Source organism: Vibrio sp. 970, from assembly GCF_033339075.1.
Map to the genome: position 1 here is coordinate 519,043 of NZ_JAWOTW010000001.1, position 57,671 is coordinate 576,713.

Annotated in this window: 53 protein-coding genes and 1 tRNA gene (2 of these 54 only partly in view); 40 read left to right on the forward strand and 14 right to left on the reverse strand. The window is 43.9% G+C overall.

Annotated elements, in window-relative coordinates:
* Both R7Q11_RS02260 and R7Q11_RS02265 read right to left on the reverse strand, forming a co-directional pair.
* Positions 1 to 621, reverse strand: partial view of an isovaleryl-CoA dehydrogenase gene (locus tag R7Q11_RS02260; RefSeq protein ID WP_005373245.1) — the 5' portion only. 549 nt of this gene lie to the left of the window's left edge; only the first 621 of its 1,170 coding nucleotides appear in the window; the start codon lies at positions 619 to 621; its stop codon lies off the left edge, out of view.
* A 45-nt stretch (positions 622 to 666) separates the two neighbouring features.
* The gene (locus R7Q11_RS02265) at positions 667 to 1,053 is read right to left on the reverse strand and encodes a MerR family transcriptional regulator (protein ID WP_005373242.1); all 387 of its coding nucleotides are present in this window, start codon (positions 1,051 to 1,053) and stop codon (positions 667 to 669) included.
* A 209-nt stretch (positions 1,054 to 1,262) separates the two neighbouring features.
* Between R7Q11_RS02265 and R7Q11_RS02270 the strand changes: the two genes are divergently transcribed.
* The 14 genes from R7Q11_RS02270 to choV all read left to right on the forward strand — a co-directional run bounded on the left by R7Q11_RS02270 (position 1,263) and on the right by choV (position 19,044).
* Positions 1,263 to 2,441, forward strand: a complete 1,179-nt coding sequence (locus R7Q11_RS02270; RefSeq protein ID WP_171345619.1) for a thiolase family protein — start codon at positions 1,263 to 1,265, stop codon at positions 2,439 to 2,441.
* A 70-nt stretch (positions 2,442 to 2,511) separates the two neighbouring features.
* A complete protein-coding gene (locus tag R7Q11_RS02275) occupies positions 2,512 to 4,005 on the forward strand; it encodes a CoA-acylating methylmalonate-semialdehyde dehydrogenase (RefSeq protein WP_171345620.1) in 1,494 nt (497 codons plus the stop codon).
* Positions 4,006 to 4,098: 93 nt separating this feature from the next.
* Complete coding sequence (locus tag R7Q11_RS02280; RefSeq protein WP_005373226.1) at positions 4,099 to 5,253, forward strand: acyl-CoA dehydrogenase family protein; 1,155 nt, start codon at positions 4,099 to 4,101, stop codon at positions 5,251 to 5,253.
* 49 nt (positions 5,254 to 5,302) lie between these two features.
* Complete coding sequence (locus tag R7Q11_RS02285; RefSeq protein ID WP_205461064.1) at positions 5,303 to 6,079, forward strand: enoyl-CoA hydratase; 777 nt, start codon at positions 5,303 to 5,305, stop codon at positions 6,077 to 6,079.
* A gap of 10 nt (positions 6,080 to 6,089) precedes the next feature.
* Positions 6,090 to 7,220 carry an enoyl-CoA hydratase/isomerase family protein gene (locus R7Q11_RS02290; RefSeq protein ID WP_054577807.1) on the forward strand — a complete coding sequence of 377 codons (1,131 nt, stop codon included), beginning with the start codon at positions 6,090 to 6,092 and terminating at the stop codon, positions 7,218 to 7,220.
* Between the two features lie 19 nt (positions 7,221 to 7,239).
* Positions 7,240 to 8,136, forward strand: coding sequence for a 3-hydroxyisobutyrate dehydrogenase (gene mmsB, locus R7Q11_RS02295; RefSeq protein WP_025767888.1), 897 nt, complete (start codon positions 7,240 to 7,242; stop codon positions 8,134 to 8,136).
* 9 nt (positions 8,137 to 8,145) lie between these two features.
* On the forward strand, positions 8,146 to 8,904 hold the full coding sequence (locus R7Q11_RS02300) for an SDR family oxidoreductase (RefSeq protein ID WP_005373217.1): 759 nt from the start codon (positions 8,146 to 8,148) through the stop codon (positions 8,902 to 8,904).
* Positions 8,905 to 9,366: 462 nt separating this feature from the next.
* Positions 9,367 to 11,388 (forward strand): tetratricopeptide repeat-containing diguanylate cyclase, encoded by a 2,022-nt coding sequence (locus R7Q11_RS02305; protein ID WP_372430189.1) that lies wholly within the window; start codon positions 9,367 to 9,369, stop codon positions 11,386 to 11,388.
* Positions 11,389 to 11,993: 605 nt separating this feature from the next.
* Entirely contained in the window at positions 11,994 to 12,593 is a 600-nt protein-coding gene (gene betI, locus R7Q11_RS02310; protein ID WP_031778820.1) for a transcriptional regulator BetI, read from the forward strand.
* Between the two features lie 18 nt (positions 12,594 to 12,611).
* The gene (gene betB / locus R7Q11_RS02315; protein ID WP_025767886.1) at positions 12,612 to 14,072 is read left to right on the forward strand and encodes a betaine-aldehyde dehydrogenase; all 1,461 of its coding nucleotides are present in this window, start codon (positions 12,612 to 12,614) and stop codon (positions 14,070 to 14,072) included.
* 180 nt (positions 14,073 to 14,252) lie between these two features.
* Positions 14,253 to 15,968: a choline dehydrogenase gene (gene betA, locus R7Q11_RS02320; protein WP_005382647.1), complete on the forward strand. Its 1,716-nt coding sequence runs from the start codon at positions 14,253 to 14,255 to the stop codon at positions 15,966 to 15,968.
* Positions 15,969 to 16,004: 36 nt separating this feature from the next.
* Positions 16,005 to 16,943, forward strand: coding sequence for a choline ABC transporter substrate-binding protein (locus R7Q11_RS02325; protein ID WP_005382646.1), 939 nt, complete (start codon positions 16,005 to 16,007; stop codon positions 16,941 to 16,943).
* A gap of 77 nt (positions 16,944 to 17,020) precedes the next feature.
* A complete protein-coding gene (gene choW, locus R7Q11_RS02330) occupies positions 17,021 to 17,863 on the forward strand; it encodes a choline ABC transporter permease subunit (protein WP_005392552.1) in 843 nt (280 codons plus the stop codon).
* A gap of 2 nt (positions 17,864 to 17,865) precedes the next feature.
* The gene (choV, locus tag R7Q11_RS02335) at positions 17,866 to 19,044 is read left to right on the forward strand and encodes a choline ABC transporter ATP-binding protein (RefSeq protein WP_005373202.1); all 1,179 of its coding nucleotides are present in this window, start codon (positions 17,866 to 17,868) and stop codon (positions 19,042 to 19,044) included.
* A gap of 96 nt (positions 19,045 to 19,140) precedes the next feature.
* On the opposite strand, the gene R7Q11_RS02340 is transcribed toward choV, so the two are convergent.
* Entirely contained in the window at positions 19,141 to 19,797 is a 657-nt protein-coding gene (locus R7Q11_RS02340) for a nitroreductase family protein (protein ID WP_005373200.1), read from the reverse strand.
* Positions 19,798 to 20,040: 243 nt separating this feature from the next.
* Between R7Q11_RS02340 and R7Q11_RS02345 the strand changes: the two genes are divergently transcribed.
* Positions 20,041 to 20,475 (forward strand): globin, encoded by a 435-nt coding sequence (locus R7Q11_RS02345; protein ID WP_005373198.1) that lies wholly within the window; start codon positions 20,041 to 20,043, stop codon positions 20,473 to 20,475.
* Between the two features lie 41 nt (positions 20,476 to 20,516).
* On the opposite strand, the gene R7Q11_RS02350 is transcribed toward R7Q11_RS02345, so the two are convergent.
* Positions 20,517 to 21,299, reverse strand: a complete 783-nt coding sequence (locus R7Q11_RS02350; RefSeq protein WP_005373196.1) for a slipin family protein — start codon at positions 21,297 to 21,299, stop codon at positions 20,517 to 20,519.
* Between the two features lie 10 nt (positions 21,300 to 21,309).
* Positions 21,310 to 22,686 carry an NfeD family protein gene (locus tag R7Q11_RS02355; RefSeq protein WP_005373182.1) on the reverse strand — a complete coding sequence of 459 codons (1,377 nt, stop codon included), beginning with the start codon at positions 22,684 to 22,686 and terminating at the stop codon, positions 21,310 to 21,312.
* Positions 22,687 to 23,184: 498 nt separating this feature from the next.
* Between R7Q11_RS02355 and R7Q11_RS02360 the strand changes: the two genes are divergently transcribed.
* From R7Q11_RS02360 to R7Q11_RS02370, 3 genes are all read left to right on the forward strand, one after another.
* On the forward strand, positions 23,185 to 24,153 hold the full coding sequence (locus R7Q11_RS02360) for a cytochrome-c peroxidase (RefSeq protein WP_017820324.1): 969 nt from the start codon (positions 23,185 to 23,187) through the stop codon (positions 24,151 to 24,153).
* Positions 24,146 to 26,503, forward strand: coding sequence for an ATP-binding protein (locus R7Q11_RS02365; protein ID WP_025767883.1), 2,358 nt, complete (start codon positions 24,146 to 24,148; stop codon positions 26,501 to 26,503). Before R7Q11_RS02360 ends, R7Q11_RS02365 begins: the two co-directional genes overlap by 8 nt.
* 99 nt (positions 26,504 to 26,602) lie before the next feature.
* Complete coding sequence (locus R7Q11_RS02370) at positions 26,603 to 27,070, forward strand: OsmC family protein (RefSeq protein ID WP_025767882.1); 468 nt, start codon at positions 26,603 to 26,605, stop codon at positions 27,068 to 27,070.
* Between the two features lie 76 nt (positions 27,071 to 27,146).
* Here R7Q11_RS02370 and gdhA read toward each other — a convergent pair whose 3' ends face one another.
* Positions 27,147 to 28,499, reverse strand: coding sequence for an NADP-specific glutamate dehydrogenase (gene gdhA / locus R7Q11_RS02375; protein ID WP_025767881.1), 1,353 nt, complete (start codon positions 28,497 to 28,499; stop codon positions 27,147 to 27,149).
* 303 nt (positions 28,500 to 28,802) lie between these two features.
* Here gdhA and R7Q11_RS02380 point away from each other — a divergent pair, with 303 nt between their 5' ends.
* Both R7Q11_RS02380 and R7Q11_RS02385 read left to right on the forward strand, forming a co-directional pair.
* The gene (locus R7Q11_RS02380; protein WP_053307607.1) at positions 28,803 to 29,813 is read left to right on the forward strand and encodes a DUF2804 domain-containing protein; all 1,011 of its coding nucleotides are present in this window, start codon (positions 28,803 to 28,805) and stop codon (positions 29,811 to 29,813) included.
* Between the two features lie 7 nt (positions 29,814 to 29,820).
* On the forward strand, positions 29,821 to 30,678 hold the full coding sequence (locus R7Q11_RS02385) for a sterol desaturase family protein (RefSeq protein WP_005373167.1): 858 nt from the start codon (positions 29,821 to 29,823) through the stop codon (positions 30,676 to 30,678).
* A gap of 16 nt (positions 30,679 to 30,694) precedes the next feature.
* On the opposite strand, the gene R7Q11_RS02390 is transcribed toward R7Q11_RS02385, so the two are convergent.
* Positions 30,695 to 30,769, reverse strand: a tRNA-Gly gene (locus tag R7Q11_RS02390).
* 371 nt (positions 30,770 to 31,140) lie between these two features.
* On the opposite strand from R7Q11_RS02390, the gene R7Q11_RS02395 reads away from it, so the two are divergent.
* From R7Q11_RS02395 to R7Q11_RS02405, 3 genes are all read left to right on the forward strand, one after another.
* Positions 31,141 to 31,659, forward strand: a complete 519-nt coding sequence (locus R7Q11_RS02395; protein WP_005382627.1) for a DUF4136 domain-containing protein — start codon at positions 31,141 to 31,143, stop codon at positions 31,657 to 31,659.
* A gap of 93 nt (positions 31,660 to 31,752) precedes the next feature.
* A complete protein-coding gene (locus R7Q11_RS02400) occupies positions 31,753 to 32,184 on the forward strand; it encodes a hypothetical protein (RefSeq protein WP_225466152.1) in 432 nt (143 codons plus the stop codon).
* A gap of 50 nt (positions 32,185 to 32,234) precedes the next feature.
* A complete protein-coding gene (locus R7Q11_RS02405; protein ID WP_047101379.1) occupies positions 32,235 to 32,915 on the forward strand; it encodes a DedA family protein in 681 nt (226 codons plus the stop codon).
* 124 nt (positions 32,916 to 33,039) lie between these two features.
* Here R7Q11_RS02405 and R7Q11_RS02410 read toward each other — a convergent pair whose 3' ends face one another.
* From R7Q11_RS02410 to R7Q11_RS02420, 3 genes are all read right to left on the reverse strand, one after another.
* A complete protein-coding gene (locus R7Q11_RS02410) occupies positions 33,040 to 33,363 on the reverse strand; it encodes a hypothetical protein (RefSeq protein WP_005382624.1) in 324 nt (107 codons plus the stop codon).
* 86 nt (positions 33,364 to 33,449) lie between these two features.
* Positions 33,450 to 33,908 carry a hypothetical protein gene (locus tag R7Q11_RS02415; RefSeq protein ID WP_017633653.1) on the reverse strand — a complete coding sequence of 153 codons (459 nt, stop codon included), beginning with the start codon at positions 33,906 to 33,908 and terminating at the stop codon, positions 33,450 to 33,452.
* Positions 33,909 to 34,236: 328 nt separating this feature from the next.
* Positions 34,237 to 34,878: a murein L,D-transpeptidase catalytic domain family protein gene (locus R7Q11_RS02420; RefSeq protein ID WP_017633652.1), complete on the reverse strand. Its 642-nt coding sequence runs from the start codon at positions 34,876 to 34,878 to the stop codon at positions 34,237 to 34,239.
* A gap of 847 nt (positions 34,879 to 35,725) precedes the next feature.
* Between R7Q11_RS02420 and R7Q11_RS02425 the strand changes: the two genes are divergently transcribed.
* Complete coding sequence (locus tag R7Q11_RS02425; protein ID WP_225466147.1) at positions 35,726 to 36,301, forward strand: imm11 family protein; 576 nt, start codon at positions 35,726 to 35,728, stop codon at positions 36,299 to 36,301.
* Between the two features lie 139 nt (positions 36,302 to 36,440).
* Here the strand turns inward: R7Q11_RS02425 and R7Q11_RS02430 are convergent, their stop codons facing one another.
* Positions 36,441 to 38,801: an EAL domain-containing protein gene (locus R7Q11_RS02430; RefSeq protein ID WP_225466148.1), complete on the reverse strand. Its 2,361-nt coding sequence runs from the start codon at positions 38,799 to 38,801 to the stop codon at positions 36,441 to 36,443.
* Between the two features lie 473 nt (positions 38,802 to 39,274).
* On the opposite strand from R7Q11_RS02430, the gene rbsD reads away from it, so the two are divergent.
* The 13 genes from rbsD to vctC all read left to right on the forward strand — a co-directional run bounded on the left by rbsD (position 39,275) and on the right by vctC (position 51,887).
* Entirely contained in the window at positions 39,275 to 39,694 is a 420-nt protein-coding gene (gene rbsD / locus R7Q11_RS02435; protein ID WP_005382620.1) for a D-ribose pyranase, read from the forward strand.
* Positions 39,695 to 39,717: 23 nt separating this feature from the next.
* Entirely contained in the window at positions 39,718 to 41,223 is a 1,506-nt protein-coding gene (rbsA, locus tag R7Q11_RS02440) for a ribose ABC transporter ATP-binding protein RbsA (RefSeq protein WP_085569089.1), read from the forward strand.
* Entirely contained in the window at positions 41,220 to 42,203 is a 984-nt protein-coding gene (gene rbsC, locus R7Q11_RS02445) for a ribose ABC transporter permease (RefSeq protein WP_005382618.1), read from the forward strand. The genes rbsA and rbsC overlap by 4 nt, the downstream gene beginning before the upstream one ends.
* 87 nt (positions 42,204 to 42,290) lie before the next feature.
* Positions 42,291 to 43,169, forward strand: coding sequence for a ribose ABC transporter substrate-binding protein RbsB (rbsB, locus tag R7Q11_RS02450; protein ID WP_005373143.1), 879 nt, complete (start codon positions 42,291 to 42,293; stop codon positions 43,167 to 43,169).
* A gap of 223 nt (positions 43,170 to 43,392) precedes the next feature.
* Positions 43,393 to 44,310 carry a ribokinase gene (gene rbsK / locus R7Q11_RS02455; RefSeq protein WP_213885487.1) on the forward strand — a complete coding sequence of 306 codons (918 nt, stop codon included), beginning with the start codon at positions 43,393 to 43,395 and terminating at the stop codon, positions 44,308 to 44,310.
* Positions 44,311 to 44,345: 35 nt separating this feature from the next.
* On the forward strand, positions 44,346 to 45,368 hold the full coding sequence (locus tag R7Q11_RS02460; protein WP_025767871.1) for a substrate-binding domain-containing protein: 1,023 nt from the start codon (positions 44,346 to 44,348) through the stop codon (positions 45,366 to 45,368).
* 499 nt (positions 45,369 to 45,867) lie between these two features.
* On the forward strand, positions 45,868 to 46,599 hold the full coding sequence (pnuC, locus tag R7Q11_RS02465; RefSeq protein WP_064376632.1) for a nicotinamide riboside transporter PnuC: 732 nt from the start codon (positions 45,868 to 45,870) through the stop codon (positions 46,597 to 46,599).
* Between the two features lie 10 nt (positions 46,600 to 46,609).
* On the forward strand, positions 46,610 to 47,341 hold the full coding sequence (locus tag R7Q11_RS02470; RefSeq protein WP_017635382.1) for a nucleoside phosphorylase: 732 nt from the start codon (positions 46,610 to 46,612) through the stop codon (positions 47,339 to 47,341).
* 134 nt (positions 47,342 to 47,475) lie between these two features.
* The gene (locus R7Q11_RS02475) at positions 47,476 to 48,156 is read left to right on the forward strand and encodes a Crp/Fnr family transcriptional regulator (RefSeq protein WP_005382613.1); all 681 of its coding nucleotides are present in this window, start codon (positions 47,476 to 47,478) and stop codon (positions 48,154 to 48,156) included.
* Positions 48,157 to 48,319: 163 nt separating this feature from the next.
* Positions 48,320 to 49,228, forward strand: a complete 909-nt coding sequence (locus R7Q11_RS02480; protein WP_005376635.1) for a siderophore ABC transporter substrate-binding protein — start codon at positions 48,320 to 48,322, stop codon at positions 49,226 to 49,228.
* A 22-nt stretch (positions 49,229 to 49,250) separates the two neighbouring features.
* Complete coding sequence (vctD, locus tag R7Q11_RS02485; protein WP_017820306.1) at positions 49,251 to 50,186, forward strand: iron chelate uptake ABC transporter permease subunit VctD; 936 nt, start codon at positions 49,251 to 49,253, stop codon at positions 50,184 to 50,186.
* On the forward strand, positions 50,179 to 51,129 hold the full coding sequence (gene vctG, locus R7Q11_RS02490; protein ID WP_005376631.1) for an iron chelate uptake ABC transporter permease subunit VctG: 951 nt from the start codon (positions 50,179 to 50,181) through the stop codon (positions 51,127 to 51,129). Before vctD ends, vctG begins: the two co-directional genes overlap by 8 nt.
* A gap of 2 nt (positions 51,130 to 51,131) precedes the next feature.
* Entirely contained in the window at positions 51,132 to 51,887 is a 756-nt protein-coding gene (vctC, locus tag R7Q11_RS02495; protein WP_017635379.1) for an iron chelate ABC transporter ATP-binding protein VctC, read from the forward strand.
* Positions 51,888 to 51,929: 42 nt separating this feature from the next.
* Here vctC and cueR read toward each other — a convergent pair whose 3' ends face one another.
* Both cueR and R7Q11_RS02505 read right to left on the reverse strand, forming a co-directional pair.
* Complete coding sequence (gene cueR, locus R7Q11_RS02500) at positions 51,930 to 52,316, reverse strand: Cu(I)-responsive transcriptional regulator (RefSeq protein ID WP_005376627.1); 387 nt, start codon at positions 52,314 to 52,316, stop codon at positions 51,930 to 51,932.
* Between the two features lie 87 nt (positions 52,317 to 52,403).
* Positions 52,404 to 53,372 carry a helix-turn-helix domain-containing protein gene (locus R7Q11_RS02505; RefSeq protein ID WP_213885489.1) on the reverse strand — a complete coding sequence of 323 codons (969 nt, stop codon included), beginning with the start codon at positions 53,370 to 53,372 and terminating at the stop codon, positions 52,404 to 52,406.
* A gap of 116 nt (positions 53,373 to 53,488) precedes the next feature.
* Here R7Q11_RS02505 and R7Q11_RS02510 point away from each other — a divergent pair, with 116 nt between their 5' ends.
* Both R7Q11_RS02510 and R7Q11_RS02515 read left to right on the forward strand, forming a co-directional pair.
* A complete protein-coding gene (locus tag R7Q11_RS02510; RefSeq protein ID WP_158155942.1) occupies positions 53,489 to 55,495 on the forward strand; it encodes a TonB-dependent siderophore receptor in 2,007 nt (668 codons plus the stop codon).
* Positions 55,496 to 55,536: 41 nt separating this feature from the next.
* The gene (locus tag R7Q11_RS02515) at positions 55,537 to 55,818 is read left to right on the forward strand and encodes a DUF2218 domain-containing protein (RefSeq protein WP_005376622.1); all 282 of its coding nucleotides are present in this window, start codon (positions 55,537 to 55,539) and stop codon (positions 55,816 to 55,818) included.
* Between the two features lie 88 nt (positions 55,819 to 55,906).
* On the opposite strand, the gene R7Q11_RS02520 is transcribed toward R7Q11_RS02515, so the two are convergent.
* Positions 55,907 to 56,158 carry a YgjV family protein gene (locus tag R7Q11_RS02520; RefSeq protein WP_005376619.1) on the reverse strand — a complete coding sequence of 84 codons (252 nt, stop codon included), beginning with the start codon at positions 56,156 to 56,158 and terminating at the stop codon, positions 55,907 to 55,909.
* Between the two features lie 861 nt (positions 56,159 to 57,019).
* Between R7Q11_RS02520 and R7Q11_RS02525 the strand changes: the two genes are divergently transcribed.
* On the forward strand, positions 57,020 to 57,671 hold the start of the coding sequence (locus tag R7Q11_RS02525; RefSeq protein WP_225466149.1) for a retention module-containing protein. It continues 17,969 nt past the right edge of the window; only the first 652 of its 18,621 coding nucleotides appear in the window; its start codon is at positions 57,020 to 57,022; its stop codon lies off the right edge, out of view.

The following is a 57,671-nucleotide window of genomic DNA, read 5'->3' on the forward strand; positions in this document are numbered from 1 at the left end:
GTCGAGTTTTTGTGCTTGAGTAAATCCAGGGAATCCGCGTTCCACAATAAATGCCGTGATGCCTTTGGAGTGCTGGCTTGGGTCGGTTTTTGCGTAGACAACATAGGTGTGTGCATCAGGGCCGTTGGTGATCCACATTTTGTTGCCATTTAATAGGAAAATATCGCCTTTACGTTCGGCTTTAAGCTGCATAGAGACCACATCAGAGCCGGCGCCGGGTTCACTCATAGCAAGGGCGCCGATATGTTCACCGGAGATGAGCTTAGGTAGGTATTTCTCTTTTTGCGCTTGTGTGCCGTTACGGTGGATTTGGTTGACGCAAAGGTTGGAGTGAGCGCCGTAACTTAACGCAACCGAAGCGGATGCTCGGCTTATTTCTTCCATAGCGATAACGTGGGCGAGATAGCCCATGCCTGCACCACCAAACTCTTCGCTGGTGGTCACACCTAAAAGACCCATGTCACCTAATTTGGACCAAAGATGGTTTGGAAAGTCGTTAGTTTGGTCGATAGATTGCGCTAGCGGCGCAATTTCTCTTGCAGCAAAACTATTGATTTGCTCGCGAAGCAAATCGGTATTTTCGTCATAAACAAAGTTCAGGGAAGAGTAGGTAGATTTCATTGCGTGTCCTTGCCTTTACGTCACCTACATCCCAGAGTTGAGGTGTTAGGTGACTTTTTCGCCTTTCATGGATCTCAGTGTGTTTTGGCATCGCAACTGCGCAGCATTTAACTCCATCATTACCGCTTGAATGTCGTTTGCTTGCTGTTGCAATGCTGCCTTCTTCTCTTCGATCAACCGAATCATATAGTTCAACTGCTCAGTACTTTGATCGGTATCGTAGAGTTCAAATAACTCTTTGATATCTGCAAGAGAAAAGCCCAATCGCTTACCTCGCAAAATCAGTTTTAGTCGAATTCGATCGCGACCATTGTAGATTCGAGTGTTGCCTTTACGTTCTGGAGTTAGGAGACCTAAATCTTCGTAGAAGCGAATGCTTCGAGTAGTAATGTCGAACTCTTTCGCGAGCTCGCTGATCTTAAATGTGTTCATTCCTTAACCTTACGACTTTCGTATAACATTCACATGAATATACAATTCGTTAACGTTAAAGTAAACAAACAACATCCACTCTTGAGCCTTGATATCACTCGCATTTACTCAAAATCAAAGAGTCACTCGAACAAACAATAACCTCAAACTTGACGTTAACGTAAATGTTAGTATAGTTATGACGTAAACGTCAACAAAAGGTTAATGGAATGAAAAATGAAACATGGATTGTAGCCGCTAAGCGAACGCCTATCGGCTCTTTTCAAGGTGCATTAGCTTCAACAGATGTCACGGAACTTGGTGCGAAAGCCATTCAAGGGGCGCTAGCCGAAAGCCAACTCGATGTGCATAAAATAGACGAAGTGTTGATGGGATGCGTTTTACCCGCCGGTGTGGGGCAAGCGCCTGCAAGACAAGCAAGTCTTAAAGCTGAAATGCCACAATCGATTGGTTGTACGACACTGAACAAAGTTTGTGGATCGGGTATGAAAACCGTCATGCTGGCATATGACCTTATTCAATCTGGTAATGCGCATGCTGTCATCGCTGGTGGCATGGAAAACATGTCGTCTTCTCCTTATCTATTAAAGAAAGCGCGTGATGGTTTCCGTTTAGGTCACGAGCAAGTGCTTGATCACATGTTTTATGACGGGTTGCAGGATGCCTACCAAGGCGAGCTGATGGGTGTCTTTGCAGAACAGACGGCGCAAAAGTATCAGTTCAGCCGTGAAAGTATGGATGCCTGGGCGCAACAGTCGGTGACTCGTGCGCAGCAAGCAATCGAACAAGGTTTGTTCAAAGAAGAGATCGTGCCTGTTAACGTAAAAAGTCGACGCGGCGAAACCCTGGTTGTAGATGATGAGCAACCGAGCAAACTCGACGTCACTAAAATTCCTACCTTACGCCCTGCGTTTGCCAAAGATGGCGGCGTAACCGCAGCAAACTCTAGTTCCATTTCGGATGGTGCGTCGGCAATGATCTTAGTCGATAGTGAGTTTGGTCGTCAGGAAAACCTTCAGCCTCTAGCCAAAATTGTCGCGTACAGCACGCATGCAAGACAGCCTGATGAGTTCACCATCGCACCAGTCTTCGCGATTGAATCGCTGCTGGAAAAAACGGGCTGGGACAAATCAGACGTGGACCTTTGGGAAATCAATGAAGCGTTTGCAGTTGTAACGCAGTACGCAGTGAAAGCGCTTGAGTTGGATGCAAGCAAAGTGAATCCACGTGGCGGCGCATGTGCGTTAGGCCATCCAATTGGTGCAAGTGGTAACCGAATCCTCGTCACTTTGATTCACGCTCTTAAACAGGCAGGCGGCAAACGCGGTGTCGCATCACTTTGTATTGGTGGTGGCGAGGCAACCGCTATCGCGATTGAAATCTGCTAAATCACTCTCAACAAAGTTTCACTTACATAACAGTAGTCAGTAACAAGCTGAAAAATACAAGGATGTCATCATGACAGAACAAGTAAAGCAGTATATCGGTGGTGAATTTGCCATCTCCGATTCAAAACAATGGCTAGATGTAACCAACCCGGCAACCAACGAAGTGATTGCACAAGTACCTTGTGCCACGGAATCGGAAATGAATGCGGCGATTGCCAGCGCAACAGAAACGTTCAAACGCTGGAAAGAAGTTGCAGCGCCGGAGCGTGCGAGATTGATGTTGCGCTACCAACATCTGTTAAAAGAGCAACACGATGAGTTGGCGATACTGCTTTCAAGTGAGACAGGCAAAACCCTCGCGGATGCAAAGGGTGACATTTGGCGCGGAATTGAAGTGGTAGAGCAAGCTGCAAACATTTGTAGCTCAATGATGGGCGAAACGGTGGAAAACGTCGCGACCAATATTGATGGTTACTCTTACATTCAACCGCTCGGTGTTTGTGCTGGCATCACACCCTTTAACTTCCCTGCGATGATCCCATTGTGGATGTTCCCGATGGCGATCGCTTGTGGCAACACCTTTATTCTAAAACCTTCGGAACAAGTTCCGCTGACTGCAATGAAATTGGCGGAGCTGTTTGAACAAGCTGGCGCACCAAAAGGCGTATTGCAAGTTGTTCACGGGACCAAAGAGCAAGTCGACCGCATTCTGACTGATCCAGTCGTTCGTGCGATCTCTTTTGTTGGCTCTGTGCCCGTTGGTGAGCACATCTACAAAACAGGTACAGACAACCTGAAACGCGTGCAGTCATTTGCAGGTGCTAAGAACCACATGGTCATCATGCCGGATGCAAACAAACAGCAAGTCATCAATAACCTAGTTGGTGCGTCAGTTGGTGCTGCAGGCCAACGCTGTATGGCGATTTCGGTTGCCGTATTTGTCGGCGAAACCAAAGAATGGATTCCAGAGCTTAAAGAGGCGTTAGCTCAGGTTCAGCCTGGCGCGTGGGATGATGAAACCGCCGGTTATGGTCCACTGATTAGCCCTCAAGCGAAGCAGCGAGTGGTGAATCTGATTAATGAAGGCAAAGCGTCAGGCGCGAATTGTGTTCTGGACGGGACAGAGTGCCAAGTACCTGGCTTCCCGAACGGTAACTGGGTGGGGCCAACACTGTTTACCAACGTGACCACAGACATGTCGATTTATCAGGAAGAAATTTTCGGGCCTGTGCTGTTAACTATGGAAGTGGATGACCTAGATGAAGCGATTGAACTGATCAATGCAAACCGCTTTGGTAATGGTACGTCTATTTTCACGGCGAACGGCGCTGCCGCGAGAAAGTATCAACACAATATCGAAGTAGGTAACGTAGGCATCAACGTTCCGATTCCGGTGCCATTGCCATTTTTCTCATTTACTGGGTGGAAAGGCAGCTTCTACGGCGACCTGCATGCTTACGGTAAACAAGCGGTTCGCTTCTACACCGAGACGAAAACGGTCACCGCGCGTTGGTTTGAAGATGACATTCCAAGCGGTCCAAACATGACCATTCAACTTAGCTAATTACTGGATTAGCGACACCTCTAGCCAAGCGCCACCGTTTAAGTGGGCTTGGCTCGGATACAAATGCAACGAATTAGACCTTAGGACTTCAAGATGGATTTTGAATTAAACGAAGATCAACTCGCGTTTGCCGAAGTAGCAAAGCAGTTTGCAGACCAAATGTTAGCGCCTCATGCGGCCGAGTGGGATGAAAACCATCACTTCCCTAAAGATGTACTGCGTCAGGCGGGTGAGCTGGGCTTTCTGAGCATCTATACGCCGCCAGAGCATGGTGGCTTAGGGTTATCTCGTTTGGATGCGGCGATCATTTTCGAGCAGTTGGCTATGGGTTGTACCGCGACTACTGCGTTTATGACCATTCACAACATGGCGACGTGGATGATCACCAGCTTTGCCAAAGCAGAAGTGGCGCAGCAATTTAGCGCGGATCTAATTTCGGGTGAAAAGCTCGCTTCCTACTGTTTAACCGAACCTAATGCCGGCTCTGACGCCGCTTCTCTAACGACTAGCGCAGTGCGTGATGGCGATGAGTTTGTCCTCAATGGCGCAAAAGTGTTTATCTCGGGTGCCGGTGATACAGATGTATTGGTCGTGATGGCGCGTTCGTGTGGTGAAGGAGCGGGTGGCGTTTCTGCATTCGTTGTTCCTGCTGATTGCGAAGGCATTAGCTACGGTAAAAAAGAAGCCAAAATGGGTTGGAACTGCCAGCCAACTCGCATGATTACCTTCGAAAATGTCCGCATTCCGGCTGACTATCTGTTGGGTGAAGAGGGAGAAGGCTTTAAGTTCGCCATGCTTGGCCTTGATGGTGGTCGAATCAATATCGCTACTTGTTCCGTCGGTACTGCGCAACAAGCACTGAACGAAGCCAAGCAATATATGAACGAACGCAAACAGTTCGGCCGTTCACTGGCGCAATTTCAAGCGTTGCAGTTCAAGCTTGCTGATATGGCGACTGAGCTGGTCGCTGCGCGTCAAATGGTGCGACTCGCTGCCGCTAAACTCGATGCCCAGCACGCAGAAAAAAGTGCGTACTGTGCCATGGCAAAACGCTTTGCTACTGATGTGGGCTTTAAAGTCTGCGATCAGGCGCTGCAAATTCACGGTGGCTATGGCTACATCAAAGAATATCCAGTCGAGCGCCATTTCCGAGACGTTCGTGTTCACCAAATTCTTGAAGGTACCAACGAAATCATGCGTCTGATCGTCGCAAGACGATTACTAACGGAAGGCGTTGAGCTGCTTTAGTCAGCGAGACACAGCCTTACCTAAAGAAATTAAAAAGGACTGAAAGATTATGACGGCACAAATCAAATTAGAGCGCGAAGCGCATATTGCCAAGCTCACGATTAGTAATCCGCCAGCGAACACTTGGACGCTTGAGTCTTTGAATCAGCTAAAAGAGTTGGCAATTGAACTTAGTAATGATCGCTCTATTTATGCGTTGGTTTTAACAGGCGAAGGCGAGAAATTCTTTTCTGCTGGAGCAGATCTTAATAACTTTGCATCGGGTGATAAATCACAAGCAGCAAACATGGCGTTCGCATTTGGTGAAGCGTTTGAAGCGCTTTCTGCATTCGATGGGGTTTCTATCGCAGCGATTAATGGTTACACGATGGGCGGCGGTCTGGAAGTGGCGATGGCGTGTGACATTCGTATCGCAGAAGAACAAGTACAAATGGCACTTCCTGAAGCATCGGTAGGTTTGTTGCCGTGTGCGGGTGGGACGCAAAACCTGACCGCGTTGGTAGGTGAAGGTTGGGCGAAGCGTATGATCCTGTGTGGCGAGCGTGTGACGGCCGAGCGAGCGGAAAAAATTGGGTTAGTCGAAGAGGTGGTGGCGAAAGGTCAAGCACTCGAAGCGGCTATGGAGCTAGCACAGCGTGTTGCAGGTCAATCACCGAAATCTGTGTCTGCGTGCAAAACGCTAATTCAAGGTCGACGCAGCCAAACTCATGCAGCTGGATTGGTTTTGGAGCGTGAACTGTTTTTACAGCTGTTCAATACACAAGATCAGACTGAGGGTGTGAATGCGTTTTTGCAAAAGCGCAAGCCACAATGGACAAACAGCTAGCGGAGGCCAAATGACAGGTACAGTAAATGTTTCAAAACTTGAGTGCGCTGATGGCTCTGTTATTGGTGTGCTGGAGCTGGATAATCCAGCTGCTCTCAACGCGTTGAGTTACGTGATGATTGAGAAGTTGTACAAACAGCTTAGTGAATGGCAAACGGACGACAGCGTCGTCGCGGTATTCTTGCATGCTCAAGGTGAAAAAGCGTTTTGTGCTGGTGGCGATATTCAAGCGATCTACCGTGCACTTGAAAACAAAGAGCAAGACTTTGATTCTGCGTTTTCAGCGATGGAAACCTTCTTTGACCTCGAATATCGCTGTGACCATCTTATTCATACTTATCCAAAACCGATCATCGCGTGGGGACATGGTTATTTGATGGGCGGGGGAGTTGGCCTGTTTATGGGTGCCAGCCATCGCGTAGCAGAAACCACCACACGCTTTGCAATGCCAGAGATTAAAATTGGCCTTTACCCAGATGTAGGCGCGACGTACTTCCTGAACCAGTTGCCAAAACATTTGGCACTGTTCTTAAGTTTGACTGCTTGCCAAATTAACGCAACAGATATGAAAGCGTTGGGGTTAAGCCAATGGATTGCACAGCCAGAAAACAAGCAAGTGCTGCTGGATCTGCTTGCATCGGTAAGTTGGAAAGGTGAAGCGAACATCAACGAAAAAATCGCCACTACGCTGCGTTCGGTACACGTGGACGAGCCAACCGAAGGGATGTTGATGCCCTATGCGGAATTGATTGAGCAGTTATGTTCGGGTGACTTAGCGTCAATTGTTGATGCAATCAGCCGTGCTAACGTTGATAACAAGTGGTTCGTCAATGCGCAGAAGTCACTGAACTATGGCAGTCCGTTGTCGCTCAGTATCACTTATCAGCAGTTAACGCAGTATCAAAACCTCTCTTTGAAAGCGTGTTTTGATATGGAATTTAACCTAACACTACGTTGTGGCTTAGAAGGTGATTTTAGAGAAGGGGTTCGTGCGCTGATTATTGATAAAACCAATCAACCGACTTGGCAACATCGCACGGTTTCTGACGTAACGCCACAAGTTTTGGAGCGCTTCTTCTCGCCAATTGACTCAGCAGAATACCCACTGACCGCATCGTCGGTAGCTATAGCGGCACTTTAGTACAAGGAAGAAATACGATATGGACAAAATTGCATTTATTGGCCTTGGTAACATGGGTGCGCCTATGGCTAAGAATCTACTCAAAGCGGGCTTGAATGTCGAAGTATTTGATTTGAACCCAAGCGCAGTTGAGGAGTTGACCGCATTGGGCGCTTCAAGTGCCGATTCCGTTCAGCAGGCAGTACAAGGTGTGGAGGTGGTTGTCACTATGCTGCCAGCGAGCCAACACGTTCAAAGCGTTTATCTTGGTCAAGATGGCATCTTAGATAGCGTCGAATCAGGCACCTTGCTGATTGATTCATCCACCATCGATCCTACGACTGCTCGTTTGGTTGGCGAAAAAGCATCGCAACTTGGTATCAGTTTTGTTGATGCGCCAGTATCTGGTGGCGTTGCGGGCGCAGCAGCAGGTACGTTAACTTTCATTGTTGGCGGCTCACAAGAGAACTTTGTTCAAGCCAAAGCGGTGCTTAGCCACATGGGTAAAAACATCTTCCATGCTGGTGATGCTGGAGCTGGTCAGGTGGCGAAGATCTGCAATAACATGATGTTGGGCATTTTGATGAGCGGCACCTGTGAAGCACTCAATTTAGGGATGGAAAACGGACTCGATCCCAAAGTGCTTTCCGACATCATGTTGCAAAGTTCAGGGCGTAACTGGGCGCTAGAGCTTTATAACCCTTGCCCAGGTGTGATGGAAAATACGCCTGCAAGCAATGGTTATCAAGGCGGCTTTATGAGCCAGTTAATGGCTAAAGATCTGGGTCTTGCGATGGAAGCGGCGGTTGCCAGTCAAACATCAACGCCAATGGGCAGCTTGGCTCGTAATCTGTTTAATTTTCACAACGGTCAGGGCAACGGGCAAAAAGATTTTTCGAGCTTGTTTGAGTTCTACCAAAAGCAAAATCAGGCCTAAGGAGCGCTTATGGAGTTAGCAAATAAGGTCATTGCGATCACGGGGGCAGGGCAGGGGCTGGGTAAACAAATGGCACTGTCACTGGCGGAAAATGGCGTTCATCTTGCGCTTATCGACCTCAATTCAGATCAACTGGCTGAAACGAAAGCGGAATGTGAATCTCTCGGCGTTACCGCTCGTTTTTATGTGACGAACGTGACTGACGAACAGCAGGTGTGCACTGCTTTTGAGCAAATTGAGGCAGATTTCAAGCAGCTCAATGGCGTTATCAATAACGCAGGTATTATGCGTGATGGTATGTTCATTAAAGTCAAAGATGGTCAGGTTAACACGATGTCGCTGGAACAATTTCAGTCTGTTCTAGATGTGAATGTAACAGGCACTTTCCTGTGTGGCCGTGAAGCGAGCAAGGTAATGCTGAACACCGATAGCAAAGGGGTTCTGATCAACATATCCAGCGTTGCGCGTGCCGGGAATATTGGTCAAACCAACTATTCAGCATCTAAAGCGGCGGTAGCCACCATGGCAACGGTGTGGGCGAAAGAGTTAGGGCGTTTCGGAATTCGCTCAGTGGCGATTGCTCCGGGTGTCATCAAAACTGCCATGACAGACCAAATAAAACCTGAAGCGATGGAACGTTTAATCGGAATGATTCCGGTTGGACGTTTAGGTTTGGCGGATGAAATTTCATCGACCATAAAATACGTGTTAACCAACGAATTCGTGACCGGAAGAGTGTTCGAAGTCGATGGCGGAATGCGAATGTAACCCCTTCTGCAACATAAAAAAGGGGAGCGAGTTTGATTGTCCGCTTCCTTCCATTTTCTCCTTTCTTTTATTGCTTCTATCTGAAAAATGTATTGGATGCATGGTCGACTGCTATCTCATCGAACGGTATAAAAATTGATTCTATTTCTAATGTGAATGGTTAGTTCTATATTGCTTGTCATGTAAATGTATCAACTCACAACTAAGACGATCTTTTGTCTCACTAACGAGATCGTCATTCTTGGTGTGTAAAAAACATTCTTATTGGTCATATTGTAACCGAAAACTATTTCGGCATCTAAAGATGGTGATTTATTATTCAGCGCAAAATACATGGGAATATGAGGCTGACTGAATAACCTTCAGTTGTCTTAATAATAAATAATCAGAATTCTCAATTACACTGAAGTAACTACCCATTAGGGAAGAGCAATAATGTCACTATTTCATTCGCTTAGGACGATGCCGCTATTATTGGGGTGTCTGTGTTTTTCTGTTCAGGCCTCCACAGAAAAGGTGGAACAGGAAGGTAAGTTTTTACAGTCGTTAGAAGGCATCGAAAATCAAATTTACGCATTACCTCAGAGTTCTTTAGCTTTGATTGAAGCGTTAGAAGAAGAGTCTTTACTACAAAACCAACCAACAGCGCTGTTGGTGCGTTACTGGCTTGCCAAGGCCACGGTTTTAGAGCTGCTAGGGCGCGTAGAAGAGAGTCAGAGTGTCGTTCAAAAAGGATTGGAGCTTGTGCGTCCACAGAGCCATGAGTATCTCCTGTTTAAGTTGATTCAGATGCGAACTATGGTTGGAAAGAGCGATATCGATACCGCGCTTTCTGCGTTGGATAGCTTGTTGGAAACATCGCGTGAGAATGGTGATAAGCAACTTGAATCAGAAATCCTGTTGCTAAAAGGACGCTATTACGATGAGCAAGGTGAGTTTAAAAAATCCTATGCTGCACTTATGTCGTCCATGGATGCGGCTGAATCTTCAGGTGTTCACGGGCTGGTCGAACGTGCAGCACTAGAGCTAGGTGACGTACTTGTCAAAATTCAGGGTTACGACCGATCTGAGGCGCTTTTGGAACAAGCATATCGCTATTTTAGGGATAGGCGTATGTCGTTCAATGAGTTGTTGAGCGTTTTGACGATAGCGAAACTTCATAAAGCACAGTTCCAATACGAAGAGGCGATAGCGTCATATCAGCGAGCGTTAAAGCTGGCTCAAATTATCGGTGATGGACGCTTTAGATTTCGAGTTAACCTTGAACTTGCAGCTTTATATCGCGAGACGAAACAAGAAAAGAAGATGGTTAACCACTTGAAGCTGGCGGAGAATTTACAGTACAGAGAAACGTCTAGCGCGTATTTGGCAACATTTAAGTTGTTACAAGCCGAATATATGTTAGAGCAGCAGCAATTTGAAATACTTTTAGCGATGATCGCGCCAATGCTGCCGGAGATTATAGAGAGTCGATACGTCAAGCAACAGCAAATGGAGCTACTAAAAGTCGCCGCTATGGCCTATGCGGGAAGCAATGACTTTAAACTAGCATTCGAAACTTACGGTAACTATCACGATAAATTTATCCAATTTAGCAATCAAAGAGAAGTTGAAAATCTTGAGCGCCAGCAGACGTTATTTGAGTTGGAACGACTTGAATATGAGAACGAAGATCTCAACTGGAACAATGTTTTGCAGCGTATGGAGCTAGAAAATAACCGTCGTACTTTTTACTTATTGGGTGAAGCGCTACTTGCGCTCATCGGTGTTCTATTTTTGATGGCGGTAGTATTTCTCGTCGTCAATCGCTCGCGTTTGAGAATGCGTCGCCTCGCAAAGACAGACACATTGACAGGGTTGTTCAATCGCCGTTTTTTAGAGGACTGGTTCACTAAGCCAGTAGAAGTGAGGCGTGAGCGAAAAGAGAAACCGGTACCTCAATCTAAGCAAGAAAAAATACAACACTTTGTTTTTGAGCAAGTCGAGCAAGTTAAGTACGGTTATCTAGCTTTAAATAAATGGGTAGATAGCAAACTCGATAAACAGAAAATGGTGCCAAATAAACCACAATCGGGGCCAGTAACTTTAGCGTTAATCGATGTGGATTATTTCAAGCAGGTAAATGATACCTATGGGCATGTGTTTGGAGATACCGTACTAACGGGCGTTGCCAAAGTGTTGGAGGAAACTGTACGTGAGAACGACATTGTTGCTCGCTTTGGTGGTGAAGAGTTTGTTGTTGTTATGCCCAATACAGACCATGAAAACGCCCTTATTACTGCCGAACGTTTACGTAGCGCTTTATCCCTACATGGCTTTGTTACGGAACAGAAAGAAGAAGTGAGAGTGACCTGTAGTTTTGGAGTCGTTACCACTGAAGATAATGAGATGAGCTTTAAATCACTTTGCGATCAGGCCGATAAATTGCTTTATCAAGCGAAAGCGAACGGACGCAACTGCGTGAAAGGTCGCTCGCTAGCGTAACAGAAATCAAAAGTTCAGGCTCATCGCACGATGAATCTGAACTTATCCCTCCCATTTACTTTGATAGCCAAGTGACTTTGAGATCCTTGCTTCGAATATAAAACGCTGAATCTAAAATCTTAAAGTCACTTGGCGATATTACTTAAAAATGGCTTAAGGATATCGAATCGCATATTCATGGCGTTCAATATAACCTCTCTTTTTGCCTCCTTCACCTTCAAAGTGCGAATGCCACTTGTGTCTACAAAACTATAACAAACTAGTGTGTCTATTCTTTGTACAAACAAACCATGTACAGGTGAAATGATTAGTGGTCGATATAAATTTTTTGTGGCACAGATTTTTGTTGTTCAAAAATCAACTCGTTCATCATCGTTTTAAAAATGGATTGATATTTAAGTGATTGATTTTAATTGCTTTATTTGTTTGTTCTTAAACTGAAATCTAGTTATCCCGACAAGTTCTTACCGAGCAATTTTTCGTACACCCTCAACTTTTCATCCTTTTTTACTAACATTTTTCTTTAAAAATAATTTGAGTTCGAATTAATTTTCAGGCATTTTATATTTAACTAACCGTTCAATTAAAAATAACAGGGACGCAAAATGCCAAAGGTGGGGATGCCTGAAATCAGAAAACCGCAGCTTGTGAAAGCGACAATGTCAGTGATTGATAGAGTCGGTTTACACGCGGCGAGTATTTCGTTAATCAGCAAAGAAGCCGGTGTATCAACGGGGATTATCAACCACTATTTCGGTGGTAAGCACGGATTGCTGGAGGAAACGATGCGCGAAATCTTGCGTCAGCTTTCGTCCACTATCACACAGAAGTTACGTGAGCTGCCAAGTGATGCTCATCACCAAAGAATTAACGCCATCATTGATGGTAACTTTGTCGGCTATCAGGCAGAAAACCAAGTTGCTAAGACTTGGCTGGCGTTTTGGTCGTACTCAATGCATGACGAGCAGCTCAAGCGTTTGCAGCGTGTCAACGAACGACGTCTATTGTCCCATCTAAGAAAAGAACTCAAAGCATTATTAAATGCAGAGCAGGCTGAATTGGTTGCTCATGGTATTGCATCACTTATTGATGGAATTTGGCTGCGCGGAACGCTCAACCCGCACGGCATTGATGCAGAAAGAGCGAGAATCATCATCAACGATTATCTCGAAAAACAACTTACGTTTTATTCTGAAAAAATATAAAAGTTACAGGTCTTCAAAATGGAAATGAAAGCACACTATATCAATGGTGCGATGTACGACGGGTGTTCAGATGAACACTTCACCACTTACAATCCGGCGAATGGTGAGCCATTGGCCAATATTAAACAAGCGAACCAAGACGATCTTCAAGCAGCGATTGAATCGGCAAAAAAAGGTTTTGCTGCATGGTCGGCGATGACTGCGATTGAGCGCAGCCGTATTTTACACAAAGCCGTTGCCATTTTACGTGAGCGTAATGACGAGTTGGCTGCATTGGAAGTGGCAGATACTGGTAAGCCAATTCAAGAAGCTATCGCGGTTGATGTCACAACAGGTGCCGATGTTCTTGAGTACTATGCGGGACTTGCTCCAAGTCTACAAGGTGAACAGCAGCCACTCAGCGACGATCAGTTTTTCTATACACGTCGTGAGCCATTGGGCATTTGCGCCGGTATTGGTGCTTGGAATTATCCAATTCAAATTGCGATGTGGAAATCGGCGCCAGCACTGGCTGCGGGCAACGCAATGATCTTCAAGCCATCAGAAGAAACACCATTAACGGCGCTTAAGCTCGCCGAAATTTATTCAGAAGCGGGCATGCCAGATGGCGTATTTAATGTCGTGCAAGGGGATTACCGAGTAGGACAGATGCTAACGGCGCATCCTGATATCGCAAAAGTGTCATTCACGGGTGAGTCAGGCACCGGTAAAGTCGTCATGAGTGACAGCGCTAAGACACTAAAACAAGTAACGATGGAGCTTGGTGGTAAGTCTCCGCTGATTATTTTTGATGATGCGAAGTTAAACGATGCCGTTTCTGCGGCCATGGTGGCGAACTTCTACACCCAAGGTGAAGTTTGTACGCACGGTACACGCGTATTTGTCCATGAAGGTATTTATGATGACTTTATCGCACAACTTAAAGCCCGAACCGAGCTGTTAGTCGTCGGCGATCCGCTTGATGAGAACACGCAGATTGGCGCGCTAATCTCTAAAGATCATGAATCGAAAGTTTTAGGAGCGATTGAAGCCGCGAAAGCGAGTGGCGCGACGTTACTGACTGGCGGCTACAAAGTAACAGACAATGGTCTAGCTAATGGTAACTTTGTTGCTCCAACCGTATTTGTCGATTGCGATGATGACATGAGCCACGTTCAACAAGAAATCTTTGGCCCGGTAATGTCAGTCCTGAAATTCCGCGATGAGTCGGAAGTGATTGCGCGTGCAAATGGCACCGATTATGGCTTAGCGGCAGGTGTATTTACTCAAAACCTATCTCGTGCGCACCGTGTGATCCATCAAATTCAAGCGGGTATTTGTTGGGTGAACACATGGGGTGACTCACCTGCGGAAATGCCAGTTGGCGGCTACAAGCAATCAGGTGTTGGCCGTGAAAACGGAGTCGAAACCCTTAAGCACTACACACAAACGAAGAGTGTTCTTGTTCAGCTAAGCGACTTCGAAAGCCCTTACAAATGATACCAATCGTAGTAGATAACTGACCACTTTAGCTTGTTAAAATGCTCGATAACTACGTTGTCAATTTTGATTGTAGGTTAACTACTTATCAAAATTTCCGCCTTGTTCTCAAGCATTTTTCCTACGCTAATTTCGTTCACTTATCTACGGTGATTAGTATTAACTCCTAGGAGAATAAAAATGCAACAACACTACGATTACATCATCGTCGGTGCGGGTTCGGCCGGCTGTGTGTTAGCGGATCGCTTAAGTGAAAGTGGTCAAAATTCGGTCCTTTTACTCGAAGCGGGTGGGTCGGATAAAAGTATTTTTATCCAAATGCCAACAGCGCTTTCTTACCCGATGAACACTGAAAAATACGCGTGGCAGTTTGAGACGGTTGAAGAGCAAGGGTTGGATGGCCGTCAACTTCATTGCCCTCGCGGAAAAGTTCTGGGTGGTAGCTCATCCATCAACGGCATGGTTTACGTTCGCGGACACGCTTGTGACTTTGACCAGTGGGAAGAGGAAGGCGCGAAAGGCTGGAACTATCAGTCGTGTTTGCCTTATTTCCGTAAAGCAGAGTCTTGGATTGGTGGTGCTGATGAATATCGGGGCGATCACGGTCCAGTCGGCACATGTAACGGCAACGATATGAAGCTCAACCCGCTGTACCAAGCTTTTATTGATGCAGGCAAAGAAGCGGGCTACCCAGAAACAAAAGATTACAACGGCTATCAGCAAGAGGGCTTTGGCCCAATGCATATGACGGTCGACAAAGGCGTACGCGCTTCGACCTCTAATGCATACTTAAGCCGTGCTAAAAAACGCAAAAACTTCACCCTAATGAAGAGGGTGACGGTTCATCGAGTTTTATTAGAAGAAACTGGTTCAGAAGGAAAGAAAGCGGTAGGCGTTGAATTTGAAAAGTCAGGTTCAATTCAGCAATGTTTTGCGAATAATGAAGTGATTTCGAGTGCGGGTTCGGTTGGCTCCGTTCAGCTGTTGCAGCTTTCAGGCATTGGCCCTAAGGCAGTATTAGAAAAAGCGGGCATTGAGGTGAAACACTCGTTGGAGGGGGTAGGTAAAAACCTGCAAGATCACTTAGAAGTGTACTTCCAATATCACTGTAAACAACCTATCACGCTCAACAGCAAATTAGGTTTGGTGAGCAAGGGCTTGATTGGCACTGAGTGGATATTAACTCGCAAAGGCCTTGGTGCGACTAACCACTTTGAATCGTGTGCATTTATCCGCTCTCGAGAAGGGCTAAAGTGGCCAAATATTCAATATCACTTCTTGCCAGCGGCAATGCGTTATGACGGGCAAGCTGCTTTTGATGGTCATGGTTTCCAAGTGCACGTTGGACCTAACAAGCCAGAAAGTCGCGGGTCGGTCGAAGTTGTCTCTGCGAATCCGAATGATAAGCCGAAGATTGAGTTTAACTACATTTCCACTGAACAAGATAAGCAGGATTGGCGTGATTGTATTCGCCTTACTCGCGAGATCCTCAATCAGCCAGCCATGGATGAGTTTCGTGGGGATGAGATCCAACCCGGTCTGAACATCACAACGGATGAACAGATTGATGAATGGGTGAAGCAAAACGTCGAGAGTGCTTACCATCCATCTTGTACCTGCAAAATGGGCGCAGATAATGACCCATTAGCCGTCTTAAATGAGCGATGCCAAGTACGCGGTATTCAAGGCTTGCGTGTGGTGGACTCTTCTATTTTCCCAACCATTCCGAACGGTAATTTAAATGCGCCAACGATTATGGTGGCAGAACGCGCCGCGGATATGATTTTGGATAACGCCCTAGAAACGTCGAACAACGTACCAGTTTGGATTGCACCGGACTGGCAAGAGATGCAACGAATGCATCCGCCAAAAAGAGATCTCGATTCGATCTCATAAAATGAAAAAGTCAGTAATCATTACAAGGAATTCAACATGTCTAAGATGACAAAAATCTTCTCAACAATTGCACTAAGTACTTTAGCAACAGGCGCTTACGCCAACCAATGTGAAACGGTTCGTTTCGCAGATGTAGGTTGGACTGACATCACAGCGACCACTGCCGTTACATCAGAGTTACTTAAAGGGTTGGGGTACAAAACGAAGACTGATCTTCTGTCTGTGCCTGTAACTTACTCCTCTATGGCTAATGGCGATATCGACATTTTCTTAGGTAACTGGATGCCAACGATGGAAGGTGATATCGCGAAATACCGTGATGCAGGTACTGTTGAAACCGTACGCGCGAACCTCGTTGGCGCAAAGTACACGCTAGCGGTTCCAAAATACGTTTATGACGCAGGCGTAACCAACTTCGCTGACCTAGTAAAACATGCCGACAAATTTAAAGACCGCATTTACGGCATTGAACCTGGAAACGATGGCAACCGCTTAATTCAGTCAATGATTGATAGTAACGCATTCGGCCTAAAAGATTTCAGCCTAGTTGAGTCCAGTGAAGCTGGCATGGTGTCTCAAGTATCACGTGCCGCACGCCGCAATCAATGGATTGTGTACCTAGGTTGGGCGCCGCACCCAATGAATAGTAACGTTGAAATGGAATATCTAGCGGGTGGTGATGACTTCTTCGGTCCTAACTACGGCGGCGCGAACGTCTACACAAACGTACGTAAAAATTACCTCGCTGAGTGTCCAAATGTAGGTCAGCTAGTGAAAAATCTAGAGTTTAACCTAGAAATGGAAAATGAACTGATGGAAGCGATTCTTAACCAGAAACAGAAGCCATCAAAAGCAGCGCAAGCATGGTTGAATGCAAACCAAGAGCAAATTGAAGCGTGGCTAGAGGGCGTGAAAACGGTAGATGGCCAAGATGCGCTAACAGCTATTACAAACTACTTAAAAACAAACGCTTAATAAGCAGTATTTGAGCTCGTTTTTTTAAAAGAAAGTGGGCAGAGTTTTGCCCGCTTCATTAACACAAAGGTTTTATTTTGAATTTTATTACGGACAACAAACTACCGTTGGGCCAATGGATGGAAACTGGCGTCGATTGGTTAACCATCAATGCATCGGGTTTTTTCGATGCAATCTCTATTACACTTGAAACGATCATTCTTTTCGTGGTGGACATTTTTAAATGGATGCCACCTGCAGCGCCAATCATTATGACGGCGGCAATTGCTTGGTTCTTACACCGCAGCATTCCTCTTGTCGTATTTATCGTGTTGGCCTTACTCGCAATTCTCAACCTTGGTTACTGGCAAGAAATGCTGGAAACCTTTGTCCTTGTGTTTGCAGCGACAACGATTTCCGTATTAATTGGCGTGCCGTTGGGCATTATGGCGGCGCACCGTCCTTGGTTATACACCTTGTTGCGGCCAATACTCGATTTGATGCAGACCGTACCGACATTCGTTTACCTAATTCCAACCTTGGTTCTGTTTGGCTTAGGTATTGTCCCTGGTCTAATCTCGACCATCATTTTCGCTATCGCTGCGCCAATTCGATTGACGTACCTCGGCATTATTAAAGTGCCGGAGGAGCTACTTGAAGCGGGTAAAGCATTTGGTGCCAGCCGCATGAAGCTACTGTTTAAGGTGGAGTTACCTGCGGCATTGCCAAGTATTATGGCTGGCGTTACGCAATGTATTATGTTGTCTTTGTCTATGGTTGTCATTGCGGCGCTTGTTGGTGCTGATGGGCTTGGTAAGCCAGTCGTACGTGCACTGAATACGGTAAACATTTCACAAGGTTTTGAAGCGGGTTTAGCGATTGTACTCGTTGCCATCATTCTTGATCGCTTGTGTAAAGCACCAAACCAGAAGGAGGCATAATCATGGACGCTATTACTATTAAAAATCTTGATGTCGTTTTTGGTCAGCAACAAGCACAGGCGCTAGCACTACTAGATCAAGGGAAGTCTCGACAAGAAATCATTGATGAAACTGGCCAAGTGGTTGGGGTTGATAATGTTTCGCTGAACGTGAAACAGGGTGAGATCTGTGTCTTGATGGGGCTTTCGGGCTCGGGTAAATCAAGTTTGCTGCGAACGGTTAACGGATTGAACGATATTTCTCGTGGCTCTCTGAAAATCAAAGATGGCGACGATATGGTTGAGCTCTCTAACTGTGACGAACAGAAGCTGCGCCACCTTCGTACGCACCGCGTGTCCATGGTGTTTCAGAAGTTTGCATTGATGCCATGGTTAACGGTGTTAGACAATGTAGCGTTTGGTCTAGAGATGCAAGGCATTGGTAAAGCTGAGCGCCGTAAAAAAGCGCGTGAACAGCTCGAAATGGTCGGTTTGTCTGAGTGGGAAACGAAATTCCCGCACGAGCTCTCTGGTGGTATGCAGCAGCGTGTTGGCCTAGCGCGAGCGTTCGCGATGGACACAGATATCTTGTTAATGGATGAGCCGTTTTCAGCGCTTGACCCATTGATTCGTGCTCAGCTTCAAGATGAATTGATTCTGCTGCAAGAAAAGCTAAACAAAACCATTCTTTTTGTGAGTCACGACTTGGATGAGGCGCTTAAAATCGGCAACAACATCGCCATTATGGAATCAGGAAAGCTGATTCAACATGGCAAGCCAGAACAGATCATTCTTGCTCCAGAAAACGATTATGTGGCGGACTTTGTTGCTCACACTAATCCATTAAATGTGCTGAAGGGACGTTCCTTAATGCGTGACGATTTGGTTCGCGAAGATACGCGTGTTCTGATTTGCCCTGATAAAGATATTTGGGTGATACAAGAGAGCAAGGGGTTAAGTTTAGCGGATAAAGGTAAATCGTTGATTCAATGGAAGAGCGATTCTTCGAACCTTGATGAAGTTAATGAAAACTCTCTGGTTCAGGTTAGCCCAGAAATCAGTATGCGAGAAGCGATTGAACTTAAACAGCGCAGCAATCAGCCTCTGCTTATGGTTGAAGATAATAATCTGGTTGGTGTGTTAAGCGACAATGAGCTTTACGATGCATTGCTTGGTAATTTTAAGTCAGAGCAAGTTGCGTAACGTTGACGCAGAACCAAGTAAAAAAGAGCCGCACATTAATGCGGCTCTTTTTAGTTTAAACAATGAGTTAAGTCGCTAAGCTAAGACAATGGTCGACTATAGAGTCGTAATTACCTCATCCATTGCAAGGCGTGCTTTTGGAAGACCATGATTGTAATCTTCCCCATCTTTATGGTAGCCAATCGCCAGCGCAACTTCACAAATATGGCCCTCGAGCTCTTCTTTAAACTCTTCTCCAATCAGAGCCGGATCGACACCTTCCATCGGTGTTGAATCAATGCCTAGTCGTGCCAATGTGTGTAGTAGGTTGCCTAGTGCCAAATAGACTTGTGCTTTTGTCCAGTTTCCGTTGAAGCCATTTTCGTCCGTATTTGCATCGGCAAAAGCGTAAGCACCCATAAAGTTGTTGTACATCTCCGCTGGCAAGTGGCCAGATGTTACTTCTGCATCCACACGCTTCGCAAATTTCTCTTTAGTAAATTTAGGATCGTAAGCAAACAGAATCGTATGTGATGCGGCTTTCGCGTGTGGTTGGTTAAACTGATGCATATTTGCAAACGTATTGTGGAAACGTTGCTTCGCTTCATCACTTTCAATAACGATGAATTTCCATGGTTGTGAATTGATAGAAGACGCCGACAAACGCAGTGCTTCTTTGATTATCGCCATGTCTTCTTGAGAAACGCGCTTGGTTTCATCATATTTTTTTGCAGTGTAACGGCTATTTAGATCGGTAATGATTTGATGGGACACGTTTATATCCTCTTTATGTGATGACAGATGAGGATGCACTAGCATCGACAACCATGCGTACCTCGAATATGGGGTCATGATAATGGATATTTTTTCATTGATAAGAGGGTGTTTATTTAAATCACTTTTTACTTTTTGTTGAAAATCGATGTGGGTTGATCGGTTTGAAACTTAAAAGTCCTTATTTGGAAGCTTTTATTTGATATTAAATTAAACTCATATTAAGGCGTAGGGGAAAGCAACATGAACGTGATTGAAGTTTTTAATGATAGCTATGAACGTTGTACTTCAGATCAGGAGTTTTTCGACTTGTTCTACAAAAATTTATGGTCGAAAAGCGCCAACTTTAGACAGAAGTTTGATGGTATAGACATGCACCAACAAGTGAGAATGCTTAGAGGGTCTATCGTATTTTTTATGATGGCAGATACCTCGACCGAAGCGCACAAAATGGTGGAAAAGTATGGGAAAAAGCATGCAAGTGCAGATATTGGTATAGAGCCGCAGGATTTTGATGTTTGGCTTGAGAGTTTGTTAGAAACGGTTCGACAGTGTGATTCCGGGTACGATGCCGATGTTGAAACCGCTTGGCGAACATGCTTTAAAACGGGCTTAGAAGTAATGAAACAAGAATGTGATAAAGAAGATGGGCACTTCCTTAAAGCGAGTACCAAATAAGGAAGTAACGTGAGTGGTCGTTACTTCCTAGGGTCAGAACCTTACTTATCTTGTGTCTCTTTATTCTTTTTCACCGCTTCGGCGATATCACTGACAGCTTCGACAAGATTGATCGGCATTGGAAAAATAATAGTGGATGTTTTGTCTGTAGTGATTTCAGTGAGTGTCTGCATGTAACGTAATTGCAGTGCATTCGGTGCTTCGTTGAGCATTTGCGCTGCTTCTTTTAATTTATTTGAAGCCTCTAACTCACCAGTAGCGTGAATGATCTTCGCCCTACGGTTACGTTCTGCTTCTGCCTGACGGGCTAGGGCTCTGACCATGCTGTCATTTAAATCAACATGTTTGACTTCAACCGTAGCAATCTTGATTCCCCAGTCATCAGTCTGTTGATCGAGAATGGATTGTAAATCCTTATTGAGGCGTTCTCGCTCTGATAGCAATTCATCGAGTTCATGCTGACCCAATACCGAGCGCAGCGTGGTTTGTGCTAGCTGGCTGGTAGCATCGCTGTAGCTTTCAATATTGTTAATCGCCATTTGAGGATCGACTACGCGAAAATAAACGACCGCGTTGACGCGCACAGAAACGTTATCTTTGGTAATTAAATCTTGTGTCGGCACATCCAAAACGACAGTACGTAAATCAACCCTCACCATTTGCTGAATAAATGGGATAAGGATGATCAAACCAGGTCCTTTGACTTCTTGAAATCGACCAAGAAAGAACACAACCCCACGTTCGTATTCTCTCAAAACCTTGAACATTTGGGTCGCTAGTGCGAACAGCAGCACCACGATCACCGCAACGGTATAGAGCATCATAAAGCGCCTCCTATTTATTTTGGCGGTCATCAGGCATCACAGTTAAGGTCAGCCCTTTAACATTAACAATGGTGACGTGATCACCTTGTTTGAATTGTTGATGGTCTTTGGCTTTAGCTCGCCATAACGCACCGTTGAGTTGAACGCGTCCTTCGCCATCGATAAAGTCATCGCTTACCACGGCGACCTTCCCAGGGTATGTCTCTAAACCCGTCGTTACACGCCGGCGACGAATTTTAAGCAGCAGGCCGACAGTCAGCACGATTAGAGCTACGGAAAATATGGCAATACCAAAAATCAAAGGAAGGGCGACCTGGAATCCTGGTAACTCACTGTCCATGAGAAATATTGAACCGAGAACAAAGGCGACAACGCCGCCTAAGCCCAAAATACCAAAGCTCGGGCTGAATGCTTCCGCTATCATTAGTGCAATACCGAGTAACAGCAGACCAAGACCTGCGTAGTTGACGGGCATCATTTGTAGTGCGTACATGGCAAGAAGCAGACAAATCCCACCTAGCACACCGGGTAAGCCAATTCCTGGGTTGTAAAATTCAAGAAGTAAACCGTAGATGCCGATGAGCATTAGAATGTAGGCAACGTTTGGATTGGTGATAACGGCTAACATTTCTGCTCGCCAATCTGGCGTTCTTTCAACCCATGTTGGATTTTCAAGTGACAATGTCACAGTGCGATTGTTTACTTTAACAGTTTGCCCATCTATGGCTTTGACTAAGTCCTCTGGCGAATTGGCGATGTAATCGATCACGTTTAATTCTAATGCTTCTGTTGCATCCAAGCTCGCCGCCTCGCTTACTGCTTTCTCTGCCCATTCTGCATTTCGTCCATGAAGTTTTGCTAAGCCTTTAATGTAGGCTTTGGCGTCGTTAATTACCTTTTTCTCCATTGCGGTTTTAGCGGGAACTTTTTCTGAGCTTTCGTTGGTTCCTTCTGGCGTTTCTTCCGCGTTTTGATCTTTGCCATCATCCGATGAAGGAGGTTGAGGCGCACCACCTAACGCGACGGGCGTTGCAGCTCCGAGGTTTGTCGCTTCAGCCATGGCGGCTACGTGACTAGCGAGCAAGATGTATGTTCCGGCACTGGCGGCTCTAGAACCAGATGGGCCGACCCAAGTCGCAATGGGAGTCGAGGAGGTGGTAATCGCGTGAATAATATCTCGCATTGCGCTATCTAAGCCGCCTGGTGTGTCCATCTCTAAGATCACTAAACTGACACCGTTTAGTTGAGCTTCTTCTATTTCACGAGATAAATAGTCGCTAGTAGCAGGCCCTATAGCGCCTTTGACAGGAACAATCCAAACGGTATTCGCCAGTGCTTGACTGGCAATCAAGAGTAAAGGTAAGAACCATATCCATAGTCGTTTCATGCAGTCCTCCTTGTGTGGTCACAGGGACTTTTTGAAATCCTAATTCAAGTATATCCAAATAACTTAGAGATGCTTGAGTATAGGTTCTAATGAATAAGTTGCCGAGGCTAATTAGGAGACTACTTTTTTATATATAAACGCTGTGTGAGATAGTAAACTAAAGCAAATTATTGGTAATTGTGATGTTTATGTTTATTGTTCAGCGTTTGATTAAGTTGGCCGTTATCTGTGCCGTTTTCTTTACTATTTTCGATCTGATCTCCTATGGAGAGGTGACTTGGTTTCAACGGTTTTTGGCTTTTCTACACTAAACTCAGATTTCAATACGTTAGCTACTCATAAGGCGATAAGTTTCTTCCTATTCGCCTTATTACTCCCTCTTCAACCAAAGCCTTAAACAAAGCAATACTTAACTCGTTTTTTCAACTTCCTGTCGGTGGAAAAAACGCCAAAATGCAACTAAATTCATATCAATGACAAGTTTAAGGTATGTAGTTGATGAGGCAATTCAGCGCAATCGCACTAGCTGTTGTAACACTCATTTTGAGCCAAACAACAACCGCAAGAAACGCGAAGATGTTAGGTGATATCTCCCTAGTTCAGCCCATACAGGGTGATCCTAATGTGGATATTAAGCTAGCGAGAATTGGCTGGCATCTCTTCCGCGATCCTCAATTATCGTCAAATGGTAATGTCAGCTGTGCGACATGCCACAATCTGCAAACCAATGGCGCTGAAAATACACCTGTCTCTACGGGGGTGAAAGGTGATGGAATTAGAAATTCTATAACAGTGTTTAATGCAGCGTTAAATTATCGTTTTTTATGGGATGGTACGGAAAACACCTTGATGGCTCAGATTGATGGTCCAATCCATAATCCAATGGAAATGGACTCAAACTGGCAAACAATAGAGCAATATGTAAAAGAGAGTGAACATTATCAAGCGCTATTTAATCGTGACGGTGAATTGCCGATTAACGTTCATAATATCAAGTCCGCTATTGTGGAGTTTGTTGAAGGGCTGCAGACGCCTGGCGCACCATTCGATGCTTACTTATTGGGTTACACGCATGTACTGAGTGAACAGCAAATCAGAGGTTGGAAAACATTTCAGACTTCAGGTTGTGTGCAGTGTCATCAGGGCAAAAATATCGGCGGAGCGATGATCCAAAGGTTCGCCTATTTCAAGGATAAGCCAGTAGTAGAGGACTCGGGCAGGCAACTCGTTACGATAGAAGATGAAGAGCGATTCTATTTTAGAGTAGCCAGTTTGCGCAATGTCGCGCTAACGAGTCCTTATTTTCATAATGGGCAAGTCGATAAGTTATCCGACGCGATACAAATCATGGCTAAAACCCAACTCGGTATAACGATGAACGATGAGAATGTCGCGGACATTGAAGCATTCTTGCAGTCGTTGACAGCACCTAGACCCATAATTTTAGAGGTGTTGGAAAATGAATAAATTCAAACTGATCAATTTTTGCTTTTTTATTGGGATACTGGCGTGTTGCACACTGGCGTATATGTCGTATATGAACTCAAAAAACGCTCAAGAATTTCATGCAGAGCTAATGAATATCGGACATGAGTTGATTGAAGAGCGTGATGTTATCGTGAACCGATATGCCGTTGAAGATAGGAAAAACTATGAGTTAACAACATCTTTAGTAGAGATAGAAATCGCAGCACAGGCACTGTTGGAATCATCAAAGGCATCAGTTTGGTTTCCTGTGACACCCAATCGTATAAAAGTTAGGGATACGCTTGAACAGTTTAAGGAGCGAGTGCTTCAAATAACGTTGAAGCTTGATATGTTAATTGGTGTTCAGGTAGAAAACCGGTATGCATTACTCATGTTGTTCAATTTGTATCAGCAAGAGGTTTCTATCGATAGCGGTCAATCATTGGGTGGCAGTCGTTATTTTGAATTTCTCAACCAGTTGCTTCTAACACAAACCGAAGTTGAGAGTGAAAAGGAAGCGAACTTCCTTAAACGGCTTCAAACGAGTGATAAAAGAATTGAATTGCTGACGAATGAACTGCTTGATCACACTTATATTGAGTTTGTCGAAAGCTCAGAGCATCGGTTACTCAATATTGCTCAAAGTGAGGCGCGTTTTACGTGGCTGTTTGTATTTATCGCGGTGATGTTTCTAGTTAGCGCGTTTGTTTATCAGTCGCATCACCGAATGCATAACTTAAAACAGTTGAATCTTGAAATTGAAGAGGCGAGAAACAAAGCCGAGCGAGCGGCAAAAGCGAAATCAAATTTTCTCGCTGCAATGAGTCACGAACTAAGAACGCCGATGAATGGCGTACTAGGGCTTTCTCAAATGATTGCAGAAGAGACCAAAGAGCCGACGACGAAAGAGCACATTAGGGTTATTCTTGACTCTGGCCAGCATCTGATGACTATCCTCAACGATATTTTGGATTTTTCTAAAGTTGAAGAAAACAAACTGGAATTTGAGCAAGCTAAGTTTAAGCTCGATCAAGTGCTTTCTCCGGTGTGTAGCGCAATAAAACCACTTGTTGATGAAAAAAATATCGAGTTAATCTTGGAAAACGAGGTTTCTGAATATACTGAATTTACTGGAGATTGTGCGCGTTTACGACAGATCTTGTTTAATCTCGCCGGTAACGCGGTGAAGTTTACCAACGAAGGGCATGTGCTGGTTAGAACTGAGTTAGATGAATCGAATCAGTTGTTGGTCATGCGCGTGAGCGACACCGGTATTGGTATTGCGCCAGACAAGCACGAGCATATTTTTAACTCGTTTGAGCAAGCAGACTCATCAACGACTCGAAGGTTCGGCGGAACAGGGCTTGGGTTAGCCATCGTCAAAAAACTAACCGATTTGATGGGTGGCCATATTACTCTGAAGAGTATAGAAGGCGTTGGAAGTCAATTTATCGTTGAGTTGCCGATTCCTTGGGTAGAATCTGCTCCGAAAAAGCAGCAAGAAGCACCGAAACCTCGCGCAAAATCACACCATTTAAAGATACTACTTGCTGATGATAACCGTGTGAATGCCATTGTGGCAAAGGGGTTTTGCGAAAAGCTTGGGCATGAAGTGGATGTTGCAGAAAATGGATTAATCGCGGTTAAAAAGGCGAAAGAGAACGAGTACGACCTGATCTTGATGGACAACCATATGCCCGAGATGAATGGCGTTGAGGCGACACGCGTTATCCGACAAGAGTTAGGTATCAAGACATTACTCTTTGCGTACACGGCAGACGTATTTCGTGAAGCCCATGATAGCTTTATTGAAGCAGGAGCAGACCATGTGCTTACAAAACCGCTACAGCATGAGAGCTTTTCAGACGCTCTCAAACAGTTTGCCGCCAGACTCGAACCGAAACAGAATCCGCCACTAACGAGTGACAGCAATGTGCTTCAGTTGCAGCGTAAGCCAATCGAGAACTTAAGGTTAACAGAGGAAGAACTCTCCCGCTCAGGCATGTTTGCTTCTTTACGAGATGAGCCAGAAGCGCTCGACGAGCTGCTAAAAAGCATTATTGTCGATTTTGAGACATCTGTTGATGAGCTTATTGAATACTTTATGGCTGAAGACTTTGCTTCATTAGAGCTGACGTTGCACAAAACGAAAGGGATGGCACTGAACCTAAGTTTACCTATTTTGGCGAGCCAAACGGAGGCCCTGGAAACTCAACTTAAAGCCAACCAAAGTCCCGAGATTGAGCAGTTGCAGATGCTGATCAATCGGTTACAGGTCAACATCCATCAGTCTCATAGACTTTTGGATGATATCCAGAAGAACAATGCCGATCCTCAACAGATTTTATAGTCCCTGTGAGTGCGATGCTTTCCTTAACTCATTTTGTTGTGGTTTACTGTGGCAAGGACGGATAGTGTTGATTCGTCGTCGGAAAATCAGGGAGTTAGAATGAGTAAGCATTCCGCTTTAATCAAATGGCATCGTAAAGCTGGCGAAGAGTTTAAGGATAATAAGTATAGTAGGGCACACATTTGGCAATTTGATGGAGGGTTGCAAGTCCCAGCATCTCCATCTCCCCACGTAGTACCATTACCACTATCCGTAGAAGAAAACGTTGATCCAGAAGAAGCGTTTGTCGCGGCACTTTCTAGTTGTCATATGCTCGTTTTCCTGTCTATTGCAGCAAAGCGGCGTTACGTTGTGGACAGTTACTTCGATGAAGCGGTAGGGGAGCTTGAAAAAGGCGAAAACGGAAAAGAGTGGGTATCAAAGGTAACGTTAAACCCTAAGATAACATTTTCAGGTGAAAAACAACCGACACCATCTCAATTAGAAAAACTGCACCACATGGCCCATGAGAATTGCTTTATCGCCAACTCCGTTAAAACAGAAGTGACAACGCTTATTGCGAATTAAGTGGAGCTCTTTATCAAAAAGCGCGGCCTATTGCGGAGTTATATTAAGCCAGCAGTCATCCTGCTGGCTCGTTCATCTAGACGACACCTTGCTCAATCATTGCATCAGCGACTTTTCTAAAGCCTGAAATGTTGGCGCCTAAAACTAAATTTCCAGGTTGGCCAAACTCTTTACTGGTTTCGTTTGCATTGATGAAAATATTTTTCATGATGGTTTGCAACTGACTATCCACTTGTTCAAACGTCCAGTTTTGCATGCTGGCGTTTTGCGCCATTTCAAGTTGACTGGTTGCAACACCGCCTGCATTGGCTGCTTTGGCAGGCCCATAAGCTATGTCTGAGTCCACGATAATATTGGCAGCATCACGGGTGGTTGGCATGTTCGCCCCTTCACTAATCAAAATACATCCGTTTTCGATAAGAGCCAGTGCGTCGTCTGACGTTAATTCATTTTGAGTCGCACAAGGGAAGGCAGCATCAGCCTGATATCGCCAAACAGCATGTCCTTCATTAGGATAGTCGCCCTCTGGTGTGTATTCTGCTTCAGGGTAAGTTTCTAAATATTCTTCTAAGCTTGCTCTTTTCACTTCTTTCAGTTGTTTTAGGAGCTTAAGATCAATACCGTGCTCATGATAGATCGTACCTCGAGAGTCGCTGCATGTAACTGGCGTTGCTCCCATATGGTACAGTTTTTCAATGGCGTAGATAGCCACGTTGCCAGCACCAGAAACGAGACAAGTTTTCCCTTTCAATGAATCGTTGCGGTCGTTGAGCATGCATTCTGCAAAATAGACGGCGCCATATCCTGTCGCTTCTTTTCTGGCGAGTGAGCCCCCCCAAAGCAGACTCTTGCCTGTAAGCACACCTTCGTAGCGCCCCGTCAATCGTTTGTATTGACCAAACATATAGCCAATTTCGCGCGCCCCGACGCCGATATCGCCTGCGGGAACATCGGTGGCAGGACCGATATGACGGTACAACTCGTTCATAAATGATTGGCAAAATCGCATGATCTCGCCGTCGGATTTTCCTTTAGGATCGAAGTTTGAACCGCCTTTGCCGCCACCGATAGGAAGGCCAGTCAGTGCGTTTTTAAAGATTTGCTCAAAGCCGAGAAATTTTATGATGCTCGCATTGACTGAGTGATGGAATCTCAATCCTCCTTTGTACGGCCCCAAAGCAGAGTTGAATTCAACTCGATAACCTTTGTTTACTTGTACATTTCCAGCATCATCAACCCAAGGAACTCGAAACATGATTTGACGTTCTGGCTCGACGATCCTCTGGATAATCGCTTGTTCCTTATATTTATTATTGCCTTCTATTACCGGCGCGAGAGAAGTTAATACTTCTTCTACCGCTTGGTAAAATTCTTTTTGCGCAGGGCTACTGTGTTGCAACGCAACAATAGTATCGTGTATGTATGACATAGATTTCTTCCTTGATGTGAATAAGCAATCAGTTTATATGAATGTATTTCCATTAAATAGTGATTTTGACCAAGATTCAATGGTTGTAGTGGTCTTTCCTGCGGATGAGAATGTGCAGCTTCTAACCCAGGCAGTGTTGGTTGAGATAGGTAGGGCGAGCTAAGTAAGCGGGTGGTTGAGTGATCAGTTTCACATATAACAAGCAGAAATCACTTTAGTCGATGTTGTTGTGCAGTTACGCAAATTGTTTATGTTAACGTCATGTTAAAGTTTGTGTGTGATAACTTGTGAAAAGACAACTATATGGATGAGCTTAAGGTTCTGAACTCGTTTATTCAGCAGAATGGTCTACCAGCGTTTGGCCACCTTGATGGAATTCCAACATCGTTACAGCTAGATAAATTTACTTACCTCGATGAGATGGATAAGCCAGTGTCTAAGTGGCGCCGTTACCGCGATTATAAGCAGTTTCAGTTCGTCAATTTGGTCACACCTGATTACGTCATTGGAGTAGCGATTGCTGATATACGGTATTTAGCATCCGGCTTTTGCTACCTGTTTGATATTAAAAAGAATAAGTTGATTGAGCAACAATGGTTGAAACCTTTTAATATAGGTTATCAAACTCAGCCTTCCAGTTGGTGCAGTCTTGCCCATCTTGCTAACAAAAGAGTTCAGTTTTCTATTAAGGATGGTATTTGGCACGTCCACTTTGTGACAGAGTCAGTCAATGCGGATCTCTATTTACGTCCAGAAAACATGAGTTTGCCATTAATGTTGTGTACGCCAACAGGTTATGCGGGTTGGACATATACTCAGAAGCACAATGCGTTAGCAGTAGACGGTAACTTGTTCATATTAGGAAAAGAGCAAGATCTTTCAGAGGTGGCTGCTGGTTACGATTTTTCCGCTGGGTACATGCGGCGAGAAACAAGTTGGCGCTGGGCGAGTATCAATTGCTTTGAGGATGACAGGCGTCTGGGGTTGAACTTGGCAGCTGGCGTTAATGAAACTGGCTATTGCGAAAATGTATTGTGGATTAATGGTCAGCGTCACTTTTTGCAACCTGTGCAGTTTCAGTTTTCACGAAGTGATGAAGGGCAAAAGTGGCATATTACGTCTGAAGATAAACGAGTTAACTTACAGTTCACGCCTTTGAATCGACGCTCAGAGAAGAAAAATTTTTGGCTTCTCAAAAGTAACTTTCGTCAGTATATCGGTTATTTCTCTGGCTATCTTATCGATGGAAATGGCATCAAACATCAGTTAGAAGAAGTTATGGGTCTTACTGAAGATCACTATGCAAAATGGTAGAAACACAATGGATTGGACGCAGTTGATGGACCGCCCAGAATTACTTCTGATGATTCTGGCTCCAGTTTTCTTTTTCTGCATGCTTGCCGAATATTGGTTCGGACAAAGAAGGGGACGCTTGCCTGAAAGCGCGACGTATTACTTCCCTGAAGTAGCGTGTAATTTTGTTCTTGCGGGCTTACACCAAGCGACAGACATACTCACGGGTTTACTGATTGCTCAGTTGTATTTGTGGTGGTTCGATTGGCGTTTGTTTGATATCGAAATGAGCGTCTCAGCTTTTCTTTTACTTGTTGTCCTGCAAGATTTTTTCTATTACTGGTTTCATCGGGCTAGCCATCGTATTCGTTGGATGTGGGCCGCGCACGTTGTTCATCACAGTTCGGAAAGAATGAACTTCAGTACCGCCTTTCGTCAAAGTTTAATGTATCCGCTAGCGGGGATGTGGATTTTTTGGTTGCCCTTGGTGATTATTGGTTTTGAGCCAAAATGGGTTGTCTTCGTTGTGTTGTTTAATCTGGGCTTACAGTTTTTTGTTCACACCCAATCAATTCGTTCGCTCGGGCCACTAGAGTGGGTATTTAACACGCCGTCTCACCATCGCGTTCATCATGGTGTGAACCGTCAGTACATCGACAAAAATTATGCGGGTGTATTAATTATTTGGGATCGAATGTTCGGAACGTTTGAACCAGAGGTGGAAACGGTTCGGTATGGGGTTTCTAAACCTGTAAACAGCTTTAATCCCATCCGCGTGACGTTTGCAGAATGGAAAGACATGTTTTATGACGTAACTCGACCAAACTTATCATGGAAACAACGCTGCCGCCGTTTGTTCGCTCCGCCATCGGATTTTTATGAGTAAATTGAGATAAAGAGATTGGAGCGGGCAGCGGGAATCGAACCCGCATCATCAGCTTGGAAGGCTGAGGTAATAGCCATTATACGATGCCCGCGCATCGATAGGACTCGGTTAATATGCCACACTGGACGAAAAAGAAAAGTCTTTTCTCATCAAATGTTTGTCAGTTGCCTAAAAAAGTAGCGGACTGATGTTAAAGTGTTCATTGTCTCTGGTTTTTTGTGGCACTCGCGATTCCGCTACTAAGCCTAGGGGCTTCCAATTAGGTCGTAAACACCGAATTCTTAGGTGTTTAGATGTTGATGATATTCAAGATTTTCTGTGTAAAGGTTAATCTCGTTTATTGAACAGTCACGTTTCATGGTCAAGACTAGATATTGAAATGATTACTTTTTACTGTTGATGCGTATGTATAACACAGGGTAATTCTGCTGAAACAGTCAGCTTAACCAAAGGAGATTTAACATGATGAGAGGTTTGATATTAGGGCTGGTGGTGATGCTGGTATCTGCTTGTACTACCGTTACAACTGATGTAGATAAACAAGCCGACTTTTCAGCTTACAGAACGTTTGACTTCGGTGCTCAGGCGGAAGCTCCTACCAGTATTGATGGTCGACGCATTGAGCAAGGGCTTGCTGAACAGCTTGAGGGTAAGGGTTTAATTAAGGTAAATAGTGGCGGTGACCTTTACGTACATCATGATATCGTAGAAGAATCCGAGCTTGTTTCTTCAGGATCGTCGGTGAGCTTTGGCTATGGCTGGAATAGCTTTGGTGTGATAACTTCAAGCCCAGAAAGATATAAAGAACGTAAGTATGGGAAGTTGGTGGTTGAACTGGTTGATGCAAAGGCTAATCAAGTCGTTTGGAAAGGCGTTTCAAGTCGTAAACTGTCTGAGTCAATGAGCTCTGAGAAAAGAGAATCTCTCATCCAAGAAGAAATCGCGAAGATGTTTGAAAGCTACCCTTACGGTGAAAAATAATTAGTATTCTTAACGATTAAGAATACTAATTGCCAATAGTTACGCACAGGGTTAAAAGAACTTATTATTTTGGTTTTGGTTACCTTTGTGCGTATGACCCTGATTGCTTTACTCGGACTACTTTTCTGCTTGTTGGCTCCGAGCATGAGCCTGGCGCACTCACACCCAAATTTTCTTTCCTTTCATAACCAGAATATTGCTGTTGACGCTAAGTCGAAGCACTTTTCAGAATATCCTATCTCTCCAATACAACAAGACTATCCGAGTTTAAACAGCCGGAATGTATTGAGGGTTAGCCATGCTAAGGAAATGAGCTCGAACGACGATGTAGAACCCGAATGGTTTAAAATGCTTGATGTAGCATGGTGGGCGCATCGTTCGGCAATTTACTCGATGAAGCGGCTAAAACGCATCGGCAATGAGGCTTTAGGTTGTTGTATTGAAAGTATTTTTACTCACTTTAAATACAGAATCGGAGTGAGAAAAGAATCGAATTTTATATACCGCTTTATACATGCTCGCTAACACATTCCATGTTTTTGCAACTTTTGGTTAATTATGCTTAGGAGCGGTTTATGTTTGATTCGATAATTCAGGTCTTGAGTGCCTTTTGGCATCAAGATTTCACGGCGTTAATGGCGCCAGGCAGTGCAGGTTTGGTTTATTTTGTTGTTGCTGTGATTATTTTTTTGGAAAGTGGTTTTATTCCTGCTGCACCTTTCCCATGCGACAGTGTCGTCGTATTATCCGGTACGCTGGCGGCGGTTGGCGTCCTTGACCCAATTATGATCATGTTGGTGATAGCTGTTAGTGCGGGATTGGGAAGTTGGGCGGCTTATTTACAAGGCAAGTGGCTAAATCGCTTACCTAAGGTCCAAGGTTGGGTGAGCGCGGTTCCTCAAAAGCGTTTGGAACAAGTCGACGTATTACTCAGTAAACATGGATTGATTGCGCTTTTTTGTGCGCGGTTTATTCCGGTTGTTCGCTCCCTATTGCCATTAATGATGGGGTTGCGAGTGAAACGTATTAGTAAATTCCATTACTTTGCGTGGTTGAGTGCGATTTTATGGACGCTGGTATTATGCGGTTTTGGTTCATTACTTCCTTTGTTACCAGAAAATATGAGCAAAGCGATCACAATGCTATTAATGGCGGCACCAATAATTACTCTTGTGATTGGAGTGCTTAGTTTCTTGTTTGTTAAAGCACGTCGAGCGTTCTGTAAACCCAAGGATGTGTCTGAGTTTTCTCAGTAAGTTTACTTGATTTACACTTTTAAGCTTGTATGCAGATTAGACATCTAATCGACAGGTTTTTGTCAGTAAAAAGAAAGGCGCAATGTATGCGCCTTTCTTTTTGAGTGTCGTTAGGGTTTCGAATTTAATAGCCAATGCTATATAGGTATTCGCCAACTTCTTTGCACTGAGACTTGTAGATGTTCTCTACTTCAGACTTATTCTTATCTGCTGCTTTAAATTCAAGTTCGGCAGACGATAGCTGGTCAAAGCTGTAGTCTCTCTCAGACATTAAGTAGTGTCTGAACATCGCTCTGTGTTCCGGAACTGCAATACGTGCGTTAGAAACGTTGGCACACTCTAACAGAGTGTCGTTACTCATTTCTTCTGGCTTAGTTTCTGTGTTTGCTAAGGTTGAGCCCGCTGAAAATAGTAATGCTAGTGCGATGGTTGTAGCGATTCTTGTCATTATATGGACCTCAAATTGGTTCTAGTAACAATGAGCATATTGGCTCTTATCGTTACATTTTCGTGTTCTCTGTATGTCATAAAAAGTTAAACAACAGAGAAGGCGTTGCGACCATGAGTAAAGACGTACATTAAGTTCGCTTCCTTTCTTCCTGAGAGGCGATAAAGAGAGCGTTGACTCATGAGTCCGCCATAACTGTCTAGAGGTAAGCGAGATGCTTGTTTTGCCAACTCCAGTAGTGGTGGAGAAGAGAAAGCAATAAGTAAAAAATAATCAGGAGTAAAATCTGATGATAAAACGCCATCAGTAGCTGATGTTCGGCGACAGGAAACAAGCCCGAACAACTCGCGCTTTATATGTAGGTAGTAACTTTCTGAACCCCAAGAGCTCAGAGAAGCTGAGGCATGAAAATCAGTGTGTGCTAGCTCAAAATCGTCTTGTTGAGAGAGTTTAAGTAGACGCTCGGAAGTGTAATGTTTGGTGTGGTGCCACTCATGCGCATATGAAGCTGTGATGAGCCCTGAAAGCAGGGACAAAGAAAGCATCAATAATATACGGTGTAGATAACGCAAGAAGTAACCCTAAACATATAAAGCCACAGTTACCCACCATGATTAAGGAATCTTAGTGGAACTATGATAACGATGAAAGCCAGTGTCTGATGAACTCAGCGTATACTAACGAGATGGAAGGGGGATGAACAGAGTTTTCTGATCGCACTTAGGCATATGAGCGAATAACACAATAATTTTTCGCTTTCGAGTAAGCGAAAATGGAAAGAGAGTCGTTGCACAAGGACGATTAAGCTAACAGGATTATTACTGGGGAAGAAATAGAATCTTCTTTTTCTTCCCCATATTCGTCGCATCGATATTATGCGCTTGCGTAAATAACGCTGCCGCCTTTTATGGTGTCAATGATCTCGCGAGACAACTTCTCTGGCAAAGCAGGGCAACCCCAACTGCGTCCGAGGTATCCATTCTTCTTGATGAAGGAAGGGTTTGCGTAATCGGCACCGTGCACGACAATGTAACGCTCGCGAGCTTTGTCGTTTAATCCAGAGCTTAGCCCATCTAATCGAAGTGAATAGCCATTTGAGCCGTAGTAAGTGGTATCAGTCAAAAAAGTGCCCAATGATGTTTTTCGCGAGTTCACGACATTTGAAAACTGTGTCGCTGTTTTCTTTCCGCTGTTCACGCCGTGAGAAACATACGTATTGTAAATTAGCTTCTTTTTATCTAAATCAACCACATAAAAACGCTTTTCAGTTGATGGTTTACTATAGTCGATGATCGTTAGTACCGACTTCTTTCTATCGGGTGTCTTCTGATAAGCGATGTAAGCGTCACTGAACAACTTAAAGTCTACTATGCCATCTAGCTTGGCTTGTTTAAACACATGTTCAACTTGCTTTGGTCGTAAATGATCCCTGGGTTCGTTATCTGATTGTTTTGCAAAAGCAAAAGGTGAGACAGACAACAGCGCACATGTAAATAATATAATTAACTTTTTCATCTTGGCTAAATAAAACTCTATGGTGTTACAAATTTACCGATTGCTTCATGCACTCGTTAAAACAACATGCACATCAATATAATTCTATTCCCAATGTTTCTTATTGCACGCTTAGGTGCTTGATATTGGGTTGACGATAATTTCTCGAGTTAAAAACTAACTGTTTGAAACTTATATAAAATATGAAGTTTAACGATGGTTTCTATAAACTTCGGCGTAAATAATATCTGATATATGTAATTAATAAAACTGTGTTTAAGGATATTTGTGAAGTTGCCAATTTATAAAAACGGCGTTTTATTTTTCGTACTTTAGAAACTCTTTTTATTTCAATGTGTTTTCTTTTTCTACGCTTTATCCAATACCTCAAAAGTTTGTGATTTAACTCGTAACAAATCGTAACGCCGAATCGTTATGTGTATAAGTGCATTTATAATGTATGAATAAACAACAGGGTGGTAAGAAAAGGCAGTAAAACAGCGGTGAATCGGTTGTTTTTAATTCACGATTGACAAAGCTAAGTCTAAGTCGTACAAAAATTGAACTTGTGAATGTATCGTTTAAGTGAGAGTGATGAGCTCGACAAAAGTGAAGTGATGCGTGCTATTGTTTATTCTCTAATTTATTCGATTACATAAGGAAGGGTACATAGTAAAAATTGAAAAAATAATTCTATCGTGTGGATTAAATATATGAATAATAAAACTTCGAAATTAAAAGAGAAGAACGCCAGATCTGAATTCATTAAATTTTTGAACATGAAAGTAAACTCTATCTATTATGTTTGGTTTGGTGGGAGAGTGCTCATCTCATTAAGAAAAGCGCTCAAATTTATTTAAGGACGGTTATGACAGCATTTAATAAAGTGTTTATTGTCACTCCCAATGTTAATGATTTTGCAATGTTGCGAGAGTCGCCATTGGAAATGTCTCTTCAAGTAACGGCAAGCAAACCTATCCAACTCTATGGAGAGTCTGTTAAACCCAGTTGGAAAAGTATTGATATTGAATGGTTAGACGTTAAGGGTGAAAAGCCATTACCCAGGCCTGATATTGCAGCATGGGGATCTTTTACTCTTGCTGTATCCGCTTCTATTGCGGATAAGCTCGATGTGTTGAGCGAGAATGTCGAATTTTTACCATTAAATCTACAAGGAAAGCCTTGGCGAGCATTAAACATTGTCACTCAAATTGATGCCATTGATACCTCTGCTACCGAGTATAATCTTCGTCATGGTAAGCTAAGTCGTGCTAGACCGTTTAAGAAACTCGTTTTGAATAGAGAAGCCGTTAATGAATCTGACTTGTTCAGAGTAAAAGGTGCTGGGCTCAGAACGTTTTGCACGGACAAAAAAGGTGGCTTGTACGATAGCGTCAAAGCGCTGAATTTGACCGGTTTGGATTTCAAGGAAGTGCTGGTTTAAAAACAAATAAATAGTGATTTACTCGACTAAAGTCATAGATATAGGTATGGGGGAACAAAAGCTGAGCATCTATCAATGAAGCTCATATATAACTAAATACAGCCGCCACAGTTGTGACAGCTGTACGTCTCCCCTTAACTTATGTTCTTGAAACCCTAATTGAGCTGGCCATGGACGCATCAAATCGACTGTCGTCATTTGCCGATTGCCACCACAAGCTCAATTGTTCTTTAGTCATTGGTTTGCCAAATAAATAGCCTTGCATATAGTCGCAGCGGTATGCCGATAGCCATTCATGCATCATATTGTGTTCAATACCTTCTGCTGTAACCGTTTTATTCTGGGCATGGCATAGCTCAATAATAGGTTTGATCACATGGCCGTTGTTGGTCTTCATCAATGTAACGAGGAACTCTCGATCAAATTTGATTTTTTGAACCGGATACTGAACGAGCTGAGTTAACGATGTGTAACCAGAACCAAAGTCATCAATTGCAAGACGGTAGCCACGTTTTGATAGCTCATCAAGTAGAGCCGTTCCTTGTTGTTCTGCGGCAAAGGTTTCGGTTATTTCTATCTCAATACATTCTGGTTTAACACTGTGCAGTGTCGCTTGTTCATGGATGTAGTTTGCCATTTCTATCGAGTTTAGCTCTGCTGATGAAAGATTGACCGAAAGAACAATATCCTTACCGAAAATATTCCTTAATTGATGGTATTCCGCCGTTGCATTGGCGAAAACCCAGCGGTCAATTTTATCAAATAATCCGGCTTGCTCTGCAATTGGAATAAACTCCTTTGGAGGGATAGGGCCGATACCTTCGGCTTCCCAGCGCAACAAGACTTCTAACCCCTCAATTTCGTTGCTTCGATTGTTCATATAGGGTTGAAAAATAAGGTGAAATTCTTCCTCTACATTGCTTTTTCGGAGCGCACGTTCAAGTTGACTTCGTCTTTGAGACTCAATATTGAGAGCGGCTGAATAATAGGCGTATTGATTTTTCCCTGCCCGTTTTGCTTGATACATAGCCGCATCGGCACTGGAGAGTAACTTCGCGATGTCAGTACCGTCTTGAGGATATTGTGCAATACCTACGCTTGCCGTAACGGGAAATGAATTACTCCAAGATGAACTGAGATTACTAATTGGTTTTAGCAGCTCTGATGCAAGCAAATCAGGCAAGCGTTTTACCTCTTGATTTGAGCTCAGTAAAATTGCAAATTCGTCACCAGATAACCTGGCGGCAAAGCAGGGGCTGTTGTAATCGTGCGAGAACTTTTGACAAGCATTCTTGATGTGTGATGAGAACACTTTTAATAAGTTATCTCCCAATTCATGCCCGTATTTATCATTCACGTATTTAAAGTTATCAAGATCGACGTAAACAACCCACAAAAACTGCGAAGGGGAGATAAGTTCACGAGTGGCAAGCTCATGAAAACGATGGCGATTGGCGAGTTGCGTCAGGTGATCCGTTTCAGCTAGGCGTTTTGTCTTTTTATAGATGACATTAAGTTCCTCATACATATCAAAAAAGCGTGCAGAGAGGCGTCCTATTTCATCGTTTGTTTCTAGCTTTTCAATATTGTCACGTTGATTAGATTCAAGTTCGTTCAGCTGCTTATCAAGGCGAGAAACGGGGCGCAACACATAGCGATACAACACCAAAATGATTAATGTGATTGTGAAAAACGCCGCTACGCCAAAGGAGAAAGCAAGTTCTAGCCACACTTTATCGACTTTATTCCACATTAAATATTCGGCAGGAGAAAGCACGGCATAAAAGTGCGGCAGCAGCTCAATGGTTTGAGCGAGAGGAATATCAAGATAAATGGGTTTGTCGGCGAAAGTAATCACGCTGTGCGTGTCAAACTCGATGTCATGCTTAATCTCGTTAAAGGCTTCAAGTGATACGGAAACTACCACAAAAAACACATTTTTTGAGTCAAAGCTCAAAGGGTGAGTCCCCGTTCTTTTGTCGACGACCTCGTATTGAAGAAGAATGCTTTGTCCACTGGAGTTATAAATAAAGCCAGTGTGACTGAAAGCCTCTCTCTCATTGAAACTTCGTGATATGTACTCTAACACCTTTGGGTCGACCACGCCCGATGATTCGTAATACTTGTTTTCTGTGTAGTAGAGAAGGTTTTGTTTTCCGTCGAGGATCGCCATGCTCGCATCGCCTTTGTAACCATGGCTTAATACTTCAGCGGTCTCGTCTAATCGATTAAACAAGACTCGCTCACGATAGGGGTTGTTATGATTAACCAAATAGTCTTGTAATACATCACTTTTACTGAGCGTATAGGCATAGCTATTAAGAAAAATATTCGCTTGTCGAAACTGCCCGGCGAGCTTTTCCATCTGCAACTGAATATAGCTGTCTTCCCGCTTGATGAGCGTCACTTTTTGAATGCTATAAATAATATAGCTAGATACTAACGCGCTTAATAAGATCACTGGCGCGACAAGCAAAATGACTCTATTGCTTAACTTCATTATGGTTCTTAGTTTCCGTTTGTGTCCCTACAAACGTCGCGTACCAGGTAAGGTACTGAACGGATGATGTGTTTTGGCAAATTGTAACCAGATTGTAAGGTGAGCGTTCTCCAAAATCAGGCAGCTATCTAAGAATTGTGATGACGTGAAAGGTTTCGAGCTTATTAACTAGAAGTTTTCTCAGTAGTTGGACGTCTCTTTTCCTTCCTCCCTGTATAAAACCTAACCGTAATGACAGGGAAATATCGTCATCGAAACGTTTCGATGGTAAAGTGTGACTCAAGTGCACTTTTCCTATTCAATGACAATTGAATTACAGATCATTCTCACACCTTATCGATCTCACACTGGTCAAATTGCGATGACGAATTATTATTTCATCGAAACGTTTCGATGAGTTTTCTGTTAATAACGAAAACACTTTAAAACAGGCGCTCATGGTTGTATGAACGTGTAACCGAAAGGTCGATGAGATGAAAAAAAGTACCCTAATTAACTCAGATATTTCTTACTTGGTGGCGACGCTAGGCCACACCGACGAGATCACGATATGTGATGCTGGTCTACCAATCCCAGAGCATGTTCAGCGAATCGATTTGGCGCTAACGCATGGGGTACCAAGTTTTCTTGATACTGTTCGCGTAATTCTATCTGAGTCCCAAATCGAAGGGGTCATCATTGCGGAAGAGTTCTCTGATGCAAGCCCAGTTTTGCATGAAGCGTTGCTCAACGAACTGAGCAAAGAGAGTGAAGAAACGGGCAAATCTATTGAAGTGAGCTACGTGTCACATGAAGCGTTTAAAGCACGTACGGCGCAAAGTCGCGCTATCGTAAGAACCGGCGAATGCTCGCCATATGCGAACGTTATTTTCCAAGCGGGCGTGGTTTTTTAAGCCAGAGATATTGAGGACAGATTATGACTCAAGCCATTCTACAACTAAGCGAAATTGAGAAGGCGTTTCCGGGCGTAAAAGCACTCGACAAAGCAAGCCTGAATGTTTATCCAGGCCGTGTTATGGCGCTGATGGGTGAAAATGGAGCAGGCAAGTCAACGTTAATGAAGGTGTTGACAGGCATTTACCACATGGATGCGGGGAGCATTCAATATCAAGGTCAGCCGGCGGCCTTTAAAGGGCCACGCGATTCACAGGAAGCTGGTATTAGTATTATTCACCAAGAGCTGAACCTGATTCCTGAACTGACGATTGCCGAAAATATTTACTTGGGACGAGAGTTCACTGGATCCTTAGGGCGTATCCAGTGGGGCAAAATGTATGACGAAGCTGACAAGCTTTTAAAACGTCTCAATGTCAAGCACTCATCAAAAACATTGCTTGGCGATTTAAGCCTTGGTGAACAACAAATGGTGGAAATTGCAAAGGCACTTTCGTTTGAGTCGAAAGTCATCATTATGGATGAGCCAACGGACGCATTGACCGATACCGAAACGGAATCACTGTTTAAAGTGATTAATGAGCTTCGCGAGCAAGGATGCGGCATCGTATACATTTCGCATCGTCTTAAAGAAATCTTTGAAATCTGTGACGACATTACCGTACTTCGTGATGGTAAGTTTATCGGTGAGTGCAAGGTGTCCGACACTGATGAAGATGGCCTAATTGAAATGATGGTTGGCCGAAAATTAGAAGAGCAATATCCACGTATTGATGTACAACATGGCGAAGCTTGTCTTGAAGTCATTGGTTTGACTGGATCTGGCGTTCAGGATGTGAGCTTTACTCTCAAGCGTGGTGAGATTCTTGGAATTTCTGGCTTGATGGGCGCAGGCCGCACTGAACTCATGAAAGTCATTTACGGCGCATTACCTAGTGAGCATGGTGTTATCAATCTTGATAACAAAACTATTAACCCGGTTAGCCCGCAAGATGGCTTGGCAAATGGTATCGCTTACATCTCTGAAGATCGCAAAGGCGATGGTTTGGTTTTAGGTCTTTCAGTTAAGGAGAACATGTCACTTTGTTCGCTAAACCAGCTGACCAAAGGCTTCCAGATTCAACACAGCGACGAAGTGATTGCAGTGGAAGATTTTATTAAGTTATTCAACATTAAAACCCCAACGCGAGATCAAATCATCGGCAACTTATCTGGTGGTAACCAGCAAAAAGTTGCGATTGCGAAAGGGTTAATGACGAAACCTAAAGTTCTGATTCTGGATGAGCCAACACGTGGTGTTGATGTCGGAGCAAAAAAAGAGATTTATCAGCTCATCAACAAGTTTAAGGCCGAAGGCATGAGCATCATCTTGGTTTCTTCCGAGATGCCTGAAGTGCTCGGCATGAGCGACCGTATTTTAGTGATGCATGAAGGTCGTATCACTGGCGAATTTGATGCGAAAGACGCCGATCAAGAAAAATTACTCGCCTGTGCCGTAGGCAAAGAGATCAATGAGGAAGCAGCATGAGTACGAATACCATGAGCAAACCAACCGAAACTGGCAACAAGAAGTTGTTCACAAAAGAGTGGCTGATTGAGCAAAAATCACTGATAGCTTTGATCTTTCTGATCGTTGTTGTGTCATTTTTGAACCCGAACTTTTTTACGGTCGACAACATTCTCAACATTCTTCGTCAAACCTCCGTGAATGCCATTATCGCAGTGGGTATGACATTAGTTATTTTAACAGCAGGCATCGACTTAAGTGTTGGTTCGGTATTGGCATTGTGTGGTGCCTTTGCGGCAAGCATGATTGCGCTTGAGGTTCCGGTGCTAGTGGCGGTTCCAACTGCTTTAGTCGCAGGTGCAGCGTTAGGTGCGATCAGCGGTATCATTATTGCGAAGGGTAAGGTGCAGGCATTTATCGCTACGCTGGTTACCATGACGTTACTACGCGGTGTGACCATGGTGTACACCGAAGGTCGTCCAATCTCGACAGGCTTTACTGACACCGCGGATGCGTTCGCATGGTTTGGTACTGGCTACGCGCTAGGCATTCCAGTTCCTGTTTGGTTAATGGTGGTTGTGTTCGCTGCGGCTTGGTATTTACTTAACCACACGCGCTTTGGTCGCTATGTTTACGCACTAGGCGGCAATGAGTCTGCGACTCGCCTATCAGGTATCAATGTAGACCGAGTGAAGATTGGTGTCTACGCCATCTGCGGTATGCTAGCAGCGCTTGCAGGTATTATCGTAACGTCTCGTCTTTCTTCGGCGCAGCCAACAGCAGGTATGGGCTACGAGCTAGACGCTATCGCAGCGGTTGTTCTTGGCGGTACCAGCTTGATGGGCGGTAAAGGCCGTATCATGGGTACCTTGATTGGTGCGCTGATCATCGGTTTCTTGAACAATGCACTTAACCTACTTGATGTTTCTTCCTACTACCAAATGATTGCAAAAGCAGTGGTTATCTTGCTTGCGGTATTGGTAGACAACAAAAACAAGTAATTCATAACAATCTGTATATATAAAACAGTGAATACAAACCGAGTCAGGGGACGTGTACTGGCTCACCCTACACAAAGGACTAGAACGATGAAAAAACTTGCAACTCTTATCTCTGCTGCACTTCTTTCTTCAACCGTATCGGTAGCGGCGCAAGCTCAAGATACCATGGCGATTGTGGTTTCGACGCTAAACAACCCGTTCTTCGTAACGATGAAAGACGGTGCGGAAGCAAAAGCGAAAGAATTGGGGTACGACTTAATTGTACTGGACTCGCAAAATGACCCGAGTAAAGAACTGTCGAACATCGAGGATTTAAGTATTCGCGGCGTAAAAGCAATTCTTATCAACCCAACGGATTCTGATGCAGTGTCTAATGCAATTCGTATGGCGAACCGTTCTAAGATCCCTGTGTTGACATTAGACCGTGGTGCAAGCCGTGGTGAAGTCGTGAGTCACATCGCGTCGGACAACGTAATTGGTGGTGAAATGGCAGGCCACTACATCATGGAAAAAGTAGGCGAAAAAGCAAAAGTCATTCAACTTGAAGGTATTGCGGGCACATCGGCAGCGCGTGAGCGCGGTGAAGGCTTTATGAATGCCGTGAAGGGCAGCGATATGGATCTTCTTGCTAGCCAACCAGCTGACTTTGACCGCACAAAAGGTCTAAACGTAATGGAAAACCTGCTAGCGGCTAACCCGGATGTACAAGCGGTATTTGCACAGAATGATGAAATGGCGCTAGGTGCACTTCGCGCAGTTCAAGCTTCTGGCAAAGATGTCGTTATCGTTGGTTTTGATGGTACGGAAGACGGCATTGCAGCAGTTAACCGTGGCAAACTAGCGGCAACTATTGCTCAGCAACCAGACCTTATCGGTGCTTTAGGTGTTGAAACGGCTGACAAAGTTTTGAAAGGTGAAGAAGTAGAAGAGTACATCCCAGTACCACTAAAAGTAGTCACTAAGTAAGTTTCAAGTTCCAATAAATCATCCTAATTTTTGCTCTCTCCTCCGTTTATATCTGTCGTTTAGGAGGTGAGGGCAAACTTACCCAAAATACTGCAAAGTGTGGGGTATAGATGCCTTTGGCTTTTTATCGAGACTCCTTCATCAGGAAGAGAAGTTAAAGTCATCTAATGTATTTTCCTAAACAGTTTTTAAAAAGGGTTCATTCAGAACCGAGGATAACCGTATGAATAAGTTAGTGGTGTTAGGTAGTGTAAACGCTGACCATGTTCTTCAAGTGCCTTCTTTCCCTCGCCCAGGCGAGACGCTGCATGGTCGCAACTATCAAGTTATCCCAGGTGGCAAAGGTGCCAACCAAGCCGTCGCGGCGGCGCGATTAAATGCAGACATCGGTTTTATCGCTTGTGTGGGCGACGACTCATTCGGCATTAACATTCGCGAAAACTTCAAAATGGACGGCATCGATATCACTGGTGTGAAGATGCAGCCAAATTGCCCGACAGGTATCGCGATGATTCAAGTGTCGGACAGTGGTGAGAACAGCATTTGCATTTCAGCTGAAGCGAACGCCAAACTGACAGCAGAAGCGATTGAGCCAGATTTAGAGCGTATTCGCCAAGCAGATTACTTGCTAATGCAATTGGAAACGCCGATGTGCGGCATTGAGAAAGCTGCGCGTGTAGCGAAAGATGCCAAAACCAACGTAATTTTGAATCCTGCGCCAGCTCGTGAATTGTCAGATGAATTACTGTCTTACATTGACGTGATTACGCCAAATGAAACGGAAGCTGAAGTTCTGACAGGTATTACTGTAACAGACAACGAAAGCGCGCAAGAAGCGGCGAATGTGCTACATGGTAAAGGTATAGAAATTGTCATGATCACACTCGGTGCAAAAGGCGTTTGGCTAAGCCAAAACGGTCGAGGCGAAATCATCGCGGGTTTCCGCGTTGAAGCGACGGATACTACCGCAGCGGGCGATACATTTAATGGGGCATTCGTCACTGGTCTCCTAGAAGATTTACCTTTAGAATCAGCGATTAAGTTTGCACATGCGGCGGCTGCAATTTCTGTGACCCGCTTTGGCGCGCAAACGTCGATTCCAACCCGCGAAGAGGTGGACGCGTTTCTCGCTGAACAATAAGGCGCACAACGCCTCATTAAAATAGGAGTAGTAACATGGCGACGATGAAAGACATCGCAAAACTGGCAGGGGTTTCCACTTCAACAGTGAGCCATGTTATTAACAAGACGCGTTTTGTGAGCGAAGAGATCTCTGAACGCGTTAACAATGCCGCAAAAGAGCTTAACTACTACGCGCCCTCTGCGTTGGCGCGTAGCCTCAAAGTTAATCGTACCAAAACCATTGGTATGCTCGTGACAACCTCAACCAACCCATTCTTTGGCGAAGTCGTAAAAGGCGTCGAACGCAGCTGCTACCAAAAAGGCTACAGCCTCATTTTATGTAACACCGAGGGTGATAACGAACGTATGCGTCAATCCATTAATACGCTATTGCAAAAGCGTGTCGATGGTTTGATCTTGATGTGCTCGTCGCTAGAAGGAGAGCGTATCGATGTATTTGAGCGTTACCCAGATATCCCGGTTGTGGTAATGGACTGGGGGCCAATGCTATTTACAAGCGATAAAATCCAAGACAACTCACTTCGTGGCGGTTACTTAGCGGCGAAATACTTAATTGATTGCGGCCATACCGAAATTGGGTGCATCACAGGCCCTTTGATTAAACACCAAGCGCAAATGCGATACGAAGGTTATAAGCGAGCAATGAACGAAGCTGGCTTGGAATTTAATGCCAATTGGATCATTGAGTCTGACTTCGAATGTGAGGGTGGGTATCAAGCGTTCAAAAAAATGGCTCAACGTGGCGCATTACCTAGCTCGATTTTCGTCTCTAACGATATGATGGCGATGGGGGTGATTAACGCCGCAAATGAGCTCGATATTAAAGTGCCGGACGACCTGTCCATTATTGGTTACGATGACATCCATATCGCGAAATTTATGTCGCCATCGCTAACTACCATTCATCAGCCTAAGTACCGTTTGGGGCAGGCTGCCGTTGAGACTCTTGTCCGAAAGTTGGATGAAAAGTCAACAGAGGCACAGGTCGTACAATTAGAACCGACTCTAGTGGAACGGAAAAGCGTCAAGAGGTTAAAGTCAAACGTCACTGAATGACGTGTGATGTTGAGCTAAAAAATTAAAAAAGTCGTTTCTCTTTATACGATAAAGCCTTACTATCGTCGTTGATTATAAATAAAACTATTAATTGTTGTCTGGCGGATTAGTCAAATGTTATCAAAAGGTTACGCTAAGTTATCTGTAAAACACCCTTGGTTTCACCGAGTTAATGTTATTACAGTTGTATTGATTTTTTTTGTGAGCTGCTATCAGCTACTGGTTAATGAAGCATTTGAGTACGCAATTGGCTTTATTATTACACTTTTGGCGTCAGCTTTATTTGCATCAGCTTCTGCATTCAAAAAACGCTATCTAGGCTTGGATTCATAGGCACGTCTATTTCCAACATCGTTCAATAGCATCATTTATTGCTTTCAAGTAAACATTGAACTGAATTATGATCGAGTGCATCAAGAGGAGGACAAATGTCCTCCTTTTTGTTGGGGATCACGCTCTAATATAAGCGTATTCCAAACAAAATAATAAAGGACATGTTATGGACCTCTTTGCCTTACTCGATATTAATAATACTCTCGTTAACATTCCGATCGGCGACGGCTACGCAATGAGTTGGATCGAAGCTTTCGGTACCGTTTTTGGACTGCTTTGCATTTGGTTGGCCAGCCAAGAAAAAACCATCAACTACTTATTCGGTTTGCTGAATGTCACGCTTTTTGCCGTTATCTTTTTTCAAATTCAGTTATACGGATTATTGCTTCTTCAATTGTTTTTCTTCTGTGCGAACATTTACGGCTGGTATGCGTGGACCCGTCCAAACGCACAAGGTGAAACGCTGGAAGTTCGCTGGTTAAATAAACAGAAACTTATTACTACTGCCTCTATTAGCGTTGCATGTATCGCATTATTAACGATCTATATCGACCCATTTTTCTTTGCGCTAGCAAACATTGCTGTTGATAGCTTGAATCTCTTTGGTGCTGGCTTGGCTGAACCGGTGCTTGAGCCTGACGCGTTCCCGTTCTGGGATGCAACCATGACAGTGCTTTCTGTGGTTGCACAAATTCTGATGACACGTAAATACGTCGAAAACTGGATTCTATGGGTCGTGATTAACATTATCAGTGTGGGTATCTACGCGACGCAAGGTGTTTACGCAATGTCTGTTCAGTACGCGATTCTTATGTTCATCGCTGCCAATGGCACGCGTGAGTGGGCTCGTAGCGCTAAGCGCAATGGCGATAAAACCTTAGCGCACGCTGCTGCGTAAGGAACGAAAAATGGCCAAACAACCTCATATCGGAGTGGATGAAACACAAATCGCTCCCCTCGTTATTGTATGCGGCGAGCCAGATCGAGCGAATCGTATCGCGGCATTATTTGATGATGCAGAAATGGTGTCGGAAAACCGCGAGTACCGTGTGTTTACCGGCAACTACAAAGGCAAACCTGTTTCAGTGTGTAGTACAGGTATAGGTGCGCCATCGATGATCATCGCAGTGGAAGAGCTAAAACAGTGCGGTGTGACTCATGTGGTACGCGTTGGATCGGCGGGGGCAATGCAATCAGGCATTCATCTTGGCGAGTTGATCATTGCCGAAGGCGCGGTAAGAGATGAGGGCGGCTCTAAAGCGTATGTCGATTCGTCTTATCCAGCCTACGCAAGCTTTTCACTGTTAAAGGAAGTTGAGCGTTACTTGTCGATGCAAAAAGTGCATTATCATTTTGGTGTGGTGCGTTCTCACGACAGTTTCTATACCGATGACGAAGATGCAATATGCCAACATTGGAACAAGAAAGGCATCTTAGGTGCCGATATGGAAACCTCTGCGCTGTTTACGGTCGGTCGACTACGAGGCCTTCATGTGGCTTCGATATTAAACAACGTGGTGCTGTATCAACAAGATGTGAAAGAAGGTGTTGGTCAGTACGTTGATGAAGCCAAAGTAATGATGCAAGGTGAGAAGAGTGCCGCGATTACGGCATTAGAAGCCTTGGTTGCTCAGCGTTAGCCAGTCTCAATCTCAGTAAGTCACATAAACAGAATAGATGTAAAGCGACAGGTCACTGTCGCTTTTTTATTTGGAGTTACGGGGTACAATCCACCTTAAATAGTTGTCCGTAACTTTTTCTGAGAGAGCAGAAAATGAAAATCAGCCCTTATCCGACTGGTCGCTTCAAAACATACCTTGAAGAAAAGAGTGCCACCTTTCGCGATTTGATTTATCAATGCCAAATAAATTCGCGTTACTTTGATGCTGGGGAAGCAATTCTCCGCCAAGGTGAGCAACTTCAGTACTTGTATGTTGTGCCAGTAGGTCGAGTCTCGATGAACATATTGGCCGCAAATGGACGACGTTTTCAATTAGGGGAAGCTAACTGCGACTATCATATTTATGGTGAAATGGAGTTCTTCACTCAGACTCCTTGTCAATGGAATGTGATAGCAGATGAACATATGCAGGTTGATGTTATCTGTATCCAAAAACTAACCGAAGCACTGCAAAATCATCCCCAAATGATGGTGTTCTTCGCTTCAGCATTGGCTGAGGATTATCAAGACTCCATGGATATCTACACTAATCGTTTGTTGCATCCCATTACTTACAACATTGCCTATGATCTTCTCGTCCGTAATCAGACGGATAAGTTGCTTGGTGGTTTTGATAAAGTGAACCAAGAGGCTGAGCGGTTTGGTACCTCAGGCCGAGTCTATCGACGTGCAGTTAAGGACTTGATTGAAAAGGGATTGATTACAAAAACGGACAACGGTTTGGAGATTATTGATGAGCTGGCACTCAAAGCGTTTATTGAAGCGCATGAATGATACGCCCAGGTATTGGAACTGATGGGTTTTATAAGTCTTTGATATATCTAAGTCTTGAGTAAACGTAACTAATGTAAAGTACCTTAAATTTTGTTGAATGCATTAAAGAGTAGCGTTATATTGCGAACGCGTATGATAATAGATCTCATTAAGGCTTAACAAAATGAAAAAATTCGTTGGTGCGGCTATGCTGTCGTTATTTACTGTTTCTCCTTCTTTCGCTGCTAAAGTTGTGATTGACCACTACATGGGTCAAACAGAGCTAGAACAATCCCCAGAGCGTGTGGTTGTGATTGGCTTTGGCCCGCTAGATGCGCTGGACAACTTTGGTATCGATCCTGTTGCAGTATCTAACTCTTCTAATCTTCCTAGTTACCTTTCAAAATACAGCAAAGATAACTACACCTCTGCGGGTAGTTTGTTTGAACCTGATTTTGAAACTATCTACATGCAAAAGCCGGATTTGATTTTGGTTGGTCCGCGAGCGTCTGCGAAATATGAAGAGCTGAGTGAAATTGCCCCTACAGTTGTTTTTGCGGCGAAAGAGAACCAAGGCTATTGGGAAGGCACGCAAGCGCAATGGCGCAATATTGGTAAGATCTTCAATATCGAAGAAAAAGTAGAGCAGAAAATTGAAGCGCTAGATGCTCAATTCAAAGCAATCCGTGACTACAACCAATCGAACAAAAATGATGCATTAACGATTTTGAGCATGGGTGACAACATCAGCGCGTTTGGTGCCCAGTCGCGATTTGGCGTCATTTATAACGACTTTGGCTTCTTGGAAACGGTTGAGCACGTGAAAACGGGCACTCACGGAGATGTCATTTCTTATGAGTTTATTCGTGAAGCTAACCCGAAAAATATTCTCGTGGTTGACCGAAATTCTCTGACAGGTACGCCGGATAACGATATTCGTAAATCCATGGATAACGACTTAGTCAAAGCGACTGCGGCATATAAAAATCATAAAATCACCTATTTAGATGTGGACGCTTGGTACTTGTCGATGTCTGGTGTGACAGCAACAGAAAAAATGGTCAGTGAGATAAAGCAAACCGTTGAACTGTAATCCAAGATAGCAGAGGTTAACTTTGAAGAAGTTATTGCTAACCCTTGTGGTTTTAAGCACGGTTTCGTTATTTGTTGGGGTGGCAAACATGACACCCCAACAACTCTTTTCAGGTGATGAGAAAGCATTAGAACTTTTCTTTACCAGCCGTATACCACGTTTATTTGCCATATTGCTTGCTGGTGCTGGCTTGAGTATTGCGGGTCTTGTCATGCAGCAAATCAGCCAGAACCGATTTGCGGCACCTTCTACAACTGGTACGATCGAATGTGCCATGCTGGGCTACGTACTGAGCGTGGTTTTCTTTGGTAATGATAATCACCTTTGGCTCGTGTTCGGCATCTCGGTATTTGGGACGCTGGCGTTTGTTTTCTTTATTCAGCGCATTCAATTTAAGAGCGTGGTTTTTGTGCCACTTGTCGGGATTATTTTCGGCAATGTCATCCAATCCATGACTACGTTTATCGCTTACAAATATGATGCACTTCAAAGTCTGAATGCTTGGACAGTCGCAAACTTCGCTAACATCTTGCGTGGTGATTTTGAACTGCTGTACATCGCGGTACCAATGGTTATCCTCAGCTATCTTTTTGCCGCAAGGATCTCTGCCGTAGGTATCGGAAAAGATTTCGCGATTAACTTGGGTTTGAATTATCAGCAGGTTGTGACGATTGGCGTACTATTGGTGTCCATCATGTCAGCAAGTGTCGTGATGATTGTTGGCCAGTTGCCATTCCTAGGGCTGATTGTGCCTAATCTCGTGAGTCACTTTTATGGCGATAACCTCAAAAAGAACATTCCGCTTACGGCCATGTATGGGGCCATTTTAGTGTTGTGTTGCGACTTGGTGAGTCGTTTAATTATTTTCCCTCATGAAATGCCAATCTCTATCGTGATTAGCATATTGGGTGGCGTGGTATTCATCGCAATGTTGTTGCGAGGTAAGCAACATGCGTGATTCAACGAAAATCCTGCTGCTAGGTGGCATTGCGATTCTTTTCGCGTGTCTGTTTATTGGTATTGGGCTAACGGCTGACAACTACCAATATTTTTTGTCTCGTAGAGTTCCTAAAGTATTGGCGATAGTGCTAGCGGGTGTGGCCATTGCTCAGTCTTCACTTGTATTTCAAACCATTACGCACAACCGAATTTTAACGCCAAGTATCATGGGTTTTGATGCGCTGTATGTGTTAACCCAAATTTTGATCGTGTTGATTTTTGGTGGGTTGAGTACCTTAGTTCTTAACTTGTACGTCAATTTCGCGATTGCAGTCATTGTAATGGTGTCGTTTTCGCTACTGCTGTTTGGGTTTTACTTTTCAAAAGGCAGCAAGAACTTGATTACGTTGCTATTGGTCGGCTTGATCTTTGGTCAGCTATTTTCCAATGCGGCGTCATTCTTTTCTTTGCTGATGGACCCAAACACATATGCAATTGTTCAGTCGAAACTGTACGCCAGTTTCAATAATGTCAAAGTGAACTTGGTTTACTTTAGTGCTCCGGCTTTGATGTTTGCATGTTGGTTGTTGTTTAGGATGCATCGTACTTTAGATGTGTTTTGGCTCGACCAAGACAATGCGAAAAGTTTGGGTGTTGATGTACCTAAAGTGACGAGAAATGTGTTTATTATCTCGGCGGTTTTGATTGCTATTTCTACGGCTTTGGTAGGGCCAATCATGTTCTTTGGTTTACTAGTGACCAACTTAAGCCGAGAAATGTTCCGAAGTTACCAACATAAAACGCTATTGGTCGGATGTTCGTTTCTATCCATCAGTTCATTACTTGCTGGGCAATGGATAATCGAAAACGTGTTCAGTTTTGAGACGACGTTGAGTGTCGTAATTAACTTTATCGGCGGTGCGTATTTCTTATACCTGCTGCTGAAAAACAAAGTTGTATAAATATGATAGTAATAGACAAATTAACGAAGGCTTTCGGTTCAAACAAAGTCGTAGACGAGGCCAATACTCAGTTTGAAAAGGGCAAGGTAACATCGATTATCGGTCCAAATGGCGCGGGAAAGAGCACGCTGTTATCTATGGCCTCGCGCTTAACGGAGCGAGATGGCGGTAGTGTTATCATTGATTGCAAGGAAATCGCGGAATGGGACACAAAAGAGCTAGCGAAAAAACTGGCAGTACTTCGCCAAGCTAACTCGATTACAATGCGGTTTACCGTAAAAGAGTTAGTCTCTTTTGGTCGTTTCCCATACTCTAAAGGAAATCTGACTAAAGAAGATCATGAGGTCATAGAACAAGCGATCGACTACTTAGATTTGCAAGATATTCAAGACAAATACTTGGATGAATTAAGTGGTGGTCAGCGACAGCTTGCATTTATTGCTATGGTGATTGCACAAGATACAGATTATGTCTTTCTTGATGAACCTCTTAATAACTTAGATATCAAACACTCTCTTCAGATCATGAAAGTTGTGCAGCAGTTAGCCCATGACATGAATAAAGCCATGGTGGTCGTGATTCATGATATTAATTTCGCGGCGTGTTACTCAGATGTCATATTGGCGCTTAAGAAAGGCAAGGTTGTGGCGAGTGGTGCGGTTGAAGAGGTTATTCAAGCGTCTACGCTAGAGGACATCTACGAAACGCCATTTAACATCATAGAATTGAACGGTAAGCGCATGTGTACTTATCATTAAGCGAGCTAGTTCGTTTTTAACGAGATCAATAGATAGGCGGGCTTACTTGGTGAGCTCGTCTATGATTGGGCATCGGCTCTCTGCATCTCCAGGACAAGAAGAAACCCAACCTTCAAGTTGCGTTTTGATCTCCATGAGGTGTGCAATTTTTTCTTCAACCTCTCTCAGTTTGTCCATGGTTCTTGCTTTTACTTCACTACTTTTGCGGTTGGGGTTATGAGCAAGTTGTACGAACTCTTTGCATTCTTGCAACGAAAAGCCTGCGCTTTTTGCGCGTGATACCAAGTTAAGCTCTTGAATATGATTATCTGAATATTCGCGATAGCCAGAGTCGCTACGCGCTGGTGGAGATATGATCCCTTTGTCTTCATATAATCGAATCGACTTAGATGAAAGCCCAGTGAGCTTCGCGACGGCACCAATATTCATGTTTAACCTCCATAACGTTTAAGGCGAGTATATACCGATGTTGTGGATAAGACACTCCTAAATAACAGTCAGTTACCTAGAGTCCCCTTACTCTTTAATCACTTCATGTGGTGGCACACCAAATGCCTTTTTAAAGGCATAAGTGAAGTTAGAAGGGTGGTGGTATCCGGCTTCATAGGCGGCTTCTGTTATCGTCACTAGGCCACGTTCCAAATGTTGCCTAGCAATCTCAAGACGTCGAAAACGAATGTAGCCGTTTATGGTCATATTAAGTGATTGTTTAAATCGACGCTGCAGGTTTGAAACACTCATTGAGAATTGGCTCGCCAACTTTTCCAAGCGTAGTTCTTGATCAAGGTGAGTTTCAATATAGCTGACAATATCCTCAATTCGACCATCAATGTGTCGTTCAATACTGCTGTTTTTAGCACTGAAATTCTTAGGAATTTGCTTGGTGGCTTGATGTAATATTTGATAGATCAAGCTTTCGACCTCTAGCTTTTCTTGGAACTCTTGCGGTGTTTCTCTATTTGTTAACGTTTCGGCCAACTCGCATAGCGTCTGGTTAGGCTCCAACTGTTGAAACGCCTGATGAGAGTTAAAAAAGGCTCGATGACTACAATTTTGCTCAAGGCGGGCCTCTAGCCATTGGGGCTTAACCAATATGTTGATCTTATTAATGAGGTTATCTTTGAGCAGTGAACGACGAAAATTTGCAGGTTTGAGTAAGTTCACCACTACACCCTTAGGGCCGTCGCTCGCGTCTAAATCAAATTGCAAATCGTCGTAGCCAAACGAGAGTCTACCTTCTAAAAGAATAGTGACCAGCAGTGAGGCGTGTGCAGTAGAAACAATATTCGAATCAATAAGTTCTAGACAGCGCCCGCCATGAACAAAAATTTGATCATTGTACTGATATGATAGGAACTTACCTTCGGCCAGTTGAGTTTGACAAGGTTGGCCTTGCGTGACAATCCATTGTTTCTCTGTCGTCTCTAGTCTTTGGGTTAAAGCTATCTTATCAATTTTAGTTCGTTTTGTTGTGACTTCCTGCATTTGACACTTCCTCATAACACTTGTGCGATTTCGCATAACCAAATCGCCTTTGTATTTATAAAACTCATGCTTATTATACCTGAGAATTATTATCATTAATATTTAGGAATGAAGTTATGGAAAGCCCTGTTTGTTCACCTATCAAGCTTTCAAGCCTTTGCCTTGCAGTGGGAATGGCGCTATCAACCCCTGTTTTAGCTCAAGATACTGAGTCACATTTTGAAGAGGTCGTTGTATGGGGAACGAAAGTTTCCAGCAACACTGAGTCGATGTTTGCGGACGACATGTCACTGAAGCAAGCCGATCATATGTCTGATTTACTGCGCGATATTCCCGGTGTGGATGTTGGTGGAACACACTCTGTGAATCAACGTATTACGATTCGTGGTTTGAGCGAAACCGATTTGGACATTCGTCTTGACGGTGCTTCTCAGCATGCGAGCATGTTCCATCATATTGGTAACTTGACGTTGAACCCTGACATTCTCAAATCTGCGGACATTCAGGTAGGTAATAACTCTGTGACTCAAAACGGGTTAGGCGGTTCGGTCTACTTTGAAACGAAAGACGCTCGTGACTTACTTCGTTACGATGAAAAGTTTGGTGCGCGTGTTTATGGCGGCTATGCATCCAACGACAACCAACAAGGTTCGTTGACACTGTACGGACTTTTGTCCGAAAACATTGATGCGATGGTCTATGGCCATTACGTCACGCGTGATGATTTTGAAGATGGTGATGGCAATAAAACCTATGGTGCTGCAGGTGATGTTTACAACATTCTGGCTAAGCTGGGGTATGAACTAAATGACATCCATCGTTTTGAGCTCTCTTATGACATGTACCGAGACAGTGGAGATTACAGTCCGCGTCCTGATATGTCGGGTAGTGCAAATAATAGCCTTTCGAGCAAGTTACTTATCCCTACGGATTATGACCGCGATACCGTTACCTTGAGTTATGAGTTGCGAGGCGAACAACACCAAGGAAACGTCACTCTTTATAATACCGAGACAGAAATTAAACGTGACGAAACGGTGATGGCGCCTCGTTGGCCCTCGAACCGTTTATCAAAGAACACCGCCAAAAACCAAAACTTTGGTTTGAATGGCAAATTCCAGTCAGATGTTATGTTAGGTGAGTTTGATAATCGAGTCACTTATGGCTTCGACTACATGGATAAAACGTCTTCGAGTTACTACGGTAGTCGTAAGTTTATGGACGAATCGGCGATTTCAACCGCACTGTTTGTAGAAGATCAGTTCTTCTTCTCTGATGCCTTCTTTATTACCGCAGGTATGCGCTTTGATGATTACAAACGCAAAGCTGAGACAGGAAACAGTAATTATGATGATGTGACTTGGGCTCTAGCAGCAGAGTGGGCGGTGACTCAAGATTGGACGTTGTTTGCGAGTGCACGTTCTCTATTTAAAGGTCCAGAGCTAATGGAAACCTTTATTGCTTACCAAGACGTTGCATTTTTAGAGGATGGGTTAAAGCCAGAAACGGGATTGAACACGCAGGGTGGTGTTCGTTTTGATAAAACCTTTGATAAGCATTTCTTTGGGGCGAATATTACGGTATTCCAAACGGAAATTGATGATTACATTGCAGATCAGTACCAAAACGCGACTCAAACTTACCTGATTTACAACTTAGGTGATGTTGAGATTAAAGGCTTTGAAGCAAGTGCTTCTTATGGTTACGACAAGTTTAACAGCAAACTTTCTTACTCTAAGTCGGACACCAAAAACAAGAATACTGGTGGTCCTGTTGCTGGGGGCAATGGGCGTAGCATTGATATGGGTGATAGCATTGCTCTAACTTTGGATTACCAGTCAGACGCTTTAGAAACGATCTTCGGGTGGAACTCAATGTTTGTTCTAGAGGAAGACAACGTCTTTGATGGTCAGCCAAAGAAAGCAAGTTATGATGTGCATAATCTATACGCTCAATGGGTGCCGTCTGATATTGATGGGCTGTCGGTGACCTTTGGTATTGATAATGTATTTGACGAGTTGTACAGCTCTCATGCGTCTCGTTCGGGGACTGCACGTGGCTTCACGCTTGATGACTACGAGCCGGGTCGCAACTTCAAGCTCTCTGCAGCTTATCAATTCTAACAAGGTTCTTCATAGGACGTTTCAAAGTAACGAGTAAGTTCATGATTAAAGAAAGCACCCGAATAGATAGCGAACACGCTGACAAATACTTAGTGACGCTTTGTCGGCATTTTGGACGAAAAGTTCCTGCTACTTGGAATGAAAATAGCGGTTTGGTGACATTTCCGACGGGAAAAGCTGAGTTTAACCTTTGTGCATCTAGCTTAACTATAACCTGTGAGGCGGATTCAGAAGAGAAACTGAATACGGTGAAGGCGATCATTTCATCGCATGTGGACATGTTTTCTCGTCGAGAAACACTAGCACTTAGCTGGGTTCGTTAGCGCTCGTTTAAGGATGCTGTGATAGAAAGGGAATGTTAAAAGCAAAAGCCCGCAATCTTATGATTTGCGGGCTTTTATTGTTTGAATGCTATTGCGCTTTCTCAGGCTCTAGGCTTTTTTTTTCCTGCTGCATTTTTGCTAGGAAGTAGATGTTAACGCAAGCAATAAAACCGTTAGTTAGTACTACAGGCCAAGAATCAATCATTAGTCCGTAAGCAGTAAATAGCGCACAACCAATAAAGTTAAGGATACGAAGCTTAACAATATCTTTCATAGTTAGCGAAATAGCGACCATGATTGAAGCTGCATAACCTAAAATCTCAACCATATTCATGTCCATTTTTTGACCCTCTTAAAATCTGCCGAATTTTGTCGGTACCAATTCTTCTCATCTTGAGATTAATGAGGAAGCTCCATGCCTCGAATGGTCTTTTTTTGTTGTATGGACGCACTATATCAATGGAAAAACCGTGATAAAAGCCTCAAATCAAGGTTAAGAGAAGGTTAGCGATTACGCAAACGTTTAGGACTGGAATTACTGATAATTTTACTTATTGTGTTGATTGATAATAACGATGACATTAATAGCTCAAACACCATTGAAAGTAAGGGAATATTTACATATGATTGAAAATGATAATTATTTTCAAGTGCTGTGTTTATGTATTTTATTATTAGCTTGCTCGTGTTTTTTTTGCTGTATATCAGAACAAAACCGAACTCGTGGTGTGCGGGGATTCATATCGTAAGCCACTTTTTTATCGTTGCATTTTGTCCTGCAATTTATGTTGTTCAATATTTAATCGTTACGTTTTTTTCGTCACCGATATTGATTAAGATGTCATCACGCTCCGGTGTATACAACATTCTCATTGCTTTTCTTCCATTATTGATCGCAACCGGCAGTCTGGCGTTTAGCTGAATGATTTCATCTCTCTTCTTTTCTTAAAACAACTACACTTAATCAGAATAAGGTATCAATTTCATATAATTATTCGATATCTACGCGTCAGCACATGTGTCACATTTCTGTGACTACGAGTAAGTTTTACTTATGTTGCTTGGTAGTAGGGTATTTATCGATTGTTTAATGATTCAATACTTAGTTTAATCGTATAAAGGTGTGCAGTATGCCGCACTAAATTAATAAGAAATTATCTAAAAAGGTTAATGGGAAACGTAAGCCATTAGCGGAGGTCAGATGAGTACGCACACGGTACCGCAGAGCGCGATTGTAAATGCTGTCAAAGGTGAAGTTTTGGTTTTGGGCCTGGATGGAAACGTTAAGGTCATAAAAGCGGGGGATGAGTTAAGACCTGGCGAGATTATTATCACAGAAAATAATGCTTCTCTCGACGTACAGATAAATAATGAGCTTTATCTGGTCGACGCAAATTGTGTTGCTTGTCTTCCTGTGCCTTCTTCTGAACCGTTAGAACCAGTATTGGTACAATCTCCAGTTAATGGCTTAGTGACTTTTGACCCAACGGCTATTGGAAGTGCTGACTTCGACGCCAACGATATTGCCGCTATCCAGCAAGCTATTTTAGACGGAGCTGACCCTACCGCTATCTTAGAAGCAACAGCTGCTGGCGCAGGTGCTGAAGGCTCGGCTAATGCTGGCTACGTGACGGTTGAATATAATAACCCGGAAGTACTCGCGTCTACTTTTTTTGAAACGTCTGCGACTCGCAGCGGAGAAGATGATCGCGACGAAGATGACGGTTTGAATGTCACGATCTTTGCTGATGGTGGGCAGTCACTGCAATCTAACGTAACAGAAGGCTCAATTTCTCTATCTAGCTACCCGCAAACCATTTCTTCTAGTGTGCTGGTTGAAGCAGGGGATCTCG

What these genes read in the sequence shown, in the direction of transcription:
- R7Q11_RS02265 (WP_005373242.1), bottom strand. Translation starts at nt 1,053, where the DNA reads ATGAACACATTTAAGATCAGCGAGCTCGCGAAAGAGTTCGACATTACT.
- R7Q11_RS02270 (WP_171345619.1), top strand. Translation starts at nt 1,263, where the DNA reads ATGAAAAATGAAACATGGATTGTAGCCGCTAAGCGAACGCCTATCGGC.
- R7Q11_RS02275 (WP_171345620.1), top strand. Translation starts at nt 2,512, where the DNA reads ATGACAGAACAAGTAAAGCAGTATATCGGTGGTGAATTTGCCATCTCC.
- R7Q11_RS02280 (WP_005373226.1), top strand. Translation starts at nt 4,099, where the DNA reads ATGGATTTTGAATTAAACGAAGATCAACTCGCGTTTGCCGAAGTAGCA.
- R7Q11_RS02285 (WP_205461064.1), top strand. Translation starts at nt 5,303, where the DNA reads ATGACGGCACAAATCAAATTAGAGCGCGAAGCGCATATTGCCAAGCTC.
- R7Q11_RS02290 (WP_054577807.1), top strand. Translation starts at nt 6,090, where the DNA reads ATGACAGGTACAGTAAATGTTTCAAAACTTGAGTGCGCTGATGGCTCT.
- mmsB (WP_025767888.1), top strand. Translation starts at nt 7,240, where the DNA reads ATGGACAAAATTGCATTTATTGGCCTTGGTAACATGGGTGCGCCTATG.
- R7Q11_RS02300 (WP_005373217.1), top strand. Translation starts at nt 8,146, where the DNA reads ATGGAGTTAGCAAATAAGGTCATTGCGATCACGGGGGCAGGGCAGGGG.
- R7Q11_RS02305 (WP_372430189.1), top strand. Translation starts at nt 9,367, where the DNA reads ATGCCGCTATTATTGGGGTGTCTGTGTTTTTCTGTTCAGGCCTCCACA.
- betI (WP_031778820.1), top strand. Translation starts at nt 11,994, where the DNA reads ATGCCAAAGGTGGGGATGCCTGAAATCAGAAAACCGCAGCTTGTGAAA.
- betB (WP_025767886.1), top strand. Translation starts at nt 12,612, where the DNA reads ATGGAAATGAAAGCACACTATATCAATGGTGCGATGTACGACGGGTGT.
- betA (WP_005382647.1), top strand. Translation starts at nt 14,253, where the DNA reads ATGCAACAACACTACGATTACATCATCGTCGGTGCGGGTTCGGCCGGC.
- R7Q11_RS02325 (WP_005382646.1), top strand. Translation starts at nt 16,005, where the DNA reads ATGTCTAAGATGACAAAAATCTTCTCAACAATTGCACTAAGTACTTTA.
- choV (WP_005373202.1), top strand. Translation starts at nt 17,866, where the DNA reads ATGGACGCTATTACTATTAAAAATCTTGATGTCGTTTTTGGTCAGCAA.
- R7Q11_RS02345 (WP_005373198.1), top strand. Translation starts at nt 20,041, where the DNA reads ATGAACGTGATTGAAGTTTTTAATGATAGCTATGAACGTTGTACTTCA.
- R7Q11_RS02350 (WP_005373196.1), bottom strand. Translation starts at nt 21,299, where the DNA reads ATGATGCTCTATACCGTTGCGGTGATCGTGGTGCTGCTGTTCGCACTA.
- R7Q11_RS02355 (WP_005373182.1), bottom strand. Translation starts at nt 22,686, where the DNA reads ATGAAACGACTATGGATATGGTTCTTACCTTTACTCTTGATTGCCAGT.
- R7Q11_RS02360 (WP_017820324.1), top strand. Translation starts at nt 23,185, where the DNA reads ATGAGGCAATTCAGCGCAATCGCACTAGCTGTTGTAACACTCATTTTG.
- R7Q11_RS02365 (WP_025767883.1), top strand. Translation starts at nt 24,146, where the DNA reads ATGAATAAATTCAAACTGATCAATTTTTGCTTTTTTATTGGGATACTG.
- R7Q11_RS02370 (WP_025767882.1), top strand. Translation starts at nt 26,603, where the DNA reads ATGAGTAAGCATTCCGCTTTAATCAAATGGCATCGTAAAGCTGGCGAA.
- gdhA (WP_025767881.1), bottom strand. Translation starts at nt 28,499, where the DNA reads ATGTCATACATACACGATACTATTGTTGCGTTGCAACACAGTAGCCCT.
- R7Q11_RS02380 (WP_053307607.1), top strand. Translation starts at nt 28,803, where the DNA reads ATGGATGAGCTTAAGGTTCTGAACTCGTTTATTCAGCAGAATGGTCTA.
- R7Q11_RS02385 (WP_005373167.1), top strand. Translation starts at nt 29,821, where the DNA reads ATGGATTGGACGCAGTTGATGGACCGCCCAGAATTACTTCTGATGATT.
- R7Q11_RS02395 (WP_005382627.1), top strand. Translation starts at nt 31,141, where the DNA reads ATGATGAGAGGTTTGATATTAGGGCTGGTGGTGATGCTGGTATCTGCT.
- R7Q11_RS02400 (WP_225466152.1), top strand. Translation starts at nt 31,753, where the DNA reads ATGACCCTGATTGCTTTACTCGGACTACTTTTCTGCTTGTTGGCTCCG.
- R7Q11_RS02405 (WP_047101379.1), top strand. Translation starts at nt 32,235, where the DNA reads ATGTTTGATTCGATAATTCAGGTCTTGAGTGCCTTTTGGCATCAAGAT.
- R7Q11_RS02410 (WP_005382624.1), bottom strand. Translation starts at nt 33,363, where the DNA reads ATGACAAGAATCGCTACAACCATCGCACTAGCATTACTATTTTCAGCG.
- R7Q11_RS02415 (WP_017633653.1), bottom strand. Translation starts at nt 33,908, where the DNA reads ATGCTTTCTTTGTCCCTGCTTTCAGGGCTCATCACAGCTTCATATGCG.
- R7Q11_RS02420 (WP_017633652.1), bottom strand. Translation starts at nt 34,878, where the DNA reads ATGAAAAAGTTAATTATATTATTTACATGTGCGCTGTTGTCTGTCTCA.
- R7Q11_RS02425 (WP_225466147.1), top strand. Translation starts at nt 35,726, where the DNA reads ATGACAGCATTTAATAAAGTGTTTATTGTCACTCCCAATGTTAATGAT.
- R7Q11_RS02430 (WP_225466148.1), bottom strand. Translation starts at nt 38,801, where the DNA reads ATGAAGTTAAGCAATAGAGTCATTTTGCTTGTCGCGCCAGTGATCTTA.
- rbsD (WP_005382620.1), top strand. Translation starts at nt 39,275, where the DNA reads ATGAAAAAAAGTACCCTAATTAACTCAGATATTTCTTACTTGGTGGCG.
- rbsA (WP_085569089.1), top strand. Translation starts at nt 39,718, where the DNA reads ATGACTCAAGCCATTCTACAACTAAGCGAAATTGAGAAGGCGTTTCCG.
- rbsC (WP_005382618.1), top strand. Translation starts at nt 41,220, where the DNA reads ATGAGTACGAATACCATGAGCAAACCAACCGAAACTGGCAACAAGAAG.
- rbsB (WP_005373143.1), top strand. Translation starts at nt 42,291, where the DNA reads ATGAAAAAACTTGCAACTCTTATCTCTGCTGCACTTCTTTCTTCAACC.
- rbsK (WP_213885487.1), top strand. Translation starts at nt 43,393, where the DNA reads ATGAATAAGTTAGTGGTGTTAGGTAGTGTAAACGCTGACCATGTTCTT.
- R7Q11_RS02460 (WP_025767871.1), top strand. Translation starts at nt 44,346, where the DNA reads ATGGCGACGATGAAAGACATCGCAAAACTGGCAGGGGTTTCCACTTCA.
- pnuC (WP_064376632.1), top strand. Translation starts at nt 45,868, where the DNA reads ATGGACCTCTTTGCCTTACTCGATATTAATAATACTCTCGTTAACATT.
- R7Q11_RS02470 (WP_017635382.1), top strand. Translation starts at nt 46,610, where the DNA reads ATGGCCAAACAACCTCATATCGGAGTGGATGAAACACAAATCGCTCCC.
- R7Q11_RS02475 (WP_005382613.1), top strand. Translation starts at nt 47,476, where the DNA reads ATGAAAATCAGCCCTTATCCGACTGGTCGCTTCAAAACATACCTTGAA.
- R7Q11_RS02480 (WP_005376635.1), top strand. Translation starts at nt 48,320, where the DNA reads ATGAAAAAATTCGTTGGTGCGGCTATGCTGTCGTTATTTACTGTTTCT.
- vctG (WP_005376631.1), top strand. Translation starts at nt 50,179, where the DNA reads ATGCGTGATTCAACGAAAATCCTGCTGCTAGGTGGCATTGCGATTCTT.
- vctC (WP_017635379.1), top strand. Translation starts at nt 51,132, where the DNA reads ATGATAGTAATAGACAAATTAACGAAGGCTTTCGGTTCAAACAAAGTC.
- cueR (WP_005376627.1), bottom strand. Translation starts at nt 52,316, where the DNA reads ATGAATATTGGTGCCGTCGCGAAGCTCACTGGGCTTTCATCTAAGTCG.
- R7Q11_RS02505 (WP_213885489.1), bottom strand. Translation starts at nt 53,372, where the DNA reads ATGCAGGAAGTCACAACAAAACGAACTAAAATTGATAAGATAGCTTTA.
- R7Q11_RS02510 (WP_158155942.1), top strand. Translation starts at nt 53,489, where the DNA reads ATGGAAAGCCCTGTTTGTTCACCTATCAAGCTTTCAAGCCTTTGCCTT.
- R7Q11_RS02515 (WP_005376622.1), top strand. Translation starts at nt 55,537, where the DNA reads ATGATTAAAGAAAGCACCCGAATAGATAGCGAACACGCTGACAAATAC.
- R7Q11_RS02520 (WP_005376619.1), bottom strand. Translation starts at nt 56,158, where the DNA reads ATGGACATGAATATGGTTGAGATTTTAGGTTATGCAGCTTCAATCATG.